We start from the raw sequence: 51,742 nt of genomic DNA, 5'->3' as shown, positions 1-51,742 counted from the left end.
AAAACGGCGGTAGAGCTTTGAGCGGTCCATCGCATCACATCCTGAACAGGCCGAATTTCGTCGGCTCGATCGGCGCATTCGACGCCGCCGAGAGGCCAAGGCCGAGCACGAGGCGGGTATCGGCGGGGTCGATGACGCCGTCGTCCCACAGCCGCGCCGTGGCATAATAGGGGTGCCCCTGGCTTTCATATTGCGCCCGGATGGGCTCGCGGAATTTGTCTTCCTCTTCCTTCGACCAGCTATCGCCCTTGGCCTCGATATTGTCGCGGCGGACCTGGCTCAGCACCATCGAGGCCTGCTCGCCGCCCATCACCGAGATGCGCGCGTTCGGCCACATCCAGAGGAAGCGCGGTGAGTACGCCCGGCCGCACATGCCGTAATTGCCGGCGCCGTAGGAGCCGCCGATCACCACGGTGAACTTCGGCACCGATGCGGTCGCAACCGCCGTCACCAGCTTGGCGCCGTCGCGCGCGATGCCGCCGGCCTCGTACTTCTTGCCGACCATGAAGCCGGTGATGTTCTGCAGGAACACCAGCGGAATGCCGCGTTGGCAGCACAGCTCGATGAAATGCGCGCCCTTCAGCGAACTTTCACTAAAGAGAATGCCGTTGTTGGCGATGATGCCGACCGGATAGCCCCAGATATGGGCGAAGCCGCAGACCAGCGTCGTGCCGTAGAGCTTCTTGAATTCGTCAAACTCGGAGCCATCCACGACGCGCGCGATGATGTCGCGCACGTCGAACGGCTTTCTGCCGTCGACCGGCACCACGCCGTAAATCTCCTCCGCAGCAAACAGCGGTTCACGCGCCGGATGCATATTGAGGTTCGGCCGCACCGACGGCTTCAGCGTGCCGACGATGCGCCGGGCGATGCCGATCGCGTGCGCATCGTTCTGTGCGTAATGGTCCGTCACGCCCGACTGGCGCGAATGCACGTCGGCGCCGCCGAGCTCCTCGGCGCTGACGACCTCGCCGGTCGCGGCCTTCACTAGCGGCGGGCCGCCGAGGAAGATGGTGCCTTGATTGCGCACGATGATGCTCTCGTCCGACATCGCGGGGACATAGGCGCCGCCGGCGGTGCACGAGCCCATCACGATCGCGATCTGCGGGATGCCCTGGGAGGACATCTGCGCCTGGTTGTAGAAGATGCGGCCGAAATGCCGCTCGTCCGGGAATATCTCATCCTGCAGCGGCAGGAAGGCGCCACCGGAATCGACCATGTAGACGCAGGGCAGATTGTTCTGCCGCGCCACGTCCTGCGCGCGCAGATGCTTCTTCACGGTCATGGGATAGTAAGTGCCGCCCTTGATGGTGGCGTCGTTGGCGACGATCATGCATTCGCGCCCCGAAATGCGCCCCACGCCCGTCACGACGCTCGCCGAATGCACATCGCCGCCATAGAGGCCGTAGGCCGCGAGCGGTGACAGCTCCAGGAACGAGGTGCCGGGATCGACCAGCAGGTCGACGCGCTCGCGTGCCAGCATCTTGCCGCGCGAGGTGTGGCGGTTGCGCGAGACCTCGCCGCCACCGCCGGCGACCTGGCTGAGCTTTTCACGCAAGTCCGCGACCAGGGTGCGCATCGCCTCGGAATTGCGCGCAAAGTCGGATGAAGACGGATCGATGCTGGAATGGAGCGGCATGTTGATTCCAATGAGTGAAGGTTTTTAAGCCGTCTCGGACATCAGTTCGCGGCCGATCAGCATGCGGCGAACTTCGGACGTCCCCGCGCCGATCTCGTACAGCTTGGCGTCGCGCCACAGACGCCCCACAGGGAATTCGCTGGTATAGCCGACGCCGCCGAGCGCCTGGATCGCCTCGCCGGCCATCCACGTTGCCTTCTCCGCGGAATAGAGGATCGCCGCGGCCGCATCCTTGCGCAAGCTGCGGGCGTGGTCGGCGCGGTCGCAAGCGCGTCCCACCGCATAGACATAGGCGCGCGTGGCCTGCCACGTCGCGTACATGTCGGCGAGCTTGCCCTGCATCAGCTGGAAATCGCCGATCGGCTGGCCGAACTGCTTGCGCTCGTGCATATAGGGCACGACCGCGTCCATGCACGCCGCCATGATCCCGAGCGGGCCGCCCGACAGCACCGCGCGCTCATAGTCGAGGCCGGACATCAGCACCTTGACGCCCTCACCCACCTTGCCCATCACATTCTCCTCCGGCACCTCGCAATCGTCGAAGAACAAGGGATAGGTGTTGGAGCCGCGCATGCCGAGCTTGTCGAGATGCTGGCCGTGGGTGAAACCCTTGAAGCCCTTCTCGACGAGGAAAGCCGTCATGCCGCGCGGGCCGGCCTCCGGATCGGTCTTGGCGTAGACCACCAGCACGTCGGCGTCGCCGCCATTGGTGATCCACATCTTCGAGCCGTTGAGGACGTAGCGGTCGCCGCGCTTGTCGGCGCGCAGCTTCATCGAGACCACGTCGGAGCCGGCGCCCGGCTCGGACATCGCGAGCGCGCCGACATAGTCGCCGGAGATCAGCTTCGGCAAATAGCGCTGGCGCTGCGCGTCATTGCCGTTGCGGCGGATCTGGTTGACGCAGAGGTTGGAATGGGCGCCGTAGGACAGCCCCACGGCAGCGGAGCCGCGCGAAATCTCCTCCATGGCGACGATGTGGGCGAGATAGCCCATGTTCGAGCCGCCATATTGCTCCGGCGCGGTCATGCCGAGCAGGCCAAGGTCGCCGAAGCGCTTCCAGAGGTCTGCGGGGAACAGATTGGCCTTCTCGATGTCGGCCGCGCGCGGGGTGATCTCGGCCTCCACGAAGGCGCGAAGCGTGTCGCGCAACATGCCGACGTCTTCGCCCAGATCGAAGTCGATGCTCGGGATGTTCAAGGCGATTCCTCCGTATTATGGGGACCGAACCTAGCGGGGTCAGGGCCCTCTTGCGGTCGAAAAGGTTGCATTTTCCGCCAAACTTGGCGAGGATTTTCCCGAGGGAATTCCCAAAGGTTCGCAATGCCCTTTCAAGCCGCAACCGCGATTCCGCGCCGCGCCGTCACCCCCGCCGCCTTCGTGCGGGGCGTGGTTGCCGCCTATGCGCGATACGGACGGGATCCGGCCGAGGCGTTGCAGCGGGGTCAGGTAGCGCCAGACCTTGTCAATTCTCCGGACGGGCGGGTCACGGCCGCCCAGTTCGAGGCCCTGGCGGGCCATGCCATGCGCGAGCTCGACGACGAGGCGCTCGGCTGGTTCTCGCGCCGCTTGCCCTTTGGCACCTACGGCATGCTGTGCCGCGCCTCGATCACAGCGCCTTCGCTGGAGGTGGCGCTCAAGCGGTGGTGCCGGCATCACCGCCTGCTCACCGAGGACGTGCTGCTCGATCTCGAGCTCAGTGAGGAGACCGCCGTGGTCTCCATCCGGGAGCTGCGCGATCTCGGGCCGCTGCGTGAATTCTGCCTGGTCACCCTGCTCCGCTACGTGCTCGGCTTCTCCTGCTGGGCCGTCGATTCCCAGATCGCGCTCCGCGCGGCGGAGTTCCCGTACGCGGAGCCCGGCCATGTCTCGGTCTATCCGACCATCTTTTGCCGGACCGTCCGCTTCGATGCGGACCGCGCCGCTATCATCTTCGACAAGCATTATCTCTCGCTGCCGCTGACGCGCAGCGCCGCCGATCTCGACAACATGCTCAAGGGCGCGCTCAGGCTGACCGTGCTGCCCTATCGGCGCGACCGGCTGCTGGTCGAGCGTGTCCGCCGCGTGCTCCGCAATGCGCGCGGACGCAGTCTCGGTGCCGAGGACGTCGCGAGCGAGCTTGCGCTCTCCACCCGCACCATGCACCGGCGCCTGCGGGAGGAGGCCACCTCGTTGCGCGACCTCAAGGAAGAGGCAAAATTCGAACTGGCAAAACAGGAGCTGATGCGAGGCCGCACGCCGATCAAACGCATCGCCGAGATCGCGGGCTTCCGCAACGAGAAGAGCTTTTCCCGCGCGTTCCGCACCTGGACCGGTGCCTCGCCGCGCGAGTTTCGCGGCCGGTATCGCTGAGACACGCCCGCTGTCGCATCACTGTCAAGAATCTGCGGCCTCCGAGATAAATTCTCGGAGGCCGCAGTCTCGAAACCCGTATTCAGGCGTTAATTCGAGTTGGTCTGCGCGCCCGGGCGAAGCTTGGTGCGCGACTGCTTCGGCTGATAGGCCAGCGCGTCGTTCGAGGTCTTCGCGCCGCCGCTCTGCGAGCAGGTGCCCCCGGTCCCGCCCGCCGCAGCCCGGCAGGCTTCCATCGTCGGATAGCCGCAGCCATGAGCGGCCTGGGCGCCGTTGGTGATGCAGTACTCTTCCGCCTGCGCGGCGGGCGCGGTCATCATGAGAAACGCCGATGCAAACAGCGTCGCAGCGGATGCGACAATCGTCTTCGAGGTCGAGGTCATGGTGTCTTGTCCAGCTTCAGGGGTCCCACAAAAGAGTCCTCAGGATGCGACGCAGGCTGAGGTTCACCCCTTGCATCTAGGCGGCGCACCGAGACCGGCAATCACGTCTCAGCGCATCGCAGGACTTCCGAAATCACATGTCACAGTTATGTGAGTTAATCAGCATTATAGTGCTGACGTCGACGACGCGTAGCGCCGTCCGATTTTTCGCGATCGTGGAGTAACGGCGCCTGGAACGTTCCACTATCCCGCCGATACCGCCGCGACGTCCTGCAGAGGCAGCGGCACATCCTTCGCGACGCCCAACACCGGAAAGCTGCGGACGTTCTTCACGTCAGGCATTGCCGCGAAATGCAGCAGCTGCTGGCGCATGCTCTCGACGCTCGGCGCCACGCATCTCAGGAGATAGTCGGTGTCGCCCGAAATCCGCCAGCACTGCTGGATGCGCGGGATCGCAGCGATCGAGCTCTCGAATGCCTCCAGCACCGGCTGGGCCTGGCTGCCGAGCTGGATCGAGACGAACGAGACCACCTCATAGCCGAGCCGCCGCTCGTCGATGACGGCCCGCACCGCCCGGATCACGCCGCGGCTGAACAGCGATTTCAGCCGCCGCAGGCAGTTGGGCGCGGACACGCCGACGCGCAGCGCCAGCTCGTTGTTGCGGATACGCCCGTCCTGCTGCAGCTCGGATAATATCTTCAGATCGACGCCGTCGAGCTGGTCACGCCCCGCCATAGCCCACCCCGTCGTGGTCCCGATGTCAGGACCAGCGAAGCACGTGGCGGAATTGGTGCCAAGGGTCCGAACCCCGGGGCGCGACGCTATCGCGTTCGGGAGGAATGCCTCCCACGACCGTCATGGCCGGGTTGACCCGGCGATCCACGTTCGTTCACGCCCACCCAAAACGTGGATGCCCGGGCCTCTGCCTCGCCGAAGCGGCTTCGGCCGCGCAGGCGGGACGAGCCCGGGCATGACGAGAACATCACGTCGTTTGAAGTCGAAGCAGCCGCCTTCTCAATGCGTCCAGGGCTCGCCGCGCCGGAACGAGAAGTTGTCGGCATAGGCGACCGGGCGGCGGATTGAATCCTGCGGTTCGATCACCTGGTAGGCGATGCCCTTGCGCTCGCAATAGGCGACCGCCTCTTCCTTGCTGTGGAAGCGCAGCGTGATCTGCTGCTTCATGTCGCCCGACGAGGTCCAGCCCATCAGCGGCTCGACCGCGCGGGGCTGCTCCGGCTCGTAGTCGAGCTGCCATTCCTTCGTCTTGGACCGGCCGGATTGCATCGCGTTCTTGGCGGGCTTGAAAATGCGTGCGGTCATTGGCGGTCCGGCCTCTTCGTCTCTTCGTTCGATTTCGATGCGTCACGGTAGCAGTTGGTGGAAACCTCAGGGATAGTATACAGACACCGATTGGGAACTGATCGGTGATTCCGGCCCCGGGCACCCCTCACCACCGGTATAGTCATTATGCTGCACCGTGACAATTGCGTACCCACCTTTCGCGCTGGGGGCCCGCCCGGCGGCACTGCTTCGACGACATCAGCGTAACCGCCCCTCCCGAAAGCTCCCGTCGCATGGCCTTCCTGAACATCAACGCCACGCTCCCTGAAAAAGGCCGCGACCTCAGGCTCGACCTGTTTCGCGGGGTCGCGAACTGGGCGATCTTCCTCGACCACATCCCCGACAATGTCGTGAACTGGGTCACGACGCGCAATTACGGCTTTTCCGACGCCGCCGACTTGTTCGTGTTCATCTCCGGCTATACCGCCTCGTTCGTCTATGCGCGGATGATGCTGGAGCGCGGCTTCCTGGTCGGCGCCACCCGGCTGACCAAGCGGGTCTGGCAGCTCTACGTCGCCCACATCATCCTGTTCGTGATCTATATCGCCTCGATCAGCTATCTGGCGCTGCGCTTCGGCGATAGCGAGATGATCAACGAGTTCAACGTCGCCGGCCTGGTCGACAACGCCACCGAGACGCTACGCCAGGGCCTGTTCCTGCGCTTCAAGCCGCTCAATCTCGACGTGCTGCCGCTCTACATCGTGCTGATGGGCCTGTTCCCGCCGGTGCTGTGGTTCATGCTGCGCAAGCCCGATTTGACGATGGTGCTGGCGATCGTGCTGTGGCTGGCGGCGCGTCACTTCGGCTGGAATCTGAACGCCTATCCGGCCGGCCAGTGGTACTTCAACCCGTATTGCTGGCAGGTGCTGTTCGTGTTCGGCGCCTGGTGCGCGATGGGCGGCGCGCGGCGCTCGATGACGCTGATCAACGCGCCGATCACGCTCTATCTCTGTCTCGGCTATCTCTTGTTCGCGCTGGTCATGACCATGGCCGGCCGCTTCCCCACATTCGGCGGCATGTTCCCGGAGTGGCTGTTCTCGGCCTTCAACCCGAACGACAAGACCAACCTTGCGCCCTACCGCTTCATCCACTTCGTCGTGATCGTGATCCTGGTGATCCGCTTCGTGCCGAAGGAATGGCCGGGGCTGGAATGGAAGGTGTTCGATCCCCTGATCGTCTGCGGCCAGCAGTCGCTCGCCGTGTTCTGCGTCGGCGTGTTCCTGTCCTTCGTCGGCCATTTCGAGCTGTCGATGAGCTCGGGCTCGCTGCTCGCACAGATCTTCGTCAGCGTTGCCGGCATCGCGATCATGACGACGGTGGCCTATTACATCTCGTGGTCGAAGAAGCAGGACAAGCCGCTGAAGCCACCGCCGCCCAAGCCGGCGGCAGCCCCGGCGAAAGCGGCCTGATCCGGGAACGCCTGGCGGTTGAAGCGCGACCTTCAACCGCCATGGCCGAGATCGACGGCCTCAGCAATGGCCCAAGGCGCGATGATGGTTCATTCCGAGCTCGTCGCGCGTCAGGCGGCTTCTTCGCCGTCGAATTCGGTGAATTTCTTGTAGATCCAGTCGCGGCCGTCATGGCGGCGCCAGACCTTGCCGACCACGAGCTGCCCATTGATCGAGCGACGGGGCACGATCACGGTCCAGAGGTGCCAGATCTCGCTCCAGCTCGATTGCGGACCGGCGGTTTTGAAGTTGCGATCGAAAGACATGACGCAGAACTCACAGGATATGCGCGCTGCGACGAACCGTGACCTTGTGTGAGCACGACTTGCAGGCAGCCCGTCGCGAGCCGGAATCGATCTGATAACGATCGCCGAAGCGGCCGCAACAACCGCTCATCCTTAACCTAACCAGTCAACCTTACTTCGCGCGGCCTAGGGCCGGGATCGGTTGAAAGCCGGCGCCGATTTATCTACAATACGCGCGCGATTTGAGAATGACCGCGCCATCTTGGGCGCGTGGCGATTTGATTGAGCTGACGTCCAATTTTGTGAATTGAAATTTCGAGAATCTCGTCAGGGCGACCACAATGAATTTGCAGTGTGAACGTCTGCGCCTGGCGCTGCGATCGACGCCTCCTATGCCAATCGCAAGGATGCCGGGGCATGAGCTGCCGAAAGCCGCCAACGACAACCACGGGATTTGGCCCCTGCTGCCGTTTCCGCTCGGCTGGTACGCCTCGAGCTGATGGGTCGGATCCGAAAAGGCGACACCTGAAAAGCGCAACGCCGCGCAAGCGGAATATCATCGCTTGGCGGCGTCCGTTTAGACATTGGGCGCTGAAATCCCCAACACACTTATGTCTATGGCGACAGCCAAAGGTTCGATCCGGCGTCGGCAATTCTGTCCCGATCCGCGAGGGCGCAGTGGCCTGAAACATCGCGCGGAAATCGCGGGGACGCCATAAGCCCTGCCTGTCAGATCACGTCGAAGGTCGCAGGGAAAAAGCCTAGGAGATTCACCCCCAGAACTGGTCGGGGCAGCTGGATTCGAACCAACGACCTGCAGTACCCAAAACTGCCGCGCTACCAGGCTGCGCTATACCCCGAATGTCCGGCGAGCCCCGTCGATACACGCTTCCCAAGGCGCCAGCAAGGCTTCCAAGGCGCCGTCAAGCCCCGAGGCGCCCGCCTGCCCGCCTATTTGCTGCCGAACAGCGGATGGCCGACGCGGTCGCCGGGACGGATGCCGTATTTCTGCGCCGTTCCCGCCACCACCTCCAGCACGGCCCTGGCGGGCCCCCGGGACGAGATGATCTTGGTCGACATCGGTTCGGTATTCTCGGCGATGCGCAGGATGCGGCCGTCGGCGCGGATGAAGATCATGTCGAGCGAGACATAGGTGTTCTTCATCCACATCGACACCTCCTGCTCGGGATTGAAGTCGAACAGCATGCCTTTGCCGTCCGCCAGCTCCTTGCGGTACATCAGGCCGGTCTGCTTCTCCTCCTCGGTCGTGGCTACTTCCACCGAGAACACCTGCACGCCGTTCTTGGTGACGATCTCGAGCGGCTGGAAGCTGGCGGCGCCGGCGGGCGCGCCGGCAACGACACAGCCGGCGATAACAAGGACGGCGGCGAGCCAGCCCTTCAGAGCGGACCAGACAGCCTTACGATCAGGATTCATGGGGGCACTCGAGGCGTGGGACTGGACCAGTCCTTACGCGGCGGCCGCCGGAAAAGCCAGAGGCGCACCGGTCTGCCGACGCGGCCCTGCTCACGATTGCGGGAAGTGGAAGCTTGGGCGATTTGAAGCTTGCAGGGACTTGGAGGCTAGAGCGCGAGTCTCCCCGCGCTTAGTGCGACTGCAATCCCGGCGATCCGGTCTCGGGATGGATCTCGGCCGCCATCATACCCTTCGAGCCGGGCCCGAAGCGGACCAGGACATACTGGCCGGGCCTGAGCTCGGTCATGCCGAAGCGTCGCAAGGTCTCCATGTGCACGAAGATGTCTGGCGTGCCCTCGCCGCAGGTCAGGAAGCCGAAGCCGCGCAGCCGATTGAACCATTTGACCTGGGCCCGTTCCAGCCCGCTGGTCGCGGTGACGGTGACATGGGTACGCGGCGGCAGCATCTGCGCCGGATGGATCGCGGTCGACTCGTCCATCGAGACCACGCGGAACGCCTGGTAACCCTTGGCGCGCTGGATGCACTCGACGACGATGCGGGCGCCCTCATAGGCGGTCTGGAAGCCGTCGCGCCTGAGCACGGTGACGTGCAGCAGCACGTCCGGCCAACCATTGTCGGGAACGATGAAGCCATAGCCCTTGGAGGCGTCGAACCATTTGATGACACCGTGGACTTCGACGAGATTGGCGCTGGTCTCGCCGAGCCCGCTGAACGGACTGAGCCCGCTCTCGCGACCGGCGCTGCCGTGCTCGCCCGGCGTAATCCGCCCGGGCGATGCCCCCTGCCCGGGAACCCCGAGCTTCTTGGACTCAAATCCGTCCGACGACCCCATAACCCCGGACCCCACACTGTCATGCGACCCGCCTCAGCAGCGGCATCGAATCACGCGTCTTTCGAGAACCTTCTCAACTGGACGCGACGCGAATCTTTCGACTCAAAAGATAACACTCCCGGTTGCGAGGCATAGACAAAAAAGAGATTCGCCGGAACCTATGAACAGCTTGCACAGCCGCGAATCAAATTGATGCCTCAATTGGCGACAAAGGGCCCGAGCGCTTCGCCGATGTCATGATGGATGACGAGATCGGCAATGTCGTCCTGTTCGGTCGCCTCGCGATTGATGATCACCAGGCGTGCACCGGCGTTCTTTGCCATCATCGGAAAGCCCGCCGCGGGCCAGACCACGAGTGAGGAACCGATCGCGATGAAGAGGTCGCAGGCCTGCGACAATGCGGTCGCGCGCTGCATTTCATCATCGGGCATCATCTGGCCGAATGAGATCGTGGCGGTTTTCACCGGCTCGTCGCACGCGGTGCAATTAGGCGCGAGGCCGTCGTCGTCGAAGCGACGCCTCACCCAATCGAGCGGATAGGCCTGCCCGCATCCAATGCAGCGCGCATAAGTTGTATTTCCGTGAAGTTCAACTACGTCCTCGCCGGCGAAGCCGGAGGCCTGGTGCAGATTGTCGATGTTCTGGGTGATGACGGCGGGAACCTTGCCGGCACGGTAGAGCGAGGCGAGCGCCCGATGGCCGCGGCCGGGTTTCGCCGCCGCGAAGACCTCCTCCATCGCAAAACGGCGGCGCCAGGATTCGTCCCGCGCTGACTGGCTCGCGACGAATTCGTCGAACGGGATTGGACGGTTGCGTGTCCAAATTCCGCCCGGCGAGCGGAAGTCGGGAATGCCGCATTCGGTCGAGATGCCGGCGCCGGTGAACGGCACGATGATCCTCGCCTCGGCAATCATGTCGCCGAGCCGTTCAACGCCGCTTTGAAGATCCGATGCAATCAATCGCGGCCTCCCGATTCGTCTTGCCTGACAGCGTCATGCGCAAGCGGCAAGACTGTTGACGCTCTTATCAAGCGCCAACGCGAAGCGCTCGGCAATTTTTTCCGACCTTCGCATATCACAATCCTGCAATGCCTCCTCCCCATTGACGCCCCATTCAGGAGCCCCAATGGATGTGTCAATGCGACTCAAGATGATGCGGCGGCAGTGCTTGAGTTAAGTAAACCCGAGGGGATGGTCATGACCGAAGACGAAGAACGCAAAGCTCGTGAGCGCGATGAAATCGCAGCCCGTGTCGCCGCCTTCCGTGCCACGCAGGAAAAATTCAAGCGCGAGCGCGAAGAGTATTTCGTGTCGACCCTGGAGAACGCCCGCAAGGTCGAACGGCCCTCGCTCTGGCCGTAATACACGTCCCCGATCAATGCGCATGAAAAAAGCCCGGAGCATCGCTCCGGGCTTTTCGCTTGAGAGTGGCTACCAATGGCGCCAATGGTGATGGTGCCGGTAGTACGGTCCACCGCCATAATAGGCGTAGGAGCCCGGCCCGTAATAATAGTCGGGGCCGCCATAATAGCCGTAGCGCGGGCCGTAATAGCCGTACGGATGGGACGCCGCGACCGCACCCGCGGTGATCGCGCCGGCGGCGAGGCCGAATGCGAGGCCCGGGCCAATGCCGCGCCCGCGCGCCTCGGCAGGCGCAGGGGCCGCAACCGCGGTCACGCCAACGGCTGCGACGGTGGCCAGAACTGCCAGTGTTTTCTTCATGCTGTCCTCCTTCGCGTCTCGCCGAGATAACCATGAGCGCCTGCGATGGTTGCGCGCAGCGCGCGGAACCGGGCGGGGCAAAAAAAGCCGATGCGGGCGGAACGAAATCGCCGGCCAGGGATTGCCTCCTTAAGTGCAGGAGCCTCCGCCATCCGGGTTGAGGCAACAGCACGAAGCCCCGTCAGCATCTCCGCGATGCTGGCGGGGTTTTCAGTTTCACGGGAGCAGATGGCAGCAGACGAGGATTGCTGCCAGCGGGGCGAACGACCGAGGAGGAGAGTTTGCCGCTATCTGCTTTGCTGGCCCGTATTCGGAAGCTGGTTCCCAGATCCGAAGATCAGCACTACGACGAGATCGTTCGCAGCTTCGGTGTCGGCACCCTGCATTCGCCGCCGACGCCGATGAGCGACGGCGAGCTGGCGCGGGCGATCGCCGAGTTCCTGAAAGAGCAGCCGTCGAGCGAATCCGTCGCGACCCTCGGCCGACGGCTCGACCCCTCCTCTCCGCTTTGAAGTTCTTTCGAGTTCCTTCCGGGAGCACGGAACCAGAATTGCGCGCGGACGTTGAATCCCTCTTCGGAGAGCGGAAGAGGCCCGACATGCCCGCGTGGCTCGAAGTTTTGCTCAATCTGTCCGGCTATGCCGGTTTCGTGGCGCTCGCGTCGCGCGGCACCGCGGGCCCGCGGGTGCCGGCCGACGATCGCATCCACAGCGACGATCGCTAGCGCCGCCTTTAATTGGCGTGCGCCGCTTGGCCCGCCGTGCGCACCAGCCGGTCGGCCTTGACCGCGACGCGCGTGTCCTCGAGCTGCGGCCGCAGCGAGAAGCTGATCACCACGAAAGCGAGACAGAACAGCGCGCCGACGATGGCGACGCGCCGGTAGGTCTGTCGGTCGCCTTGGTAAAAGGACGGCTCTGAAAAAGGTGTCATGATAAAAATGCTTCTTGGCAAAGGTCGTTTCTTGCTTGTCCTTGCCAGACACCTACCGCAACGAGCGCCAATCGCAACGCGATTAGGCTTTTAACCTAACCGAATAGGGTTATCGGCTTCCGCGCAAATGATCGTTAGGGTTGCGGAGCGCCTGGGATTTCCAGCTAGCCGCTTGCCATATCGCAGGAAGCCGAAGCGACCGCAGCCTGGCGACCGGCTTTGTTCCAGCTTCGACACCATTTCGTTCTCGAAGAACGAATCGGAATCGAAGAAATCGGCGCGGAGCAACTCTTAACAAAGCGTGCGCGCGGGCACGACGAACGGCTCACGTCGCATCGGGAGACGAGGCCTCGGGAGGCTTCGGTCCCGGCGGCGGCACTTGCGGCACTGACGGTTTGCCTTTGCGCAAGCGCGGGTGCCGATCGTACCAGAACACTTTCGCGATCTCGACGAGAAACCAGCACGCATTCATCTCGCTCTCCCTCGCCTCACTCCTTACGGAGAAGGCGTGGACGCGACTGTGCGAAGCATCACGCTGTCTCGTTTTGATGCGTGTGGCCGCATCGCGTGCGGCAGGCGCGACATGTTCTGCATCCGACTCCATTTCGTTCTCAAAGAACGAATCGGAGTCGGAAAAATCAGTGCGAAGCGATTCCTAACGATCGATGAAAGCGCGCGACGCAACCTCTTCAGCGACGTAGCTCGGCACAATCTTCGGCGGCAGGAATTTCGACACGACCGCAAACACGATGACGATCTCGCGGCAAGGTTCGCATCGAAAGCTGTTGGCGGAAGTCGCCATCATCGGCTTGGCGCATCGCGGGCAAGTCATGCAGGCCGAACGCTGACGGCACATGTTCGTTCCTGAATCATCAGCGGCGAATGCCCGCAGCAGCGACCACACCCCGCCAAGACGGACTTCAAGTTGGTCGCCTCGTCGCCCCTACGAAGCCGCCCGACCAAGCGCGAGCCGTCAGACCAGACGGCGCCTGCCGGATCCCTGGCGTTGTCGGCGTCCGCCGGAGCAGATCAAGCCGCCCGCTTCACTTTTTCCTTTCCGAGAAGCATTCCAGGATCTGGATCCGGAGCTCTTCCGCGGCCGGGCCCTCGAGCTTCCTGAGCTCGTTCCAGAGCCTGATCACTTCGCGCTGTTTTTCGACGGTCATGAGTCACCTCCCAAGCGGACCTTAAGGCGGCTCACTAGAACAAAATGAGAACAAAAAGTCCAGTCCCTCGCGTGCGATTTCCCGCCATATCGCGTTGAACCTTTTCAACGCCGCCTGGACCCATTGAAGCTGGGGATTTCAGCGCCCAGTCATATGGCAGCGCTGCGGTGAACGAACATATTCCGTCATCGCGGCGCTGTTGCTTTTTGGACTTTCAACTTTAAGTTAGAAATACGGCTGGCGGCCAGGCGCTGAAATCCCAACGCCGTCAGCCAGAAGAGCCCCGTGCGAAAGCGCGGGGTTTTTCTTTGAAGGCAACGGCTGCCTGCCAGGTGCAGCGGGGTCGTAGCCACGGGAACGAATCTTCCAGCGTTCGCATTGACCGGCCGAATGAGGCGGCATCCCGCGTTACCGCGTCCGACTCCGGAGCCGGTGCTCTTCATCATCGAGGCGCCGATGATCTGCGAGTTCTGTGAGACCGAGATCCCGATCGGCCTTTCGGTCTGCCCGGCTTGCGGGAAACCGCAGAGCGCGCCGGGACAAACCGACCGGCGCGCTCTGTGGTTCGTCCTGATTGTCGTGGTGATGTTCGGCATCGCCGTCGCCGAGCACCACCTTGTCTTCAGCCATTGATCGTTGCGGCATCGCTCCGCCGCAACGACATCGCCGGCACCTTAGACGGCGTCCTTGGCAACCTTCAGCGGCGAGGCCTTGACCGACTTGCTCGCCGGCTTGGCCGCGAACTGCATCGGCTCCTTGGTGAAGGGATTGACGCCCATGCGGGCTTCGGTGGCCGGCTTGTTCACGACCGACATCTTCACGAAACCGGGAATGACGAACTCACCGGACTCGTTGAGCTCCTTGTAACCGACCGTCGCCATGTACTCGATCACCGACTTCACGTCGTTCTTCGAAAGCTGCGTGCCCTCGGCAATTGCATCAATCAATTGAGTCTTCGTCATCTTCGCCATGTCTGAATTCCTTTTGTGCGCGCGAGCAACTCTGCTGGGGACGCGGCCTGAAGCGCGGGGGCGCGCTGATTTCATGCCAGAGGTCATGAAGTGACGGGGCTTAGAACCCATCGAGGCCGAAAACGCAAGCAGGGCTTCTGCGGGGTTCCCTACTTCCTGTGAAGATGCCGCAGGACCTTCCGATTTCCGTTTGAACCATTTTGCGGCCGGCGCGTCATATCATTGAAGTCCCTAAGCTTCACCCCACCAGAGAGCCCCGCTTCCCCCAGGCGGGGTTTTCGCTTTTGGGGGCATGGTAGAACGGCCCGGCTGCCTATAATGGTCTGTAGGTTGCTCGTGGGGTGCTCATGAAGGTCGCTATCGTCATCGCAAGTTTGATCGTTGTCGCCGTCGCAGCCCTCGTCGCGATCCAGCCGAGCTTCCTGAAGCCTGCGTCCCTCGCTCTCGTGAAGAAGTCCGACATCTTCGGCTTCTCGCCCGGGATGACATTCGACGAGACCAGCAAGCTCGTCAGTCAACGCCGCTATCTCTGCCGCCGGAGCCGCGACTCCTACACCTTCGAATGCGACATCAACGGCGCCAAGGTCACGGTCGACAGCGAGGAGGTCGACGCCAGGCACCCGATCTGGCGCGTCAAGGCGGAGTTGAACAATCCGGGGGCGCAGGACGCTGCCGTCAAATCGATCTCCGATCAGTTCAACGCGCAACCCATCAAGGAGCGAGAGGGTTGGACATGGATCGTCGGCCGCGGGCTCAAGCTGAGTTATGACGGCCTCGCCTTGAACCTCGTGGACGAGGCCGCGGAGGCCCGGCTTCGCAAGGAGGAAGCAAAGCGCTAGAGCGTGAAGTCACCTCGTCGTGAAACTTGTGGCTCGGCACGCCTTGTTGACACTTCAGTAACCCAACGCCGCCAAGCTCCATTCAGTCTCGTTGCGTTTGGAGTATCCCCACAGTGCTGGATTTTGACGAGCTGCGTGAACTCGCGGCTGATGTTCGTGTTTTTGTCGACGTCGCCGAGGATAAGGCCGAGGCACTCAGGGCCGTCATCGCGGCCTATGACGTGGTGCTGGCGATCTTCCCCACTGACGAGGGCATGGGCCTCCACGTCATCAAGGGGAGCCAGATCTTGGACAAGATTGCAAAATCGCGCAGCCATGCGATCTACAGCCACACGGCGATCGCGGTCCCCGACCTGCAACACGCACAAGCGCTCAAGCTGCTGACGGCCCCGGTCGAACAACGGATTGCAGCCTAGTTGCAGCCGGAGACGACGTCGGCGTCGCCCCAGGCAGCTCGCCCCCGCGCAAGAACGCACGCCTGCTGACATATATCGCGGGCGGCGACTTCCGGCGTTGGAGAATTCTTTCCTCCTGAACGTCAAGCCGAGGAACATGGCTTCCGCGTTCCCGTTGGCCCATGCAACCAACGAGGAGCTTGCGATGAAGAAGTTCATGATCGCGACCGCCGCACTCGGTCTCATGTGCGGCTCCGCCTTTGCCCAGACCGGCCCCGCCCCGCAGTCCGACAACATGCAGAAGCCCGGCATGAAAAACCCGAACAAGGGCTCGATGACCAAGGGCACGACCGGGATGAGCAAGGACGGCATGAGCAAGGGCGGAATGGTGAAGCCCGACGCCTCCGGCCAGGGCGGCTCGGGCCCGGGTAGCGACCAGGGCGGCACGAAGACCCGCAGCAACATGAAGTAAGCCGGCGTTCTGCACGGCCGACTGCGTCGCTCCCCACGGAACGGCGCGGCCATCTCGTACCGATTGCTTCAGCGGCCGTTGCGGTCGAGTCCGGTCGAGGCAGGGCAATCGCATCCGAAGATCAACGTGGCGAGAAGCTCGCCTGCGGTGATCTCTCACGATTGCCCTCGTCAGTGCCCGAGCAACAAGACCGCAGTGCCGATCACGATACAGCCAAAGCCGAAGATCGCCGTCACGATCTCGACGACGTTTTTCAGACCGAAGAATCTGACGACGGCGCTCCATGCGGCAGACAGGAGGATATCCACAATCGCGCTGAGCACGGCTTGGAGCACATGGATGGGTCGCGCCGGCGGAGTTGGGGTTCAACCGCAACCGTCGCAGAGCAGTCCAGAAGTACCTTGGCCGCGATAGGGCTGCTCAGGTCATTTGCCATCGCTAGCCCGCCTACTCCGCGGCTCCAGTCCATGCTCGGCTGGCTCGGTTCACCAACCTTTTCCATTTCGCACACATTTGCCCCGCCCCCTGCCCCTCCTCCCACTTTCCTGCTATCTCCTACTCCCGCCGCCCCGGCCCAAAGCAAAATCCTCCGAACGTTAGGGAGCAACAACCATGCGATACCTCCACACCATGCTGCGCGTGCGCAATCTCGATGTCGCGCTGAAATTCTATGTTGATGCTTTCGGGTTGAAGGAGGTGCGGCGGATCGAGAACGACAAGGGGCGGTTCACGCTGGTATTCCTGTGCTCGGCGGACGATCTCGAGGCGCTGAAGAAGCAGCCGCAGACGCGTGGCGCGCCCCTGGTTGAGCTCACCTGGAATTGGGACGAGGAGAAGTATGGCGAGGATCGCTTCTTCGGCCATCTCGCCTATGAGGTCGACGACATCTACGCCACCTGCGCGCAGCTGATGAAGGCCGGCGTCACCATCAACCGTCCGCCGCGCGACGGCAACATGGCCTTCGTCCGCTCGCCCGATCTGCACTCGATCGAGCTGCTGCAGAAGGGCGAGCCGAAGCCGCCGCAGGAGCCCTGGGCATCGATGCCCAATACCGGCCATTGGTAAGGCCCCGGCAGGAACAAGCTTTCGCGCCCGACGTTCTCTCTTCAACGAAGCCGATTGGAGGAGGATGTGATGGCGAGAGGGCTGTTGCTGTGGATGCTTGGCGTGCCGATCCCGGTGATCATTCTGTTGTGGCTGTTCTTCGGCCGCTGACGACGGGTTCAAGTTTGCGAGTTGTTTTGCAACGAAAGCTTCGCCTCGGGCGGAGCTTTTTGCATGAGAGGCGCGCCGCAATCGCGCATCGCTCCGAACGGCGAATTCCGCTATCACCCGCGGCAAGCGACAACGCCGCGGGAGACGCCTCATGCCTGACACCAAGCTGACGATCTGGGGCCGCGCCAATTCGGTCAACGTGCAGAAGGTGCTGTGGTGCCTCACTGAGCTCGCTTTGCCCTATGAGCGTATCGACGCCGGCATGAGTTACGGCCGGACCCGCGAGGCCGACTATCTCGCGATGAACCCCAATGCGCGGATCCCCACACTGGTCGAGGGCGACTTCGTGCTGTGGGAGTCCAACTCGATCATGCGCTATCTCTGCCTCGCGCATGGAAGCGGCACGCCGATCTACCCGGAGGCGCCGAAGAGCCGCGCATCGGTCGACCGCTGGCTCGACTGGACGCTGTCGACGGTGCAGCCGGTCGACCGTCCGGTGTTCTGGGGCATCGTGCGCACGGCACCCGCCGAGCGCGACATGATCCAGGTGCAACGCGATGCCGATGCCGCCGCCGAGGTCTGGGCGATCGCCGACCGCCTGCTCTCCTCGCGCCGCTTCATCGAGGGCGATGCGTTCACGCTCGCGGACATCGCGCTCGGCTCCTATGCGCGGCGCTGGCTCGGCGTCGAGGGCATCACCCGGCCGGCGCAGCCGCATCTGACGCGCTGGCTCGCCGAGCTCGGCAAACGGCCCGGTTTTGCACAGCATGTCGCACCGCCGATGTCGTGAGCCGGCAGCGCGGCGCAAGCTGCGGCGAGAGCGCGATGAATCCGCGTTTCGGCGCAATCCAGCGGCGTCAACTGAGCACTTGACGCTACTGTGCATGGGGTTGTTTTCGCGTTTTTTAGTTTTGGCTCTAAAACGCGATGCGATCAGGATGGAGCGTCATCGCGCTTTAGGTTGTTGTTTAAGCATGATCTTTTCGGAAAACCGCTGCGCACTTTTCCGGATCATGCTTTACCGCCAGCCGCGCTAGACCATCAGCACGCAAACGATCAGCACCAGGGTCACCGCCGCGGTCGCCAGCCGTGCCGTCCAGCTCAGGCCGCGGCCGACCCACCAGAGCAGCGCGCAGTACATCAGCACGGGAACGATGAGGTCGAGGCGCAGCAGGTCCACCGGCATGGGCTCTAGCGCCTCACGGTGGTGTCGATGCTGATCGAGCCGCCGATCTTCACGCAGGTCCCGGTGCCCTCGACCATGACGAAGCGCGGGCCGTAAGTGGCGCAGGAGCCCGCCCGTGCCTTCCCGGCCGCGCCTTTCAGCGGCAGGGCCTTGCCGGCTTGCGGCCGCTCCGCAGGCGGCAGACGCAAGGCCTCCGCCGCGGCGGCGGATGTGGCCAGCAACGAGATCAGGATGAGAAGCGGCGTGCGCATGACGGCGTTCTAGCGCGGAGCGGTGCCGGGCGCCATCGGGGCGGCCGCGGCCGCGATCAGATGAACTTGATGCCGGCTGATTTGCCGCGGCGCCAGACCACCTGGCAGCTCCGCCCGGTGCGGGCGTCGCGTGCGAAGGCGAGCCGGATCACGCCCGGGAGCTGGCTCGCGTCCTCGTCCAGCGTGATCTTGGCGCCGGAATCCGAGATGTCCTGGACCAGGCAATGCCGCGCGGCGAAGCCACCGTCGAGCGTGATCCAGGCATGCTGCGACAGCAGCTTGCGGGCTGCGCGCTTTTTCGGCGGTGGCATTGGCGAAAGATCTCCTATTCCAGCGCTACTCAGGGAACCCTAAGAAACCGTTGAAATCGCCTCCGGATCACCCCGGGGGCCGGCGCTGTCCACCGGGGCCAAAAGACCGGTCCCGGACGGCTTGCCGGAAGCCGGAAAGGCCACTATACGTTCGCCCGCTGCAAGCCGCCGGGCCCGACTCGGCCGGCCAGCGGCCGTGCCGGGAACAACGGCAGGGCCCTGCGTTTGCTCCCTTCGTCTATCGGTTAGGACGCCACCCTTTCACGGTGGAGAGAGCGGTTCGATTCCGCTAGGGAGCGCCAGTGCGCGCGACGGCGATAGATGGCGCCGCAATGGGCCGCCAATGACAGCCCGGCTGCAATTTCCCCCGCTCCCGCATGAACCTCCCCGCTGCTCGCCACCGACCAACGTCAGTTGGAACCGGTCCAGGCCCATGGCGCAGTGTAACCCCGAGATAGAACGTTCGTCCGCCGCGTCCGCAGTGACGCCGCGCCTTCCGCCGTGGCTAAGCCATCCTCGCCAGCATCCATCGGACCGGCGCGCCAAAATGCTGGAGCACATGGCGCGCGACGGATCGCTGCCGCAGCGTCACGCAGATTCTGCGCCGGCGGCGCTCGTGCCGTCAGGCAGCAGCGCCAAGAACGCAATCAGCGATATTCTCGGCGACGTCATCGGCCACGTAATCCTGTTCGGTATCCTCGCCCTGCTCTTCCAGTCGCGCATTCCGCTCTATCTCGGTGCGTTCGTCGTCCTGACAGACGGCGAGCGCATCGAAGGCGCGCTGGCAACGATCGGTATCCGCCTCGAAGCCGAAACGATCGGCCCCGACATCGTCAAGCGCTCCGCATTCTGGTTCGGCTGGTTCGCGTTGCTCGCCGCCTTAAAGGGCTCCGTCCCGGCCTGGCTCGCGCCATGGATGCCTCCGACCGAGTCATGGTCTTTCATCGCCGGCATCGCCCTCCTGCTCGCCATTGTCGAAGCCTTCACGGCGCTGGCGATGCGGCGCGCGTTGCCGCCGTTGGGATTGGAGATCAGACCGAACGGACTGGTCTGGACGACGATCCAGTTCGCGATGGCCATGGGCTCGCTGGCTTTGCTGGTGATGTTCGGATCTCTCTAGCCGCCGCGGCGCGTCGTTGCTTGACTGCGCCATCAATGACGATGTTGTGAGACGGCCTGCAGCATAACGGGTCCTTATGCCGCGCTTTCAGCCGGGCGAGCGAGGCGCACATTTACCGGAAATTTACCCCTGCTCCTGTGCGCCAGTATCATTTGCTTAGAATTTGACCGCTACCGTGGAATTACGGAAGCAATCCCGAACATCATTGGCACCTCATGTCCGTCGCAGAGTTCCTCAGGCAGCGTGCAGTGGACGTCACGGTCAGCGGCAGCTACTCGCTGCCCCGCTGGTATGATTGCGAGGGCAAGCTGCGCAGCTTCGCCTGCCGCACCAAGCGCGTCTCGCCCTTCCGCATGATCGTGGACGTGCCCGTTGTCGGCAAGGTCGGCGAGCGCCTCACCTCCTACTTCCAGGATTTCGGCGAATTCCAGTGCACGATCAGCGCGACGCTGAAATCGGGCTTCCTGATGGAGCTCGATATGACGCGGGCGCGGCGCGCCTGGATGTCGGAAAAGCTGACCTGGCTCGAGAAGAAGCAGAAGGATGCCAGCGTCCAGGAGTTGCGGAACGACGCGCGTTTCGTACCGCAAGTCTCGCACACGTTCCTGACGCTCGCCAACGGCAGCAGCCATCCCTGCTTCATCATCGACGTCTCCACGGCTGGCGTCGCGATCTCCTGCGAATACGATCCGCCGGTCGGAACCCCGCTAGCGGTCGGCGCCTGCGTCGGGCGCGTGATCCGCAAGTTCGAGCACGGTTTTGCGGTCAAATTCGCCGAAAAACAGTCACGCGATGACCTCGTCCGCCTGATCGTCCGCACGCCCTTGCTGCAGTCGGCCTGAAGCCGGCCCGATCAATCTTAACTCTTTTTTAACTAAATACTGGAGATGGCGACCCCTGCGCGGTAGGGTGTGACCCGGTACGTCCGCAATCACTGCGGGCCTTGAGTATTGGAAGCCCCGGAATGTCCATCGCCGACGCCGAGTTCGCCCTGGCAGAGATCGCGCTGAAGCCGCAGCTTCCACCCGGCGTCGTCACCGAAGGGCCGCTGGTCCAGGCCAAGCTGCGCGAGAGTTATCTCCTGCTCGGCATCCTCTATGTCGGCGCGGTCGCCGGCATCATCTGGGCCGTGACGCAAGGCGTCGGCAAGGTCGAGCTGTTCACGTTCGCCTGGATGTTCGCGCTGACAACGTTCGGCATCGGTGCCGGCATGCACCGCCTGTTCGTCCATCGCAGCTTCCGTACCGGCCCGATCATGCGTGTCTTCTTCTGCGCCATCGCCCAGATGGCTGTGCAGGGCTCGATCGCCAAATGGGTCGCCAACCACCGCCGCCACCATCTCTACGCCGATGACGTCGGCGATCCCCACAGCCCGCAATTCGACGGCTTCGGCAATCGCTATGTCAGCGCGTTCAAGGGCTTCCTGCACGCCCAGGGCAGCTGGGTGTTCGACCAGGCCACCACCGACAACGAATACTATGCCAAGGACATCCTCGCCGATCCGATCGCGATGTTCTTCGTGCGCACGCGCTGGGTCTGGTACGGGATGTCGGCAGTCTTCATCCCCGGCGTGATCGGCTACACATTCGGCGGCGTGCACGCCATGATCGGCTGCGTGCTGTTCTCCGGCCTGCTCCGCGCCTATCTGCTGATCCTCACCAGCCAGCTCACCGGCTCGGTCTGCCACGCCTACGGCTATCGCCGCTTCGACGTCGAAGACGCCTCGACCAACGAGTTCGTGACCACGATCCTCACCTTCGGCGAGGGTCTGCACAACAACCATCACCGCTTCCCGCGGGACGCCTACATCTCGCACGCCTGGTGGGAGATCGATCTCAACGGCCTGATCATCCTGGGCCTGGAAAAGATCGGCCTCGTCCACGACGTCTTCCACGCCTCGCACCGTCAATTGGAGCGGGCGGCCGAAGCAGAGGCGGCCTCGACGGCGCGCTGAATCGGCAGGTAGCGGCCTCCGACAGGCCGTCTTGCCTCCGCATCGCCGCCCTATCGCGGCCCCATTGCGGGATCAGCTTTTGAACGTCCGTGCCTCCAGGCCGGGCGTCATTTGCAGACTTGCGATCGGGGGACCGAATGGCAGTCGACAAAGTTACAGTGGACAAGATCACCTGGGACAGGGTCGGCCGGGTCACCGAGCCCGGACGCTACATGTACACGTTCGGCTGGCTCACCATCACCGCCGGCGATCTGGAGATCTGGAAGATCTACCCGCAGGCCGCGTTCACGCTGCTGGCGCAACCGGGCGAGGCTGACACATCCGTCGGCGAGGAATTCCATCTCGGCGCCTTCGACGTGGCTCCCGGGGCGCCGCTGCCGTTCACCACGCACTGAGGGCGGAAAGCGCCGGCCGTTGCGGGAACGCATGGCATGGGCGTTGCTTTATCATCGCCATGCTACATATTCCCGCGGTCGACCAGGCTTTCCTGTTGTTGCTCATCGTCGTCTGTCTCGGCGCGTGCCTCGTCCGCGCCTTCTGGGAGCTCGAGCAGTCGCGGGCGCGCCGGATCGCCTCGCCGCCCCGCGAGGGCCCAACGAAGTGCAGCTAGCTGGCCTGCCCCGGCGCACGGCTACGCCGTGAATCGAAGAAACTCACGCATTTCCTTGATACGGCTTGCCAATCGCGCCTCAGCTCGGCGGCGCGGGCGTTATCATGGATGACGAGCACGTTCTGTCATGCAATTAATTACGCTTGCATTCTACGGCGCGGCGGGCGACGGCAGATGAACGAAGGCTGTCGCGCTCGTTAAGCGAGCCGACAGCAAGCGCATGACACATGGTCGCATCGGTGAATGTAGATAAGCGGATCAAGGGAACCTATTTTCGGCGCCGATGTACCTGATTGAAGCATTGCCCACCGTCATCGGAACGGCCGCCATCGCCCCGGCGCTGCTGATGCTGTGGCTTGTCATCGCCGCCGAGGAACGTCCGGGACCGCCGGCCCAGGTCTGGACCGCGTTCCTGTTAGGAGCGGCCAGCATCTCGCTGCTGGGCCTCGCCCGCGCCCCCTTCGCCAAGATGGTCGCCGCGCCCGACGACCCCTGGGCGGCGCTGGCCTTGCATTCGATCTTCGGCGTCGCGCTGCCCGAGGAAGCCGTCAAGGTGATCGCCATCGTGGCGATCTCCTCGACCAAGCGGCGGACCTTTGCCAATCCGATGGACACCGTGGTCTATGGCGCCGCGGTCGGCCTCGGTTTCGCCGCTTACGAGAACCTCGCCTATCTGGTCCAGCACGCCGAGATGTGGCGCTCGCTGGCCGCCTTGCGCAGCGTGCTGACCGTGCCGTTCCACGGCGCGCTCGGCATCATCGCGGGCGCCTACCTGACGATCGCACGCGCCGGCACGGCGCTGGGCGCGAACCGCCACCATCGCGACTGGGCCCGCCTCTCCAGCCGCCTCCTGATGCTGGCCGGCCCGCTCGCGCTGCATTCGGCCTTCGACTTTCCGCTGCTGACCCTGCAAAGAATGCCTGACCTCGATCCGACGCTGCGGATGTGGCTGGGCGCCTCCAGCCTCTTGATCGGCTTCAGCTCGATCGCCTTCGCGATCCGCCTGGTCCGGCGCGTCGCCCGCCACCACGCACCTCGGACCGATGTCGCGCGGGAGCGGCTCAGCCAGCTTCGGCGGATGTGGGCGCTGCTGCTCGCCGGCGGCGGCGTCGGCTTTCTCGGGCTCGCCTTCGTGCTGACCTCGATCCATCACTGGCTCATCAACCCCGAGCGCAATCTGACGCTGGCCCTGATCCCGATCGGCTTCGTCTCGATCCTGCTCGGCCTGGCGCTTCTGATTGTCACAACGGCGATCTATGTTCTCGGCCGCAACCGCATCCGCACCAGCGCGGAAGGTTTTTCCTCGGCGCCCGGCGGCGGGTGAGCCGCGGGATGGCGAGCGCGCCGCGTGCATACTAGATTGAGCGCTGACCTTTCGATCTGGAGCCTGCCGATGACGTCGCCCGAGGATTTTTCACGGCTGCAATCCATGATGAGCCAGACGGTCAAGGCGCACTGGAAGGCCTTTCTGTTCGAGGGCATCCTGCTCGCAATTCTCGGCGTCGCGGCGCTGATCCTGCCGCCGCTGGCAAGTCTTGCGATCACGATCTTCCTCGGCTGGATGTTCTTGATCAGCGGCATTGGCGGGCTGATCGTGACCTATTGGGCGCGCAGCACGCCGGGCTTCTGGTGGTCGCTGATCTCGGCTGCGCTCGCCGTGCTCGCCGGCATGCTGCTGCTGGCGCGGCCGATGCAGGCCGTGCTGACCCTGACCATCGTGGTCGGCGCCTACTTCCTGGCCGAGGGCGTCGCCACCATCATGTACGCACTGGAGCACCGCCGCGAGCTCAGCGGCCGCTGGTCGTGGCTGCTGATCTCGGGCCTCGTCGACATCGCGATCTCCTTCATGGTGATCACGGGACTGCCGAGCTCGGCTGAATGGGCCATCGGCGTCCTCGTCGGTATCAACCTCCTGTTCGGCGGCGCCAGCCTGATCGGCCTGGCGCTGGCGGCGCGCAACAGCAACACCTGACCTGCCTCGTCGCCTGCCGCGCCGATTGGGGGGTGACAATCCGCTGATGGCGCGCTATATGCCCTTCCATGATCACCGTCGCCACCAGCTATTTTTGGTACTTTAGCTACGACAGCTCGCTGGCGGCAGGAGGATCGCGCTCAATCTGAATATTGAAGCAAACGTCCGAACAAGCCGCCAGACCTGGCGGCTTTTTTATTGGCCGGCAGGTTCGAAACAAACAGGAGCCCGCCGTGCTGAGCACGACCGACGATCTTCGTATCCGCGAATTGAAAGAGCTGAGCACGCCGGAAGAGGTGATGCGGGAAGTCCCGCGCACGCTCACCGCGACGCGCGTCGTGATGGCGGCGCGCAACGCCATCCACGCCATCCGCAATGGCCAGGACGACCGCCTGCTGGTCGTGGTCGGCCCCTGCTCGGTGCATGACCCCAAGGCCGCGCTCGAATATGCCGAGCGCCTCGCGAGCTTGCGCGAAGAGCTCGCCGACCAGCTCGAAATCGTGATGCGGGTCTATTTCGAGAAGCCGCGCACCACGGTCGGCTGGAAGGGCCTGATCAACGATCCCGATCTGGATGGCAGCTTCGACATCAACAAGGGCCTGCGGCTGGCGCGCAACGTGCTGTCGGCGGTGAACAATCTCGGCCTGCCCGCCGGCACGGAATTCCTCGACATGACGACGCCGCAATACATCGCCGACCTCGTGTCCTGGGCCGCGATCGGTGCGCGCACGACCGAGAGCCAGATCCATCGCGAGCTGGCCTCGGGCCTGTCCTGCCCGGTCGGCTTCAAGAACGGCACCGATGGCAATGTGCGGATCGCGGCGGACGCCGTGAAGTCGGCCTCGCATCCGCATCACTTCATGGCGGTGACGAAGCTCGGCCGCTCGGCGATCGCCTCGACCGCGGGCAACGAGGACTGCCACATCATCCTGCGCGGCGGCAGCAAGCCGAACTATGATGCGGCAAGCGTCGCGGCCGCCTGCAACGAGCTGACCAAATCCGGGGTCGCGCCGCTGGTGATGGTGGATGCCAGCCACGCCAATTCGAGCAAGAAGCCCGAGAACCAGCCGCTGGTGGCGGCCGACATCGCCGGCCAGATCTCAGGCGGCGAAGGCCGCATCATGGGCGTGATGATCGAGAGCAACCTCGTAGCCGGCCGCCAGGACGTCGTGCCGGGCAAGCCGCTCACCTACGGCCAGAGCATCACCGACGGCTGCATCGATTGGCCGACTACGGCGACCGCGCTCGAGCAGCTCGCCGACGCGGTGGAAATCCGCCGCAACGCCCGGCGCGCCGGACTGCAGGAGCGCTCGGCCTAGCTCAGAGCGAACGCGCGTTCGCTCTCCTCACCTTTCCCCAACGGGGAGAGGTGAAAGGATCAGCAGCCGCGGCAGATGCTCTTGATCTTGCGGTCGAGCTCCGCGTCTTCCTTGTTCGCGGGGGTGTTCGGATTGCTCAAATTCTTCTCGCTCGGCACGTCAGCCGCGCGCGGCTGGCGGTGACCCACCGGTGCAGGCAACACCGATCCGGAAGTTCCGCCGCTGCCGCCCGACGTCGATCCCTTTGAACCGCCGGTCTGTGCTTCCGCCGCGCCGGCAAGCAAGACCACGAGCGATGCTGCCACCATGATCTTCTTCATTCTTGCTTCTCCATTCTCGAACCGGCGCGCTCTCCATCACCGCTCACGTCTCGGGCGGATAGAGATGAACGTCGCCGCAATAGTCCACGATACGATAGCGCGTTTCGGCTTCCGCATCACCCGCATGGGGTGCGGTATTATGCGGCGCCAGGACGTAGCTCGGCCCCACCGGGGATTTGCCGGCGCCCCCGGGAATGTCGATGACATAGTCCGGCTGACATAGCCCTGACACCCGCCCGCGCAACTGCCGCATCAACTCCTGCCCCTCCGCCAGCGTCGTGCGCAGATGCGCCGTGCCCGGCGCGAGGTCGCCGTGATGCAGATAATAGGGCTTGATCCGGCATTCGACGAAAGCTCGCATCAAATCCGACAGAGCGGCAATGTTGTCATTGACCCCGCGCAACAGCACGGACTGGCTCACCAGGGGAATTCCGGAATCGACGAGCCGTGCGCAGGCGGCGCGCACCGGTCCCGTCAGTTCGCGCGCATAATTGGCATGCAGCGCCACCCAGGTGACCGCGCCCTCGACCTTGAGCGCCGCAACCAACTCGTCGCTGATGCGCGCGGGATCGGCCACGGGCACGCGGGTGTGAAGGCGGATGATCTTGACGTGATCGATTGCCGCGAGTTCGGCCATGATCTCGCCCATCCGGCGCGGCGACAGCATCAGGGGATCGCCGCCGGTCAGGATCACTTCCCAGATCTCGTGATGCGAACGGATGTAATCGATCGCCGCGCGATAGGCGCCGTCCGACAGCGCGCTGTCCTTGCCGGGGCCCACCATCTCGCGGCGGAAGCAGAAGCGGCAATAGACCGCGCAGACGTGAACGAGCTTGAACAGCACGCGATCGGGATAGCGATGCACAATCCCTGCGACCGGCGAGTGCGGATGATCGCCGATCGGATCGGCGTCCTCGCCCGGCTGCATCTCAAGCTCCGCGGCGCTCGGAACGAATTGCCGTGCGATGGGATCGTCGGGGTCGGATGTATCGATCAGTTCGACCAGCGCCGGCGTGATCGCCACAGCATAGCGTGCGGCAACGCGTTCGAGCGCCGGCAGCGCTGTTGCAGGCGCCAGACCTTCGGCGACGAGCTCAGCCGGCTCGCGCAAAGTGCGTGCAAGGTTCGTTTTCGTCATGTCTCACTAGACGCTTCATTTGCAGGTGGCGTCCAAACCACTTGATCGATCCGCGATGCGCCGCTTGCCAGCATCACCAGCCGGTCGAGGCCGAGGGCGACGCCGCTGGCCTCCGGCATTGCCGCAACTGCGGCCAGAAAGTCCTCGTCGAGCGGATAGGCTTCGCCGTAGCGGCGCTGCTTCTCCGTCATCGATTCCGTGAAGCGTTTTCGCTGCTCCTCGGCATCGGTCAGTTCCCCAAAGCCGTTGGCGAGCTCGACGCCGCAGGCGTAGACCTCGAACCGCTCGGCAACCCTGGGATCGTCAGCCTTCACCCGTGCCAGTGCCGCCTCTGGAGATGGGTATTCGAACAAAATGGTCAAACGCCCCTGCCCCAGATGCGGCTCGATGTGCTCGACGAGCACCTTGCTGAAGATGTCGGACCAGGTGTCGTCCTCGGCCACACGGACCTTGCTACTCGCCGCCTCGGCCAACGCGGCACGGTTACCCTCGCCGTCCCTGATTGTCGACAGCAGGTCGATGCCGGCGAACCGTTCGAAGGCGCCCGCCACGGTCAGCAGCTCGGGCTCGGCGAAGGGATCGGCGGTCCGCCCCCGGAACGAGAAGGTCCCGATGCCGGTCGCCTGCGCCGCACGGGCGATGACGACGACGCAATCGGCCATGATGGCGTCATAGGAAGCGCCTGCCCGATACCATTCCAGCATGGTGAATTCGGGTAGATGAAGGTCGCCGCGCTCACGGTCGCGGAACACCCGGGCGAGCTCGAAAATCCGCGTCTCGCCCGCCGCCAGCAGCTTCTTGCAGGCGAATTCGGGCGAAGTCCGCAGATACCGGAGGGCTCGGCTGCCGTCCGGCCGCATGATCTCGGTCCGGGGGGCGTGCAGATGGGTCTCATTGCCCGGGGAGACCTGGAGAACGGAGGTTTCGACCTCCACGAACCCCTGCTCGGCGAAAAAGCCCCGTAGAGACCCGGTAATGGCCCCCCTGGCCTGGAGGAACGGCCGACGGTCGAGATGCCGCCCGGGCGACCAGAACGGTGAGATGGGCTTGTCCCCAGCCATTACCTGACCGCCCCACAGCCGAGCAAAATGCTGGCATCTAACGGCAAAATCAGTATGTTGCGGCCCGAAACGGGCGCCGAGGTCCGATTTGAGACCCCAAGTCCCCCATCGAATTGATCACGTCCTGGCCGGTGCCGGGCCAAGCAAGCAGGAAATACAGCTTTGAGAGTCATCGCCAGTTCTATTCGCAAAGGCAACGTGATCGAGCAAGACGGCAAGCTCTATGTCGTCGTCAGCGCCGAAAACATCCACCCCGGCAAGGGCACCCCGGTCAGCCAGATCGAGATGCGCCGAATCTCGGACGGGGTAAAGATCTCCGAGCGCTACAAGACCACCGACCAGGTCGAAAAGGCCACCATCGAGGAGCGCAACTACACCTTCCTGTATGAAGATGGCGACGGCTTCCACTTCATGAACCCGGAGACCTACGACCAGGTCCAGGTCTCCAAGGACGTCGTCGGCGACGCGGCCTCGTATCTTCAACCGGACATGACCGTCAAGCTGTCGACCCACGACGTCAACGTGGTCTCGCTCGCGCTGCCCCAGCGCGTGACGTTGGAAGTGGTCGAGACCGAGCCGGTGACCAAGGGCCAGACGGCCTCGTCCTCCTACAAGCCGGCGGTGCTTTCCAACGGCGTGCGCACCACCGTGCCGCCGCACATCGCAGTCGGCACCCGCATCGTCGTCATGACGGAGGACGGCTCCTACTCAGAACGCGCCAAGGACTGACGGGGAACAGAGCGATCGCAGCAGGTGCCGCCGGGGGGCGAGACAGTGGTTGGGAAGGGTTTCCGCTTCGTCTCGCTTCTTTTGGCGTCGCTTTCGCTCCTCATTGCCACTCCGCTCGCTGCGGATGAATTCCGCAGCCCCTCGCTCACGGCCCTGCGCGTCGACTGGCGCGCAGCGCTCGACCAGCTCCGCACCGAGATCAACAGCCGCCCCCGGGTCGCGGACGATTTCATCTTCGCCCCTCGCCGTTCGGTACCGCGCTACGATCCCCGCGCGATGCCCGCATTGGTGCAGCTCAACGCGGTATCCTCGCGACTCTTCACCGGCATCACCCGCAGTCCCGTACCGGTGCTGCTGCCGTTCGACGCCGCCGCTTACCTCGAGGCGCAGCGCAGCGGCGCGACGGCGACGCTCGCGCTGTCGCGCTATCAGGCGGACTTCAATCCCGTCGACATGTTCGATGCCGGCCCCGCCGGTTACAGCGCGACCTTCTCGCTCGAGCCCGGCGCCGGCGACGGCATGCCAAGCCGGGTGTTCACAAGGCCGGTCGAAGTGCAGATCACGGGATCGGCGCTGGTCTACGACATCGCCGATCCCACCGGCGGCAAGGGCGAGCAGATCAAACCGCTCATAGCGCTCTATCCGGACCTGCGCAGGTTTATCCGGGAAGGCTATGTACGCTACGCTTTTACCCGTTTCGGCGTCGCCTATGTGGTGTCGATTCAGTGCCTCGACAGCGTCGCCAAGCCGCGGCGGCTGGCCTGCAAGGAAGCCTATCCGGTCGCCGAGCGCTTCCTGAAGGCCCTGCGCGTCGCCGGCGGCCAGCGCATGCGACCATTGACGGACATCGCCTCCAACATCCTCGATCGCCCGACGGGCCGTTCACCGGATTTCAGCTACCGGCCGAGCGGCGACATCATCCCGAACACCGGCTACCGCAAGCAGGGCGGCCATCCCGACGCAATGGCCTATGCACAGATCCGCTTTCCGCTCGAAAAGGCTCCCGCCTTCGTCCGCTCGCAATCCTATGCCAAGCGGGACAGGACGGAGAGCACGACCGCCTATCCCTGGCGCGACAATTTCTGCGAGTCCCGCAGTTTCGAGGTTTGGCAATGCGCGGGCGGTTACGGCCACCAGGGCGAGGACATCCGCGCCGCCGACTGCCCACCGCCCGGCGAAGGCCGCGAGCCCTGCGATCCCAAGCAGCGCGGTGTCGTCGCGGTGCGCGATGCCATCGTGATCCGCGCGTCCAGGGACCAGGCCGCGACGCTTCAAGTCAACAGCCGCACCGAGCACATCCGCTTCCGCTACATGCACATGAATCCGCACGCAATGAACGCCGATGGCGTGCTCAATGGCCGCATCGTCACCGAAGGCGAGAAGATCGGCGTGATCTCGAATTATCTCGACCATCCCGCCGGTACCTCGATGCATCTGCATTTCGACGTGCAGGTGTTCACACGCGACGGCTGGATCTGGGTCAGCCCCTACGTCACCCTGGTCTCCGCCTACGAACGCCTGATCCACGCCCGCGGCCGCGAGGTCGGCCCGGAGATCGCCGTCACGTCGCAGCCGGTCGCCCATGCACTGCCGGACGACGTGATCAAGCCGGATCTGCGCGAGGGATCGAGCGGCGAGGAGAATTGACGGCTTGCTCGCTCCAACGAAGGGCGGTGCAAGAGCTTGTTGTCGCGCGCACCGCCGGCTCAAACAAAAACAGGGATCGGGGTGATGAGTGTCGGACTGATCGGTCTTCTCGACGATATCGCGGCGATTGCAAAGGTGGCAGCCGCCTCGCTCGACGATGTGGCGAGCCAGGCTGCCAAAGCAGGCGCAAAGGCGGCTGGCGTGGTCATCGACGACGCGGCCGTCACGCCGAACTACGTCATCGGTTTTGCCTCGAAGCGCGAACTGCCGATCGTCGGCAAGATTGCAGTCGGATCGCTGCGCAACAAATTGCTGATTTTGCTTCCCGCTGCCCTGCTGCTTGGTTATTTCCTTCCCGCCGCGGTGACGCCGCTGCTCATGCTGGGCGGAGCCTTTCTCTGCTACGAGGGTACCGAGAAGGTGCTCGAAGCCGTAATGCCGCATCATGCGCACCACCATGAAGCCCAGCTCGAGCCGATCGCGCTGAATGCCCGGTCGGTCGAGGACGAGAAGGTCGCGAGCGCCATCAAGACGGATTTCATCCTGTCGGCAGAGATCATGGCGATCACGCTGGCGGCCCTTCCGGCAGGCAGCATCTGGACGCAGGCGCTGGTGCTGGCGCTGGTCGGCTTCGGTATCACGGTCGGGGTCTACGGCGTGGTGGCCCTGATCGTGAAGGCTGACGATGCCGGCGTAGCCCTTGCGGGCTACGACGGCGCCTCAGTCATTGGCGCCGCGATCCGCTCGCTTGGACGCGCGCTGGTCCGCGGTATGCCCACGTTCCTGACGGTGCTGAGCACCATCGGCACCGCCGCCATGATCTGGGTTGGCGGCGGCATCATCCTGCACGGCATCGAAAAATACGGCCCGCCCGTGGTCGGCCGCACGGTCCATGCCGCAACCGAGGCGGCCGCACACGCCCTTCCATCCATTGCCGGCATCATCGAATGGTCGGTCGAGGCAGCCATCTCAGGCGTGCTTGGACTGCTTGTCGGCGCGGTTGCGATTCCGGCAGTCCAATACGGTCTCTCGCCGGCATGGAAACGGCTGAGGCGATCGCGGGATCGCGCCTCCTAGCCGTGCTCTACTCCAAGAACGTTGTGAGCTGCGCGCCCTCGTCCGCCACGAACACCGCGATCAATTCCGCAGGCTCCGTCAGGCTGGCATTGGCCGAGACCAGATGCGTCGAGCCCGGCGGCTCGAAGAAGGACTGGCCAACGCCAAACGTCGCGACAGGACCGCCGCCAAGCTGGGAGCGGATCTCGCCCTTTGTGATGTAGGCGGTCACGGATCCTGCGTGACGATGCGGGCGCGAGAATCCGCCCGGACCATAGGTGACGCGCACGATGGTGACGCGCTTGCCCGGCACGTTCGGCAATGCGTAGGAGCCGATCGGTTCGACCTTGTCGAGCGGCGAGCTCTCCGGCGCGCTGGCGCAGAGCGGCGCCAGCGCGCCGGAGACGGCATCCATCGTCACCGGCAGCGCCTTGCCGATCGCCAGCGCACAGGCCAGCCCTGCAACGACGGCGAGCGCGGTCGAACGTGACGGTGCCGGACGCTGTACGGCAGATAAGCTCATTGCTGTCATCAGAACCTCCCTTGTGCCGATCAGGATGCCGCAGCATTCGCGGCCACCGGCCGCGGCGCCGGCGTCCAGCGAAACGCAGCCCCAAAGCGATTCCAGACATTGATCGAGGCGACCGCCGAGGTCAGGTACATCAGTTCGGTCTCGGAGAACTCCCGGGCCGCTTCGGCATAGACGTCCTCGCTGACGCCGTCGGGCAGGACGGTCAGAGCCTCAGCCCAGGCCAGCGCGGCACGCTCACGCGGCGAAAAGATCGGCGCCTCGCGCCAGACCGCGACCAAATGGAGCTTGTCGACGGGAACGCCGATCCGTTCCGACAGCAGGACATGATGCTGCACGCAGAAGGCGCAGCCGTTGATCTGCGAGGCGCGCAACTTGACGAGCTCGAGAAGCTGCTTGTCGAGGCCGGCCTTGGCCGCAAGCTGACCCAGCGCCAGCACCAGATCATAAGCGTCGGGCGCGATCTTCTTGAAATCCTCGTATTCGCTACGGGCATGTGACATTGCGGTTCACCTCGTCTTATTATAAGTGTGCTTACATCTTATAAGAGCTCTGACATGTCACGCAAGACCGATGCCGTCACCAGATCGAAAACCCGCCCGGTGCCCGAACCTGCCGGCGACGCGGCGGTGCGTGTTCCCGCTGCCGGCGAAGGCAAGCGCGGCGAGCAGGGCTATCTCGGCTATCTCTTGCGCCAGGCTCACGCCGCAGTCCGTCTGACGACCGAGCGGACGCTCGCCGATCTCGGCGTGACCTCGCCGCAATTCGCGGTGCTGACGATGCTGAATGCCTATCCGGGACTATCAGGCGCCGATGTCGCCCGCCTCACCTTCCTCACGCCGCAAACGGTCGGGGTCATCATCCGCAATCTCGAACGCGACGGCGCGATTCTGATGACGCCTCATCCCGTCCATGGCCGCATCCAGCAATGGACACTGACCAAGCACGGAACGACGTTGTTGAAGGCGTGCCGGGAACGGGTGATGGTGCTGGAGAAGCGTCTTGCCGATGGCCTCGATGCCAAGGCCGAAGCGAGCATTCGGCGATGGCTCGCCAACGTCGCGACCGAGCTGCAGGGGGACTAGGCGAGGCCTAGTCGCCGCCTCCCCCGTCGCCGCCGTCACAGCCGGCGGCATCCCAGAAATCGCCACCCGCACCGCCATCGCCGCCCTGAATACCGCGGCCAAAGTTCTCGGCGATGATCATCAGAACGACGACGAAGAGCCCGGCACCGAAGGGCCAGGGATTGGCACGGATAATGTAGAACAGCTCCCGCATGCCGCATCTTACGCAGGCGGAAGCGAACCGACCGTAAAACGACAGGCCTAAAGTCAGGGATATCGGGAAGCGCGGGAGCCGACTACCCGCCCTTCAACAGTTTCTTAACCTCACCGTCGACCCAGGTCTCGTCCGCCGCGATCACCCGTACGCGGCTGTTGTCGGTAGCATTCACCAGCACATGCGAGCTCACCCGGTCGGCGCTTTGCTCGAGGTGCAAATCGGTCTCGGGCTTCCAACTCAGCGTGGTTGCGAGATCGCCGGGAAAGATCTGCCATTGCGATCCGTCGTCGAGTTCGACGACATGGCTTTCCGCATGCTTATATATCTTCATTCCACCCCGAATGTTCGATGAACGGACTGCATGCGAAAAGGCGGGCCCCGACGCTCCGCCGGGGCCCTGCTCCGTCAGTCGTTGTCGTGATGAATCACGGTCTTGCTGCGATTGCCGAATTCATCCTGCTTCTTGATCACCGTGGTGCGATCAGAGGGCTCGCGCTCCCTGATGACGGTGGTGCGGTCGCGATCGCGATCCCGCTCACGATACTCGTGGGACTGACCGACCGTCACGCCGGCGCCGACCGGGCCGACGTGAACGCCGACTTCATCAGCGAACGCGGGCGTCGCAACGGCGGTGATCATGGCGGCGGCAAACAGATATGTCCTCATCATCTCTTCCTCCTTCCGGATACGGAGGGAATGCAGGACTGCGACAGTTTGTTCCGACCGAAGCATGATGCCGGGCCGCGCAGAATCAGCCGCGCGGCTGTTCCAGGAACCGACGCACACCGGCCATGTTTCGGGCTACAATGTGCCCATGACACACGCTGATTCCTCCCTCCATCCGACTCGCCGCACCCTGCTGCAATCGACGTTCGGTGCAGCCGCTTTGCTCGCATACCCGACACGCGTCCTCGCCGCGCCTCCAGGCTTCGACGAATGGCGCGAGAGCTTTCGCGCACGCGCGATGGCCAAGGGCATCTCGGCCGCGACCTGGCAGCGCGCGATGGGACGGGTCGAGCCCGACATGAGCGTGTTCAAGCAGATGCGGAGCCAGCCCGAATTCCACGAGCAGGTCTGGCAATATATCAACCGCCGCGTCTCCGACTGGCGCATCATCAACGGCAAGATCGCGCTGAAGAACAACGAGGCGCTGCTGGCGCGCATTGAGCGGGATTTCGGTGTCGAGCGGGGCACGCTGCTGGCGCTGTGGGGCGTCGAGTCCGCTTATGGCGATCCCCTGGTGCAGCAGAACCACATGACGCCGGTGTTTCCCTCGCTCGCCGCGCTCGCCTGGAACGAGCCGCGCCGCAAGGCCTATTGGGAGACCGAGCTGATCAATGCGCTGCGCATCGTCGACAAGGGCTGGAGCACGCCCGAGCAGATGCAGGGATCCTGGGCCGGCGCGATGGGCCATTCGCAATGGATGCCGGAAGTCTGGCTCAATGTCGGCATCGATTATGACGGCGACGGCAAGGTCTCACCCTTCGGCAAGCCCGACGACGCGCTGGGCTCGACCGCAAAATATCTCGTCAACCGCGGCAAATGGCATCGCGGCGAGCATTGGGGCTATGAGGTGCGCGCCGCCGGCAATATGAGCGGCAGCCGCACCTATGCGGCCTGGGCGTCAGCCGGCGTCACCCGCGCCGACGGCCAGCCGTTCCCGCAGCCGAACGCATCCGCACAAATGTGGACGCCGGTTGCGGGCGGACCGACCTTCCTGCTCGGACCGAATTTCTACTCGGTGAAGAGCTACAACCCTTCCATGAACTATGCGCTTGCGATCTGCCATCTCGGCGACCGCTGCCTCGGGGCACCGCCCTTCATCCAGCCCTTCCCCGGCTCCGAGCGCGCGCTGACGCTGGCCGAGGTACAGGAGATGCAGACGCGATTGACGAAGGCCGGTTTCGACACCGGCGGCACCGACGGCCGCGTCGGCAACGACACCATGAAGGCGATCAAGGATTTCCAGCAGCGCGCGGGGATTGCGCCAGCGGACGGCTATGGCGGGCTGAAGGTGCTGGCCAAGCTGCGGCAGGGGTCGTAGGCCTCGCGTTGGCCCGTAGCCCGGATGGAGCGCAGCGTAATCCGGGACAATACCTCCGCTGTTGAAGTCCCCGGATTTCGCTGCGCTCCATCCGGGCTACGCACTCATCGCTAATGCCGGTACTGCGGCTCCTCCGCGTCGAGCTGCCTACGGATTGCGGCGAGATGGAGCCGGGCGGATTCGGAATCGCCTTCGCGCATCTGCCTGTAGGTCTCGGCCGCGATCGCGGGATCGACGGGCAGCACCTTCCGTCCCGTCGACATCGCCAGCACCTGCACCTCGGCGGCGCGCTCGAGGTAATAGAGATCGTCCCAGGCTTCCGCGATGGTCGGGGCCAGCACCATCACGCCGTGGTGCTTCATGAAGACGATGTCGGCATCGCCGACGGCGGATGCGATGCGCGCACCTTCCTGGTTGTCGAGCGCGAAGCCGTTGTAGTCGCGGTCGACCGCGGTGCGGCCGTAGAATTTCAGCGCGGTCTGGCCGGCCCAGATCAAGGGATCGCCTTCGGTCATCGACAGCGCCGTCGCATAGGGCATGTGGGTGTGGAATGCGACCTTGGCGCGCGGCAGGCGCTTGTGCATCTCGGCATGGATGTAGAACGCGGTCGCCTCCGGCGCGCCCTCGCCGTCGAGCACATTGCCGTGGAAATCGCAGATCAGCAGCTTTGAGGCAGTGATCTCGCGAAAGGCATAGCCATAGGGATTGACGAGAAACAGATCGTCATGCCCAGGCACGACGGCCGAGAAGTGGTTGCAGATGCCTTCCTCAAAACCGTTGCGCGCCGCCATGCGGAAGCAGGCGGCGAGGTCCTCGCGCGCGGTGCGGATTGCATCGGTGGCGAGGTCCGGCCGGTTCGAGCGGAATGGCGCTGACGCGGGTGAGGAAGCGTGAAGGCTGTGCGCCATGGCGAAGGACACCTCTGTCGGTCGAAAGCTGCCGTCTTGTACAGGGGCTGCGCCTGCGCGTCAGCCCCTGCGACCGCCACCCTGCCCTGCGCGGCTCAGGCCCGCCGCGACACACCGCCGGCATTCATGCCACCGTCGATGACGAGCTCGCTGCCGGTGACGTAGCGCGAGGCATCGGAGGCCAGATACAGCACGCCTGAGGCGATCTCCGCCGCCTGCCCCGCGCGGGCGAGCGGCGTGACGACCTTGGCACGCTCCTCGGGATCGATTGGCGCGTTCTGGCCGGCGCCGGTCGCACCCGTCGGGATCTTGCCCCAGATCGGGGTATCGATGATGCCGGGATGCACGGAATTGACCCGGATGCCGTCGCCGGCCGCCGCGCATTCCATTGCGATCGATTTGGCGAACAGCCGCACGCCGCCCTTGGTCGCCGAATAGGCCGACAGGCCCGGCGCGCCGCGCAGGCCCGCGAGCGAGGACATCATGACGATCGAACCGCCGCCATGCTTTCGCATCAGCGGCAGGCAATGCTTGACCGAGAGAAACACGCCGTCGAGGTTGATCGCATTCTGCTTGCGCCAGTCGGCGAGGGTCATGTCGACGATCGATGGCACGGAGATGCCGATGCCGGCATTGGAGACGAGAATATCGAGCCGACCATAGCGCTTGGCGATTTCGGCGACGATATCGATCCAGCGCTCCTCGCTGGTGACGTCCTGCTCCAGGAATATCGCCTTGCCGCCGGCTTTCGTCACGCGCTTGGCGAGCTCAGGCCCGCGCAGCTCATCGATGTCGGTGATGACAACAGTCGCGCCCTCACGCGCGAACAGATCGACGATGGCCTCGCCGATACCGGAGGCGCCGCCGGTCACCAGCGCGACCTTGCCCTCAACCTGCCCTGCCATGTTCACTCCCTTTTTTGTTGTTTGAGCGACGTATTTTGTGTCGTCTAAGCTGGTCAGATCTTGCGTTATCTAATCACGGATGGCCCCTGGTCCGGTAGCGCGACGTCGATGACGCGGAATTGCACCCGCTCGACGCCCTGGTAGCGATCGACCGAGAGCGAGCCGGCGACATGCAGCTGCTGGCCGCGGTTGGCCAGCAGCGCGTTGCCGAGCTTCTGGCCGACCGAGCGGAACGCGATGCCGTTGACGATGGCGCCATCGCCCGACTTGAAGCGCAGACGCAGATGCGCCTGCCCGACCTCGTCGGCAAAGACGAGCTGGTGCGCCGGCAGCGCCAGCACGGCTTCCGGATTGCCGCTGCCGAACGGACCGGCACGGTTCAGCGTTGCCGCAAGCTCCGTCGTCACGGCGCGCGCGGAGACCGCGCCGTCGATATAGAGCTCGTTGACGTGGCGCGCCTCGGCGACGTCCTGCGCCAGCGCATTTTCGAGATAGGCGCGAAACTCGGCGAGCTTCTCTTTCCGCAACGTCACGCCCGCGGCCATCGCGTGGCCGCCGCCCTTCAGCAGAATGCCGTCAGTGACCGCCTGCCGCACCGCCTTGCCGATATCGACGCCCGCGATCGAGCGGCCCGATCCGGTACCGATGCCGCCGGGCTCGAGCGCTATGGCGAAAGCGGGCCGCGAAAACTTTTCCTTCAGCCGGGAGGCAACGAGGCCGACGACGCCGGGGTGCCAGCCTTCGGACGCCGTGACGATGACGCCGAGCTTGTCCTCGAGCCCGATCGAGGCCAGCGCCTCGGCTTCGGCTTGCGCTTCGGCCGCCTGCTCGATGACGCGGCGCTCGCCGTTGAGGCGGTCGAGCTCGGCGGCGATCCGCGCGGCCTCGACGCCGTCGCCTTCCAGCAATAGCCGCACGCCGAGATCGGCGCGGCCGATGCGGCCGCCGGCATTGATGCGAGGCCCCAGCATGAAGCCGAGATGCCAGGCCTCCGGCGGCCCGTTGAGCCGCGCCACGTCCATCAGCGCGGTATGACCGACATGGTCGCGCCGCCGCATCGCGATCAGCCCCTTGGCGACGAAAGCGCGGTTGAGACCGATCAGCGGCGCGACGTCGGCAACCGTGCCGAGCGCGACGTGATGCAGCATGCCGAGCAGATCGGGCTCGGGCATCTCCGCGCTCCAGAAACCGCGCTGACGCAGTTCGCGGTTGACCGCAACCAGCGTCACAAGCACGAGACCTACCGCGGCGAGATGGCCGAGGCCGGAGAGATCATCGAGCCGGTTCGGATTGACCAGCGCGTCAACCTCCGGCAGCTCGGTGCCGGCCTGGTGATGGTCGATTACGACGACGGACATGCCGAGGCGCTTGGCTTCCGCCAGCGGCTCGATGCTGGTGGTACCGCAATCGACGGTGACGAGCAGCGTGGCGCCCTTGGCCGCCAGCCCGCGAACGGCTTCGACATTGGGCCCGTAGCCTTCGAAAATGCGGTCGGGAATGTGGATCAGCGGATCGAGTCCGCAATGACGCAGGTGCCAGGCCAGCAGCGCCGCCGAGGTCGCGCCGTCGACGTCGTAATCGCCGAAAATCGCGACCTTCTCGCCCTTCGCCGCCGCATCCGCGATCCGCTTCGCCGCCGCCTCCATCTCCGTCACCGTGAACGGGTCCGGCATGAGCTTGCGGATGGTCGGATCGAGAAAGTCGGGCACCGCGTCGATATCGACGCCGCGGCCGGCCAGCACCCGCGCCAGCAATTCGGGAAGCTGGTGCCGCTGCACGATGGCGAGCGCCTGGGCCGCCCCGCGGGGATCCAGCCGGTCGCGCCAGAGCTTGTCGGTCAGCGAGCGGGCGACGCCGAGAAAGGCCTGGGGCGCTTCGACAGGCAAGGCAGTTGCGGGCGGCGTCATGATGAGGGGCTGGCTAGAGGGACCCGGAAGTCGGAGCTGTCGCATCGGTTCGGCTGGCGACGACGATTGACCCGGAATCGCCTGGGATTTGCAATCTCCGCGTCGCACAAAGCGGTGGATTGCCGATTTGCTGCGCCGACTGACTATCATTTGGGCATTCGGCGGAACAGCAAATTAAGCAGGCGTTAGGCGGAATCCTCGAAAAAGAATCGTATTCGATCTGTAAGCGATTGTTCCGGGTTCATTGCAGATCAGACCTCATTGCCAAGGGAAATCCCCGATGTCTGCTGCGCTGGGTCTGAAGGCCAAGCCGATCGCCACCGAACCCGCTGACGACGATTCCGACATCTCCGCGCTGATCAACCGCCTCACCGCGGAGGTCAACCAGATCGCGGTCGACAAGACCAAGTCGATCCAGCAGATCACCAACCAGATGAAGATGCTGGCGCTGAACGCGCTGATCGAGAGCTCGCGCGCCGGCGCGCAAGGCGCAGGCTTTGCGGTGGTGGCACAGGAGGTACGCGGCGTCGGCCAGCAGGTCGAGACCATCGCGCGCGAGCTCGAAAGCCAATTGACCAAACGCACCGGCGATCTCGTCGCCTCGATCGACCGCATGAGCCAGCGCTCGCGCGGCGAGCGGATGGTCGACCTGTCGCTCAACGCTATCGAGCTGATCGACCGCAACCTCTATGAGCGCACCTGCGACGTGCGCTGGTGGGCGACCGATTCCGCCGTGGTCGATTGCGCGGCCTCGCCGACCGCCGCAGCGGTGTCGCACGCCTCGCAGCGCGTGGGCGTAATCCTCGGCGCCTACACCGTTTATCTCGATCTCTGGCTCTGCGACCTCGACGGCAACGTCATCGCCAACGGCCGCGCCGACCGCTTCCGCGTGGTCGGCCAGAACGTCGCCCACACCAAGTGGTTTCGCGAGGCGCGAACCTTGCGCTCCGGTGACGACTACGTCGCCGGCGACGTCGAGAACCAGCCGCTGCTCGGCAACGCGCAGGTGGCGACCTATTGCGCCAGCGTCCGCGCCGGCGGCCAGGCCCACGGCGCCCCGATCGGCGTGCTCGCCATCCACTTCGACTGGGAGGCGCAGGCCCGCGCCATCGTGCAGGGCGTGCGCGTCGGCGACAGCGACAAGGCCCGCGTGCTGCTGGTCGATTCGAATTTCCGCATCATCGCGGCGTCCGACGGCCAGGGCATCCTCAGCGAGCGCATCTCGATCTCGCTGAACGGCCAGCGCTCCGGCTTCTACCATGGCCGCTCGGGTGCCCTGGTCGCGTTCCATGCGACGCCGGGCTATGAGACCTATCGCGGGCTCGGCTGGTACGGCGTGATCGTCTGCGGGGCGTGAGACAGCCAGCCGATCTAGAAAACGCGAAAACAACCCCATGCACAGTAGCCAGAGGCTGCTTTCATTGGTGTTTCCAGCCGGGCTTGCGTCCTCGTTCTCTCAAACACTTTGACAAGTCGGGCAAAACACTGGCACTCTGCGATCATCGCAGAGTGTGTTTGCGGCACGAGGGAATGACCCTAGCGGTTTTGTGAAATCGCACCCCGGCTTCTGAAGCATTTTCCGGCAAGCCGCGCCCGTAACAGGCAAGAGCCCCGCGCCCTTGATCGATAGAGTCGCTTCGCATCACGTTGATCGACGTGAGCGCGCGAGTCCGCCCTGGCTAATCATCTCGCGCTCGTCACATGCCAAGGAGACCTGCCATGAAGATCGTCGTGATCGGCGGAACCGGATTGATCGGATCCAAGCTCGTGGCGAAGCTCAAACAGCAGGACCACGACGCGGTAGCGGCCTCGCCGAAATCAGGCGTGAACGCCGTGACCGGGGAAGGCCTCGCGGCGGCGCTGGCCGGCGCGGATGTCGTGGTCGACGTGGCCAACGCGCCGTCCTGGGAGCCCGCCGCCGTGCTCGAATTCTTCGAGCGCTCGAGCCGAAATCTCGCCGCGACCGAGGCCGCCGCAGCCGTCAAGCATCACGTCGCGCTCTCGATCGTGGGGACCGATCGTTCGCCCGACATCGCGTATTTCCGTGCCAAGCTCGCCCAGGAGACCATCGTCAAGGCCTCCGCGGTCCCCTACTCCATCGTCCGCGCCACGCAGTTCTTCGAATTCCTCGGCGCCATTGGCGAGGCCGGAGCGGCCGGCGACAAGATCGTCGTTCCGTCGGCGCTGTTTCAGCCGATCGCCGCCGACGACGTGGTCGATTGCCTCGCAGAGATCGCGACGGGGCGGCCGCTGAATGGCACCATCGACATCGCAGGCCCCGAGAAGGCTCCCTTCAATGAGTTCGTCGCGCGCCGCCAGAAAGCCTCCGGCGACAGCCGTACGGTGGTCGGCGACCCAAAAGCGCAATATTACGGCGCTTCCATTCAGGACACATCGCTGAACCCGCTCGGCGAGGCTCGGCTCGGGAAGACGCCGCTCGCAACATGGCTCGCGCGCCTCTGAGGGGCCGCCAGTCCCGCAGTCAACACAGAAACGGCAATGAAGGAAATCCCATGCGCAGATTGCTGATCGCAACGGCGGTTTACGCCGCGTCTGTCCTGACGGTCCATGCGGCCGAGACGGCAGCACCATCGGCCAAGGTCACGGTCGTATTTGACCAGGCGCTGCCCAATGTCCCCGGCAAGAGCATGAAGGGCGTGCTGGTCGAGTATGGTCCTGGGGGCTCGTCGCCGGCCCACATCCACGCGCCCTCCGCCTTCATCTATGCCACCGTCCTGGAAGGCGCGATCCGCAGTCAGGTCAATGACGGCCCGGCCCAGGTCTTTCGCAAGGGGGAGAACTTTTCCGAAAGACCCGGCGACCGCCACGGCATCAGCGCGAACGCCAGCGATACCGAGCCTGCCAAGCTGCTTGCCGTGTTCGTGGTGGATACGGCCGACAAGGAGCTGACAATGCCTATGCCGAAATAGCCTGCAGACGCACTCCCGCCAGGGTCGGGTTCTATTCGAGAGGGTCTTCTTCGATGGCTGGGCGGAATTGACGGCATCCGCGGTGATCTCGGCCGCGAATGCTGGCGAGATCGCCAGGGCGAAGACAAAGATGCGAACCCGCCCCGCCTTTGTCGGCGACATCGCCGTCTTCTTTCATGTTTCCGTCCGTTGTGCGGTGAATTCTCGATCTGTAGCGGCAATCAGCGAGCGATACCGATCTTCGTACTGCCGCGCCATTCGGCGTGCGGTGAAGCGTTCCTCGAAGCGGGCGCGCACCCTCCTTCGATCCAGCTTGCCCAATTCGCCGACCGCCTTGACCGCCTGATCCTCGTTCTCGACGATGAAGCCGGTCACACCGTGCTCGATCACCTCAGGGACGGAGCCAGAGCGGTAAGCGATCACAGGCGTTCCGCAGGCCATCGCCTCGATCATGACCAGCCCGAAAGGCTCCGGCCAATCGATCGGAAATAGCAGCGCGGCGGCCCTGTCGAGGAAGGCCTGCTTTTTCACGTCATCGACTTCGCCGACAAGCTGGATCTTCTCGCCGTCGATTTGAGGCTCGAGGTGCTTCTTGAAATAGGCGGTCTCGGCGCGCGGAATCTTCGCGGCGATGCGCAGAGGCATCCGGGCGGCGTACGCGATGCGGATGGCGTCCTCCGGCCCCTTCTCGGCCGTCAGGCGACCGAGAAACGCCAGATAGGCTCCCTCCTCATAAGAGGGGCGCAACAGCTCCGACGGCAATCCGTGCTGGATCGTTCCCATCCACTTCGCATCCGGAAGCGGCAGGCGCTGGTGATCGGAGATCGACACGAAACCAGCCTCGGGGAATTGCCGAACCAATTCGGGCAACCCAGGCAAGTCGAGGCGACCGTGCATGGTCGTCATGAACGGCACGCCAAGCCGACTGAGCAACGGCAGTTGCAGCCAGTCGATATGCGCGTGGATCACATCGAAATCTCTCGCCCGCTTCGCGATCGCTTCCAGCAGCATTGCGTTGGCCGCACCCGGATCCGCGCCCTTTCGGCCGAGTCGCAGCGCGCGTGGCCATACCGGGTGAAGCTTGCCGGTCGTGCGGGAGTCGCCGCTCGCAAACAGCGTGACGTCGTGTCCAAGCTTGACGAGCTCATCGACCAGCCAGGCCACCACCCGCTCGGTGCCGCCGTAGAGCTTTGGAGGGACGCTTTCGGCCAGGGGAGCAAGCTGAGCGATGCGCATGACAGCCCGCCGCTATACCGCTGACCGGACGATCAGCACGATGGCCGCGGACAGAAGGTTCGAGATCGCGAGCAGCGTCCACTGCGGCCTCGCGCTTGCGCTCGCCAGGCGGCACACGAGGCTCTCAATCAGGCTCAGCATGAGTCGTCCGAAAGCCGCTCGAGATAGGCAAGCCCGAAACCCGTGAGCTCCTGGGCATCGCCGTTACTCTCGCGCGCTTCCCATCTCCCTCGCAAATAACGCTCAAGCAGGCATCGACGGCCGTCTGCAGCGTCGACACCGCCATGGCGGGCGCGGTACACGCACCAAGCGGTATCGACCGCCGTTCGTAGCGGGTCGTCGTCGACCATCTTCCCAGCTCCCACTGGAGATATCCATGGGACGCCAACTCGTCGCGACGGCGGAAGTTTCCAGTTTTTCCCGAAAGTCTAATCCTGCCCGCAAGGCGAGCGCAGCAAGCGCTCACTGCCAGTGCGTGCAAATCAGGCGGCGCGTCGGGCGGCCATCTCCGCGGCGAGGAGCAACGCGGCGCGACTGGCGCCGATCGATGCGATTCCCTGCCCGGCAATGTCGTAGGCGGTGCCGTGCGCGGGCGTGCAGATCGGGAAGGGGAAGCCGCCGAGCATGGTCACGCCGCGATCGAAGCCCATCAGCTTCATCGCGATCTGGCCCTGGTCGTGATACATCGTCAGCACCGCATCGAAGGCGCCGCCCTTGGCGCGCAGGAAGACGGTGTCGGCCGGGAACGGCCCCTCTGCGGCGATGCCCTCGCGCTGGCCGGCCGCGACCACGGGCGCGATGATCTCGATCTCCTCGCGACCGAAATTGCCGCCGTCGCCAGCATGTGGATTGAGACCGGCCACCGCGATCCGCGGCCGCGCGAAGCCGGCGTTGCGCATGCAGGAATCGGTCAGCTTGAGCGCGCGATGGATGCGTTCGCTGGACAGGTTTGCAGCAACGTCCCTCAGCGGGATGTGCGAGGTCACCCGCGCGTTCCACAGCCGGTCCAGCACGTTGAACTCGCTCGCCGCCGACTTGAGCCCGACCACCTCCGCAGAGAATGCGATCTCGTCGTCGTACTCGGCGCGGGCGAGCCGCATCGCCTGCTTGTTGAAGGGAGTGAAGCAGACCGCGTCAACATGGCCGTCGCGGCCGAGCTCGAGCGCGTGTTTGTAGTTGGCAAGCGCGAACCTGCCGCCAGCAAGGCTCGCGGTCTTCGGCTCGACCTCTTTGGGATCAAGGTGACGAAGATCGAGAAACAGCGCCTCGCCCTCCGCCGCGCGAAGATCGGCCCCCTGCTCCACCATCTTCAGCACTGGCTTGACGCCGGCAATGCGCGCGCCCTCCTCGAAGATGCGGCGGTCGCCGATCACGACGAGCCGGCAGCTCGCGCGGACGTCGTCCTGCGCCACCAGCTTGGCCGTCAGCTCCGGGCTGATGCCGGCGGGATCTCCCATGGCCAATGCAATCAGCGGCTTTGCGGTCATATGATCACCTTCTCCTGGGCCGTCGGTTCGGTCGCGGGGGATGCGGGTTTGCGCCAGAGGCGCGCGAGCTGCAGCACGAGCGGAAGCAGCAACAGCGCGATGCCGGCCATGATCAGGCATGTCACCAGCTTGTTCGCGAAGAATATCCCGAGCGATCCCTTCGACATCAGCATCGACTGCCGGAACGCATCCTCGGCCTTGTCGCCGATGACGATCGCGAGCACGAGCGGCGCCAAGGGATAGAACAGCTTCTTGAAGAGATAGCCGACGATTCCGAAGCCGAGCATCATGACGACGTCGAGATAGGAGTTCGACACCGAATACGCGCCGACGACGCAGATGATCACGATCAGCGGGGCGATGACGACGAAGGGAATCCGCATCAAGGCGGCAAACACCGGAACAGTCAGCAGCACCAAGGCGACGGCGACGATGTTGCCGACATACATCGAGGCGATCAGGCCCCAGACGAAGTCCTTCTGGTCGACGAACAGCATCGGCCCAGGATTGAGACCCCAGATCATCAGCCCGCCCATCATGACGGCCGCGGTCGCCGAGCCGGGAATGCCGAGAGAGAGCATCGGCAGCAGCGCGCTGGTGCCGGCGGCATGGTCAGCCGTCTCCGGCGAGATGATGCCTTCGACCTCGCCGGTGCCGAAATAGCGGCCCCGGCGCGAGAAGCGGCGGGCAATGCCATAGCTCATGAAGGAGGCCGCGGTCGGCCCACCCGGGGTGATGCCCATCCAGCAGCCGATTGCGGCGCTGCGCAGCAACGCAATGCCATGTCGCGGCAGGCGGCCGACCGCGCGGAACACCTCGCGCCAGTCGATCTTCGAGGACACTGCGCGGGCATGGAACTCCTCCTCGACCGCGACCAGGAGCTCGCCGATGCCGAACAGGCCCATCACGGCGACGACGAAGCTCACGCCCTTGACCAGCTCGTCAACGCCCATGGTGAGGCGGACGCTGCCGGAGACGGTGTCGATGCCGATCGCGGCGATCGCAAAGCCGATTGCGAGCGCCACGACGGTCTTGATCGGCGCGGCGCCGCCCATGCCGACGAAGCTGGCAAAGGCCAGGAAATAAACCGCAAAATATTCCGCAGGGCCAAAGGCGAGCGCGACCTGCGCCACCCAGGATGCGAGGAAAGTGATCAGGATGACGCCGATTAGCGCGCCGAAGGCGGCCGAGCCGAAGGCGGTGGCAAGCGCCGTGGTCGGCCTTCCGTCACGCGCCATCGGATAGCCGTCGAAAGTGGTCGCGACCGACGACGGCTCGCCGGGGATGTTGAACAGAATCGAGGTGACCGAGCCGCCGAACAACGCCCCCCAATACATGCTGGAGAGCAGGATGATCGCCGACACCGGCTGCATGCCGAAGGTCAGCGGCAGGAGCAGCGACACGCCATTTGGCGCACCCAGCCCCGGCAGCACGCCGACGAGAATGCCGAGCAGCACGCCGACGACCATCAGCACCAGGTGCGGCACGGTGACCGCGATGGTGAAGCCGTGGAGGAGTTCCCCGAGATTGTCCATCGGTCCTCCGTCAGAACCCGAGGGCGGCTGCGAGCGCACCGTGCGGCAAGCTCACCTGGAACATGCGCTCGAACACGACGTAGAGCGCGAGTGCCGTCGCCGCCGCCATCCCCAGCGCGCGCGGCACGGATTGATGTTTTGGGATCGCCAGCACCGCGAAGACATAGAGCGACGAGGCGACGTACATCCCGGCGAGCGGGATCGCGGCTACGAAGATCGCGGCCGGCACGAACAGGCCGGCGAGCCGCCGCAGCTCGAAGGGCGTGATCGCGATGGGAACGTTTGCCAGGGACGCAACCGGCAACACGCCCCGCACCAGGTTGTAGAGGCTTCCGAGCACGATGACGATGCCGGTCAGGAACGGAAACGTGCCGGCGTCCACGCCCGCGCTCGACCAGCCGATGCCGTTGTCGAGGCTGGAGATGACGACGGACACCCCGAAGCCGCCGGTGAGCACGGCAGTCGCAAGTTCAAGAGCGCGGCGTGAGATCATGGGGGGCTCCGCTCAGGCGTCGGACAAGGGTCGGTAGTGGCGCATGCGTCTTTGCCCAGCCCTCGCTGTCGTCCCTGCGAACGCAGGGACCCATAACCCCAGGGAGACGTTTGACGAAGACTTGACGTCACATCCACGCCGGTACCACCACCAGCACTCCTCGAGAGATCACGCGGTATGGGTCCCTGCGTTCGCAGGGACGACAGCGGAGTTTGAGGCGCGCCCCACCTCACTTGACGAGCCAGCCCTGCTCGCCCGCGACCTGTTTGACGTGTTCGAGATCCTGCTTGATGAACTTGTCGAACTCGGCACCCGTCAGGAACGTGTCGACCTGGGAGGTCTTCTCGATGTAGTCCTTCCATTCCGGCGTCGCCTGCACCTTCTTCATGAGGTCGACATAGAACGCGGCCTGGTCCGGCGTGACCTTGCCGGGCAACCACACCGTGCGCGGCTGCTCATATCGCTTGATGTCGAGCCCCTGCTCGACGCAGGTCGGAACGTCGCCCCAGCCCTCGGTCGCGGTGACCTTGGCGCCCTGCGGCAGCCGCTTCGGGCTGAAAACGCAGAGCGGCCGCTGCGTGCCGCCGCGCCATTGCCCGAGGCTTTCGCTGGGATTGTTGACGTGGGAATCGAGATGTCCGCCGGCGAGCTGCACGGCGGTCTCGGCGCCGCTCTTGAAGGGGATGTAGGTCAGCTTGACCTTGCCGGCCTTCTCGATCATGCGTGTCAGCACCTCGTCGGTGTCCTTTGACTGGGCGCCGCCCATCTTGAACTCGCCCGATGCGGCCGCCTTCAGATAGTCGCCCGCCGTCTTGTAGGGCGCGTCCTGCTTGACCCAGAGCAAAAACTCGTCCTGCGCCATCGCCGCGATCGGAGTGAGATCGGTGTAGTTGAAGGCGACCTTGGAGACGAGCGGTTGCTGCCACGCGTTCGAGGTGCCGAAGATCACCTTGTAGGGATCGCCAGCGGAGGCCTTGCCATAGACATAGCCTTCGGCGCCGCTGCCGCCGCCCTTGTTGACGACGACGATCGGCTGCTCCGTCAGCTTGTGCTTGGTGATGATGTTCTGCACCGCGCGCGCGAGGTTGTCGGTCCCGCCGCCGGGCCCGGCGGTGGCGATGAACTCGATCGGCTTTTGCGGTTGCCAGGCACTGAGCGCCGGCATCGTGCCGGCAAGCATCGTCGCGGCTGCGGAGAGCATAAATATCGACGTCCGACCCATGATTTCCTCCAGCTGATTTTTGTCTCTTATTGTTGTCTGTCCTATCGACGTCCGATCAGGCGACGCGTTCCTCGCGCCTTCCCGATGCCAGGACGATTGCGCCTTCTTTTTCGAACGCTTCGATCTGCTTCTGGTCGAACCCGTATTCGGCCAGCACCTCGCTTGTGTGCTCACCATAGACCGGCGCGCCCGATAGCACTTTGCCTGGGGTCTCCGAAAACTTGACCGGAAGACCGATCGTCTTGACCGGGCCGAGCGTGGAATGCTCGACCTCGACGACCATCTCGCGCGCCAGAGTCTGGGGATCGCTGAGCGCCTCCAGCATGTCGTGCACGGGTCCGCACGGCACGCCCTTCCCGTCCAGCGCCGCGAGCCAATGCGCCCGCGACTTCGTGCGGAAGCGCTCGCTCAGCACCGCTTCGAGCACTTTGAGATTGGCCATGCGGTCGGCGCCGGTGACGAAGCGCGGATCGGCGGCGAGCTCACTTGCTCCGAGCGCTTCCAGCATCAACAACCAATGCTTCTTGTTGGCGCCGCCGACCACGAGCCAACCGTCGGAAGCTTCAAATGCTTGATACGGCGCATTAAGCGGATGGGCCGAGCCCATCGCGCGCGGTGCTGTGCCCGCGGCTAGCGCAATGGTCGATTGCCAATAGGTCTGCACCAGGGCGGCTTCATAGAGCGAGGTTTCGACCCACTGCCCCTCGCCGGTCTTGAGGCGGTGCGTATAGGCCGCGAGGATGCCCATGCTGGCGAGCAGGCCGGCGGTGATGTCGGACAGCGGCGGGCCGCATTTGACGGGCGGCCCATCCGGGCGTTCGCCAGTGAAGCTCATGATGCCGCTCATGGCCTGGGCGACGAGATCGAATCCCCTGCGGTGCTTGTAGGGACCGGTGCGGCCGAAGCCCGACAGCGAGCAATAGATCAGCGCCGGGAATTGCGCGTGCAGCGCCTCGTAGCCGAAGCCGAGGCGCTCCATCGCGCCCGGCGCAAAGTTCTCGACCAGCACGTCGGCGTCCGCAATCAACCGCCGCAGCACCTGCTTGCCGCCCTCGGTCTTCAGATCCAGCACGATGCCGCGCTTGTTGCGGTTCATCATCAGGAAGGAAGCCGCCTCCTCGCCGATCTTCGGCGGCACCGAATGACGGGTGTCGTCGCCGTTCGGCGATTTCTCGATCTTGATGACGTCGGCACCCATGTCGGCGAGCATCAGAGTGCAGGTCGGCCCGGCCATGACATGGGTGAGGTCGACGACCCTAAGGCCGGCCAGCGGTCCCGAACGGCGAGAGTTGGATTGCGATCGATCGCTTTGCATCGGGCCTGTCCTATTGGCCGCGCCATTGCGGGGCGCGCTTGTTGAGGAAAGCATCGAGCCCTTCGCGAAAATCCTGGCTCGTGTAGCACATCAGGATGAGGTCCTCGCCTTCGTCCCGGGTCAGCCGCCGTTGCAGGCGTGCCACCGCCTGTTTGGTCGCATTCAGCGTCAGCGGCGCGTGACTGGCGACGAGCCGGGCCACCTCGTCGGCGCGCTTGTCCAGCGCGGCAATGTCCTCGACCACCTCGCCGAGCAGCCCAACGCTCGCAGCCTCCGCGGCGTCGACGAGGCGCGCGGTGAAGATCAGGTCCTTGACGCGCGCAGCGCCAATCAGCGCGGTAAGACGGCTGACATTGGACATCGACAGGCAATTGCCGAGCGTCCGGGCAATGGGGAATCCGATCTTCGCGCTTGCCGTGCCGATGCGGAGATCGCAGGCCGCGGCGATGCCGGCGCCGCCCCCGGTGCAAAAGCCGTTGATCGCCGCGATGGTCGGCACGCGGCACTGCTCGAGCGTGGTCAGCACGCGATCAATCCGGTTCTCGTAGTCGATCGCATCCTGCGGCGTCTTGAACTCGCGGAACTGATTGATGTCGGTGCCGGACGCAAAGGCCTTGTCGCCGGCTCCGCGCAGCACCAGCACCTTGATCGCATGATCGCTGTTGGCCTGCTCGCAGATCGCGGCGAGCCGCTCGTACATGGCGAAGGTGAAGGCGTTGCGGGCCTGCGGGCGGTTGAAGGTGATCCGCCCGATGCCGTCTTTGCATTCAAAAACGAGGTCGTCTGCCTCTACCGCCAGGTCCATTTCCTCATATCCTCTTGTTTTTTACATTTTTGAATGCAAAATCTGGGATTAGCAAGCTGGAACTTCGAAGTTTCGATCGAATATCCAAGTTTTGCATTCAAATTGGAGCGCTGGTCCCCATGCTTCACGAGGAAGTCGTCGGCCGTATCCGGGCCATTCTGCTCGACGGCGAAATCCCGCCGGGCGCTCGGATTCCCGAGCGCGAGCTGTGTGAGCGGCTTGAGATCTCGCGCACGCCGCTGCGCGAGGCGCTCAAGGTGCTGGCCGCCGAGGGCCTCGTGCAGCTGCTGCCGCATCGCGGCTCGCGCGCGGCAAAACTGACCGACAAGGACATGCGCGACCTGTTCGAGGTCTGCCAGGGCCTGGAGGCCCTCGCCGGCGAGCTCGCCTGCGAACGCATCACGGACGCCGAGATCGACGAGATCGCCGCCGCGCATGCGGCCATGGTGCTGCATTATCGCGATGGCGATCTGATCCAGTACTATCGCGGCAATCGCGCCATCCACGAGGCCATCGTCACCGCAGCCGGAAATCCCGTGCTCGCGGGGCTCTACACATCAGTAACGGCGCGCATCCGGCGCGCGCGCTACGTCACGCCGATGACGCCGCAGCGCTGGGCGCTCGCCGTGAAGGAGCACGACGCCATCCTGAACGCGCTCCAGCGCCGCGACGGCGCCGGCCTCTCCCACATTTTGCGCGCGCATCTCCGCCACAAGCGCGAAGAGGTGTTGCGGGCGGGCTTTGCCGAGACGGAAGGGACCGATCTCACGCTTAGAATTGCGTAAGGCGCAATTCGCGTTGTCCTGGCCGGCGGAGCGCGCGTCCACACGCGGCCGGCCCGCTGCCGCGGCTCGTTCGCGCTCCGCGTGAATCTGCGCACTAATTCCACTTGCTAGCTTGTCGCGGCCGGAGCAGCATACTTCTCTGCCGACCAGCGGCCGCACGGCCGATGAGGCCGGTGCCAACGCGCGAACAATCGCGCAAAATAAAAGACAAAAGCGAGGAACGCATGACAATCGATGTCTCACGTCGGTCCCTTCTCACGCTCGGAGCGGGCCTTGGTGCCAGCGCCATGCTCGGCACCAGCG

The 51,742-nt window shown here is 64.4% G+C and carries 68 protein-coding genes and 2 tRNA genes (2 of these 70 cut by a window edge); 29 read left to right on the top strand and 41 right to left on the bottom strand.

Annotated features, from left to right (window positions below):
- The 3 genes in view from A3AS_RS0140515 to A3AS_RS0140505 are tightly spaced (at most 24 nt apart) and all read right to left on the bottom strand, a layout consistent with a single transcriptional unit that may run on beyond the window.
- On the bottom strand, window positions 1-30 hold the beginning of the coding sequence (locus A3AS_RS0140515) for an acetyl/propionyl/methylcrotonyl-CoA carboxylase subunit alpha (protein WP_026202880.1). Its footprint begins 1,974 nt before the window's first position; the window shows 30 of its 2,004 coding nt (coding positions 1-30); its start codon is at window positions 28-30; its stop codon lies beyond the left edge, outside the window.
- A 4-nt stretch (window positions 31-34) separates the two neighbouring features.
- Complete coding sequence (locus tag A3AS_RS0140510; protein ID WP_018323127.1) at window positions 35-1,639, bottom strand: carboxyl transferase domain-containing protein; 1,605 nt, start codon at window positions 1,637-1,639, stop codon at window positions 35-37.
- A 24-nt stretch (window positions 1,640-1,663) separates the two neighbouring features.
- Complete coding sequence (locus A3AS_RS0140505; RefSeq protein WP_085964294.1) at window positions 1,664-2,791, bottom strand: isovaleryl-CoA dehydrogenase; 1,128 nt, start codon at window positions 2,789-2,791, stop codon at window positions 1,664-1,666.
- Window positions 2,792-2,959: 168 nt separating this feature from the next.
- Here A3AS_RS0140505 and A3AS_RS0140500 point away from each other — a divergent pair, with 168 nt between their 5' ends.
- Window positions 2,960-3,988, top strand: coding sequence for an AraC family transcriptional regulator (locus A3AS_RS0140500; protein WP_018323125.1), 1,029 nt, complete (start codon window positions 2,960-2,962; stop codon window positions 3,986-3,988).
- An 89-nt stretch (window positions 3,989-4,077) separates the two neighbouring features.
- Here A3AS_RS0140500 and A3AS_RS0140495 read toward each other — a convergent pair whose 3' ends face one another.
- From A3AS_RS0140495 to A3AS_RS0140485, 3 genes are all read right to left on the bottom strand, one after another.
- Window positions 4,078-4,371, bottom strand: a complete 294-nt coding sequence (locus A3AS_RS0140495; protein ID WP_026202879.1) for a DUF3551 domain-containing protein — start codon at window positions 4,369-4,371, stop codon at window positions 4,078-4,080.
- Window positions 4,372-4,614: 243 nt separating this feature from the next.
- A complete protein-coding gene (locus tag A3AS_RS0140490; protein WP_018323124.1) occupies window positions 4,615-5,106 on the bottom strand; it encodes an Lrp/AsnC family transcriptional regulator in 492 nt (163 codons plus the stop codon).
- A gap of 279 nt (window positions 5,107-5,385) precedes the next feature.
- On the bottom strand, window positions 5,386-5,691 hold the full coding sequence (locus A3AS_RS0140485; protein WP_018323123.1) for an ETC complex I subunit: 306 nt from the start codon (window positions 5,689-5,691) through the stop codon (window positions 5,386-5,388).
- 254 nt (window positions 5,692-5,945) lie between these two features.
- Here A3AS_RS0140485 and A3AS_RS0140480 point away from each other — a divergent pair, with 254 nt between their 5' ends.
- Window positions 5,946-7,121: an OpgC domain-containing protein gene (locus A3AS_RS0140480; RefSeq protein WP_018323122.1), complete on the top strand. Its 1,176-nt coding sequence runs from the start codon at window positions 5,946-5,948 to the stop codon at window positions 7,119-7,121.
- Window positions 7,122-7,231: 110 nt separating this feature from the next.
- Here the strand turns inward: A3AS_RS0140480 and A3AS_RS0140475 are convergent, their stop codons facing one another.
- The 5 genes from A3AS_RS0140475 to A3AS_RS0140450 all read right to left on the bottom strand — a co-directional run bounded on the left by A3AS_RS0140475 (window position 7,232) and on the right by A3AS_RS0140450 (window position 10,633).
- Entirely contained in the window at window positions 7,232-7,426 is a 195-nt protein-coding gene (locus A3AS_RS0140475) for a hypothetical protein (RefSeq protein WP_018323121.1), read from the bottom strand.
- A gap of 762 nt (window positions 7,427-8,188) precedes the next feature.
- Window positions 8,189-8,265: transfer RNA gene (locus A3AS_RS0140465), tRNA-Pro, on the bottom strand.
- A 91-nt stretch (window positions 8,266-8,356) separates the two neighbouring features.
- On the bottom strand, window positions 8,357-8,842 hold the full coding sequence (locus A3AS_RS0140460; RefSeq protein WP_018323119.1) for a DUF192 domain-containing protein: 486 nt from the start codon (window positions 8,840-8,842) through the stop codon (window positions 8,357-8,359).
- Window positions 8,843-9,011: 169 nt separating this feature from the next.
- Window positions 9,012-9,674 (bottom strand): cold-shock protein, encoded by a 663-nt coding sequence (locus tag A3AS_RS0140455; protein ID WP_026202878.1) that lies wholly within the window; start codon window positions 9,672-9,674, stop codon window positions 9,012-9,014.
- A 197-nt stretch (window positions 9,675-9,871) separates the two neighbouring features.
- Window positions 9,872-10,633: an NAD-dependent protein deacetylase gene (locus tag A3AS_RS0140450; protein WP_018323117.1), complete on the bottom strand. Its 762-nt coding sequence runs from the start codon at window positions 10,631-10,633 to the stop codon at window positions 9,872-9,874.
- 237 nt (window positions 10,634-10,870) lie between these two features.
- On the opposite strand from A3AS_RS0140450, the gene A3AS_RS48740 reads away from it, so the two are divergent.
- Complete coding sequence (locus tag A3AS_RS48740; RefSeq protein WP_162832225.1) at window positions 10,871-11,035, top strand: hypothetical protein; 165 nt, start codon at window positions 10,871-10,873, stop codon at window positions 11,033-11,035.
- 69 nt (window positions 11,036-11,104) lie between these two features.
- Here the strand turns inward: A3AS_RS48740 and A3AS_RS0140440 are convergent, their stop codons facing one another.
- Window positions 11,105-11,395, bottom strand: a complete 291-nt coding sequence (locus A3AS_RS0140440) for a hypothetical protein (protein ID WP_018323115.1) — start codon at window positions 11,393-11,395, stop codon at window positions 11,105-11,107.
- Window positions 11,396-11,676: 281 nt separating this feature from the next.
- Between A3AS_RS0140440 and A3AS_RS0140435 the strand changes: the two genes are divergently transcribed.
- A complete protein-coding gene (locus A3AS_RS0140435) occupies window positions 11,677-11,907 on the top strand; it encodes a hypothetical protein (RefSeq protein ID WP_026202877.1) in 231 nt (76 codons plus the stop codon).
- An 86-nt stretch (window positions 11,908-11,993) separates the two neighbouring features.
- Window positions 11,994-12,119, top strand: a complete 126-nt coding sequence (locus tag A3AS_RS49910; RefSeq protein ID WP_018323113.1) for a hypothetical protein — start codon at window positions 11,994-11,996, stop codon at window positions 12,117-12,119.
- An 8-nt stretch (window positions 12,120-12,127) separates the two neighbouring features.
- Here the strand turns inward: A3AS_RS49910 and A3AS_RS0140425 are convergent, their stop codons facing one another.
- The 4 genes from A3AS_RS0140425 to A3AS_RS49905 all read right to left on the bottom strand — a co-directional run bounded on the left by A3AS_RS0140425 (window position 12,128) and on the right by A3AS_RS49905 (window position 13,491).
- Window positions 12,128-12,325, bottom strand: coding sequence for a hypothetical protein (locus tag A3AS_RS0140425; protein ID WP_018323112.1), 198 nt, complete (start codon window positions 12,323-12,325; stop codon window positions 12,128-12,130).
- A 325-nt stretch (window positions 12,326-12,650) separates the two neighbouring features.
- Window positions 12,651-12,797 carry a hypothetical protein gene (locus A3AS_RS48735; protein WP_198293765.1) on the bottom strand — a complete coding sequence of 49 codons (147 nt, stop codon included), beginning with the start codon at window positions 12,795-12,797 and terminating at the stop codon, window positions 12,651-12,653.
- A gap of 183 nt (window positions 12,798-12,980) precedes the next feature.
- On the bottom strand, window positions 12,981-13,229 hold the full coding sequence (locus tag A3AS_RS48045) for a hypothetical protein (RefSeq protein ID WP_157644520.1): 249 nt from the start codon (window positions 13,227-13,229) through the stop codon (window positions 12,981-12,983).
- Between the two features lie 139 nt (window positions 13,230-13,368).
- Window positions 13,369-13,491, bottom strand: coding sequence for a hypothetical protein (locus A3AS_RS49905; RefSeq protein ID WP_018323110.1), 123 nt, complete (start codon window positions 13,489-13,491; stop codon window positions 13,369-13,371).
- 390 nt (window positions 13,492-13,881) lie between these two features.
- Here A3AS_RS49905 and A3AS_RS0140410 point away from each other — a divergent pair, with 390 nt between their 5' ends.
- On the top strand, window positions 13,882-14,124 hold the full coding sequence (locus tag A3AS_RS0140410) for a hypothetical protein (RefSeq protein WP_157644519.1): 243 nt from the start codon (window positions 13,882-13,884) through the stop codon (window positions 14,122-14,124).
- 41 nt (window positions 14,125-14,165) lie between these two features.
- Here the strand turns inward: A3AS_RS0140410 and A3AS_RS0140405 are convergent, their stop codons facing one another.
- Window positions 14,166-14,462: an HU family DNA-binding protein gene (locus tag A3AS_RS0140405; protein ID WP_018323108.1), complete on the bottom strand. Its 297-nt coding sequence runs from the start codon at window positions 14,460-14,462 to the stop codon at window positions 14,166-14,168.
- A gap of 347 nt (window positions 14,463-14,809) precedes the next feature.
- On the opposite strand from A3AS_RS0140405, the gene A3AS_RS0140400 reads away from it, so the two are divergent.
- The 3 genes from A3AS_RS0140400 (at window position 14,810) to A3AS_RS0140390 (ending at window position 16,168) form a co-directional block, all read left to right on the top strand.
- On the top strand, window positions 14,810-15,301 hold the full coding sequence (locus tag A3AS_RS0140400) for a hypothetical protein (protein ID WP_018323107.1): 492 nt from the start codon (window positions 14,810-14,812) through the stop codon (window positions 15,299-15,301).
- Between the two features lie 113 nt (window positions 15,302-15,414).
- A complete protein-coding gene (locus A3AS_RS0140395) occupies window positions 15,415-15,717 on the top strand; it encodes a hypothetical protein (protein ID WP_018323106.1) in 303 nt (100 codons plus the stop codon).
- A 184-nt stretch (window positions 15,718-15,901) separates the two neighbouring features.
- A complete protein-coding gene (locus A3AS_RS0140390) occupies window positions 15,902-16,168 on the top strand; it encodes a hypothetical protein (protein WP_026202876.1) in 267 nt (88 codons plus the stop codon).
- Window positions 16,169-16,338: 170 nt separating this feature from the next.
- Here A3AS_RS0140390 and A3AS_RS48040 read toward each other — a convergent pair whose 3' ends face one another.
- Entirely contained in the window at window positions 16,339-16,503 is a 165-nt protein-coding gene (locus A3AS_RS48040; protein WP_018323104.1) for a hypothetical protein, read from the bottom strand.
- A gap of 277 nt (window positions 16,504-16,780) precedes the next feature.
- Between A3AS_RS48040 and A3AS_RS0140380 the strand changes: the two genes are divergently transcribed.
- Together A3AS_RS0140380 and A3AS_RS0140370 are read left to right on the top strand one after the other, a co-directional pair.
- Window positions 16,781-17,233, top strand: coding sequence for a VOC family protein (locus tag A3AS_RS0140380; protein WP_018323103.1), 453 nt, complete (start codon window positions 16,781-16,783; stop codon window positions 17,231-17,233).
- A gap of 301 nt (window positions 17,234-17,534) precedes the next feature.
- Window positions 17,535-18,173: a glutathione S-transferase family protein gene (locus tag A3AS_RS0140370; protein WP_018323101.1), complete on the top strand. Its 639-nt coding sequence runs from the start codon at window positions 17,535-17,537 to the stop codon at window positions 18,171-18,173.
- 243 nt (window positions 18,174-18,416) lie between these two features.
- On the opposite strand, the gene A3AS_RS46945 is transcribed toward A3AS_RS0140370, so the two are convergent.
- Genes A3AS_RS46945 through A3AS_RS0140355 form a run of 3 tightly spaced genes read right to left on the bottom strand, consistent with a single transcriptional unit; the run spans window position 18,417 to window position 19,131 of the window.
- A complete protein-coding gene (locus A3AS_RS46945; protein ID WP_085964289.1) occupies window positions 18,417-18,569 on the bottom strand; it encodes a hypothetical protein in 153 nt (50 codons plus the stop codon).
- 5 nt (window positions 18,570-18,574) lie between these two features.
- Complete coding sequence (locus tag A3AS_RS0140360; protein ID WP_018323100.1) at window positions 18,575-18,820, bottom strand: hypothetical protein; 246 nt, start codon at window positions 18,818-18,820, stop codon at window positions 18,575-18,577.
- A 56-nt stretch (window positions 18,821-18,876) separates the two neighbouring features.
- A complete protein-coding gene (locus A3AS_RS0140355; protein ID WP_018323099.1) occupies window positions 18,877-19,131 on the bottom strand; it encodes a PilZ domain-containing protein in 255 nt (84 codons plus the stop codon).
- 227 nt (window positions 19,132-19,358) lie between these two features.
- Here A3AS_RS0140355 and A3AS_RS0140350 point away from each other — a divergent pair.
- The 8 genes from A3AS_RS0140350 (at window position 19,359) to A3AS_RS0140310 (ending at window position 26,106) form a co-directional block, all read left to right on the top strand.
- Window positions 19,359-19,433, top strand: a tRNA-Glu gene (locus A3AS_RS0140350).
- Window positions 19,434-19,678: 245 nt separating this feature from the next.
- Window positions 19,679-20,251: a hypothetical protein gene (locus A3AS_RS0140345; protein ID WP_245283403.1), complete on the top strand. Its 573-nt coding sequence runs from the start codon at window positions 19,679-19,681 to the stop codon at window positions 20,249-20,251.
- A 215-nt stretch (window positions 20,252-20,466) separates the two neighbouring features.
- Complete coding sequence (locus tag A3AS_RS0140340) at window positions 20,467-21,093, top strand: pilus assembly protein PilZ (protein WP_026202874.1); 627 nt, start codon at window positions 20,467-20,469, stop codon at window positions 21,091-21,093.
- A 122-nt stretch (window positions 21,094-21,215) separates the two neighbouring features.
- The gene (locus A3AS_RS0140335; RefSeq protein ID WP_018323097.1) at window positions 21,216-22,205 is read left to right on the top strand and encodes an acyl-CoA desaturase; all 990 of its coding nucleotides are present in this window, start codon (window positions 21,216-21,218) and stop codon (window positions 22,203-22,205) included.
- 137 nt (window positions 22,206-22,342) lie between these two features.
- On the top strand, window positions 22,343-22,600 hold the full coding sequence (locus tag A3AS_RS48730) for a hypothetical protein (protein ID WP_018323096.1): 258 nt from the start codon (window positions 22,343-22,345) through the stop codon (window positions 22,598-22,600).
- Between the two features lie 498 nt (window positions 22,601-23,098).
- On the top strand, window positions 23,099-24,139 hold the full coding sequence (locus A3AS_RS0140320) for a PrsW family glutamic-type intramembrane protease (RefSeq protein ID WP_018323094.1): 1,041 nt from the start codon (window positions 23,099-23,101) through the stop codon (window positions 24,137-24,139).
- A 69-nt stretch (window positions 24,140-24,208) separates the two neighbouring features.
- The gene (locus A3AS_RS0140315; RefSeq protein WP_018323093.1) at window positions 24,209-24,787 is read left to right on the top strand and encodes an HdeD family acid-resistance protein; all 579 of its coding nucleotides are present in this window, start codon (window positions 24,209-24,211) and stop codon (window positions 24,785-24,787) included.
- Window positions 24,788-25,020: 233 nt separating this feature from the next.
- Window positions 25,021-26,106 carry a 3-deoxy-7-phosphoheptulonate synthase gene (locus A3AS_RS0140310; RefSeq protein WP_018323092.1) on the top strand — a complete coding sequence of 362 codons (1,086 nt, stop codon included), beginning with the start codon at window positions 25,021-25,023 and terminating at the stop codon, window positions 26,104-26,106.
- 59 nt (window positions 26,107-26,165) lie between these two features.
- Here the strand turns inward: A3AS_RS0140310 and A3AS_RS0140305 are convergent, their stop codons facing one another.
- From A3AS_RS0140305 to epmA, 3 genes are read right to left on the bottom strand one after another with little or no spacing between them, the layout of a single operon-like run.
- Complete coding sequence (locus tag A3AS_RS0140305; protein ID WP_018323091.1) at window positions 26,166-26,426, bottom strand: hypothetical protein; 261 nt, start codon at window positions 26,424-26,426, stop codon at window positions 26,166-26,168.
- Window positions 26,427-26,469: 43 nt separating this feature from the next.
- Window positions 26,470-27,564 carry a lysine-2,3-aminomutase-like protein gene (locus A3AS_RS0140300; protein ID WP_018323090.1) on the bottom strand — a complete coding sequence of 365 codons (1,095 nt, stop codon included), beginning with the start codon at window positions 27,562-27,564 and terminating at the stop codon, window positions 26,470-26,472.
- Window positions 27,561-28,625 (bottom strand): EF-P lysine aminoacylase EpmA, encoded by a 1,065-nt coding sequence (gene epmA, locus A3AS_RS0140295; RefSeq protein WP_018323089.1) that lies wholly within the window; start codon window positions 28,623-28,625, stop codon window positions 27,561-27,563. Before epmA ends, A3AS_RS0140300 begins: the two co-directional genes overlap by 4 nt.
- Window positions 28,626-28,787: 162 nt before the next feature.
- On the opposite strand from epmA, the gene efp reads away from it, so the two are divergent.
- The 3 genes from efp to A3AS_RS0140280 all read left to right on the top strand — a co-directional run bounded on the left by efp (window position 28,788) and on the right by A3AS_RS0140280 (window position 32,078).
- Window positions 28,788-29,354, top strand: a complete 567-nt coding sequence (gene efp / locus A3AS_RS0140290) for an elongation factor P (RefSeq protein WP_018323088.1) — start codon at window positions 28,788-28,790, stop codon at window positions 29,352-29,354.
- 24 nt (window positions 29,355-29,378) lie between these two features.
- The gene (locus A3AS_RS0140285) at window positions 29,379-31,001 is read left to right on the top strand and encodes a peptidoglycan DD-metalloendopeptidase family protein (protein ID WP_018323087.1); all 1,623 of its coding nucleotides are present in this window, start codon (window positions 29,379-29,381) and stop codon (window positions 30,999-31,001) included.
- 84 nt (window positions 31,002-31,085) lie between these two features.
- Window positions 31,086-32,078: a DUF808 domain-containing protein gene (locus A3AS_RS0140280; RefSeq protein WP_018323086.1), complete on the top strand. Its 993-nt coding sequence runs from the start codon at window positions 31,086-31,088 to the stop codon at window positions 32,076-32,078.
- 7 nt (window positions 32,079-32,085) lie between these two features.
- Here the strand turns inward: A3AS_RS0140280 and A3AS_RS0140275 are convergent, their stop codons facing one another.
- On the bottom strand, window positions 32,086-32,589 hold the full coding sequence (locus A3AS_RS0140275; protein ID WP_018323085.1) for a cupin domain-containing protein: 504 nt from the start codon (window positions 32,587-32,589) through the stop codon (window positions 32,086-32,088).
- A gap of 20 nt (window positions 32,590-32,609) precedes the next feature.
- Window positions 32,610-33,089, bottom strand: coding sequence for a carboxymuconolactone decarboxylase family protein (locus A3AS_RS0140270; RefSeq protein ID WP_018323084.1), 480 nt, complete (start codon window positions 33,087-33,089; stop codon window positions 32,610-32,612).
- 54 nt (window positions 33,090-33,143) lie between these two features.
- Between A3AS_RS0140270 and A3AS_RS0140265 the strand changes: the two genes are divergently transcribed.
- Complete coding sequence (locus A3AS_RS0140265) at window positions 33,144-33,671, top strand: MarR family winged helix-turn-helix transcriptional regulator (protein WP_018323083.1); 528 nt, start codon at window positions 33,144-33,146, stop codon at window positions 33,669-33,671.
- Between the two features lie 7 nt (window positions 33,672-33,678).
- On the opposite strand, the gene A3AS_RS0140260 is transcribed toward A3AS_RS0140265, so the two are convergent.
- The 3 genes from A3AS_RS0140260 to A3AS_RS0140250 form a co-directional block, all read right to left on the bottom strand.
- Complete coding sequence (locus A3AS_RS0140260; protein ID WP_018323082.1) at window positions 33,679-33,864, bottom strand: hypothetical protein; 186 nt, start codon at window positions 33,862-33,864, stop codon at window positions 33,679-33,681.
- Between the two features lie 82 nt (window positions 33,865-33,946).
- A complete protein-coding gene (locus A3AS_RS0140255) occupies window positions 33,947-34,198 on the bottom strand; it encodes a hypothetical protein (RefSeq protein ID WP_018323081.1) in 252 nt (83 codons plus the stop codon).
- Window positions 34,199-34,272: 74 nt separating this feature from the next.
- Entirely contained in the window at window positions 34,273-34,533 is a 261-nt protein-coding gene (locus A3AS_RS0140250; protein WP_026202873.1) for a hypothetical protein, read from the bottom strand.
- 148 nt (window positions 34,534-34,681) lie between these two features.
- On the opposite strand from A3AS_RS0140250, the gene A3AS_RS0140245 reads away from it, so the two are divergent.
- A complete protein-coding gene (locus tag A3AS_RS0140245; RefSeq protein WP_026202872.1) occupies window positions 34,682-35,911 on the top strand; it encodes a lytic murein transglycosylase in 1,230 nt (409 codons plus the stop codon).
- A 110-nt stretch (window positions 35,912-36,021) separates the two neighbouring features.
- Here the strand turns inward: A3AS_RS0140245 and A3AS_RS0140240 are convergent, their stop codons facing one another.
- The 3 genes from A3AS_RS0140240 to recJ all read right to left on the bottom strand — a co-directional run bounded on the left by A3AS_RS0140240 (window position 36,022) and on the right by recJ (window position 39,631).
- Window positions 36,022-36,819: an aldolase gene (locus A3AS_RS0140240; RefSeq protein WP_018323078.1), complete on the bottom strand. Its 798-nt coding sequence runs from the start codon at window positions 36,817-36,819 to the stop codon at window positions 36,022-36,024.
- A gap of 95 nt (window positions 36,820-36,914) precedes the next feature.
- Window positions 36,915-37,724, bottom strand: a complete 810-nt coding sequence (locus A3AS_RS0140235; protein ID WP_018323077.1) for an SDR family NAD(P)-dependent oxidoreductase — start codon at window positions 37,722-37,724, stop codon at window positions 36,915-36,917.
- A 65-nt stretch (window positions 37,725-37,789) separates the two neighbouring features.
- A complete protein-coding gene (recJ, locus tag A3AS_RS0140230; protein ID WP_018323076.1) occupies window positions 37,790-39,631 on the bottom strand; it encodes a single-stranded-DNA-specific exonuclease RecJ in 1,842 nt (613 codons plus the stop codon).
- 280 nt (window positions 39,632-39,911) lie between these two features.
- On the opposite strand from recJ, the gene A3AS_RS0140225 reads away from it, so the two are divergent.
- The 3 genes from A3AS_RS0140225 to A3AS_RS0140215 all read left to right on the top strand — a co-directional run bounded on the left by A3AS_RS0140225 (window position 39,912) and on the right by A3AS_RS0140215 (window position 42,561).
- A complete protein-coding gene (locus tag A3AS_RS0140225) occupies window positions 39,912-40,988 on the top strand; it encodes a methyl-accepting chemotaxis protein (RefSeq protein ID WP_018323075.1) in 1,077 nt (358 codons plus the stop codon).
- A gap of 362 nt (window positions 40,989-41,350) precedes the next feature.
- Entirely contained in the window at window positions 41,351-42,094 is a 744-nt protein-coding gene (locus A3AS_RS0140220) for an SDR family oxidoreductase (protein ID WP_018323074.1), read from the top strand.
- Window positions 42,095-42,144: 50 nt separating this feature from the next.
- Window positions 42,145-42,561 (top strand): cupin domain-containing protein, encoded by a 417-nt coding sequence (locus tag A3AS_RS0140215; RefSeq protein WP_018323073.1) that lies wholly within the window; start codon window positions 42,145-42,147, stop codon window positions 42,559-42,561.
- Between the two features lie 174 nt (window positions 42,562-42,735).
- Here A3AS_RS0140215 and A3AS_RS0140210 read toward each other — a convergent pair whose 3' ends face one another.
- From A3AS_RS0140210 to A3AS_RS0140175, 9 genes are all read right to left on the bottom strand, one after another.
- Entirely contained in the window at window positions 42,736-43,797 is a 1,062-nt protein-coding gene (locus A3AS_RS0140210; protein ID WP_018323072.1) for a glycosyltransferase family 4 protein, read from the bottom strand.
- 12 nt (window positions 43,798-43,809) lie between these two features.
- A complete protein-coding gene (locus A3AS_RS49900) occupies window positions 43,810-43,938 on the bottom strand; it encodes a hypothetical protein (RefSeq protein WP_018323071.1) in 129 nt (42 codons plus the stop codon).
- Window positions 43,932-44,147 (bottom strand): hypothetical protein, encoded by a 216-nt coding sequence (locus A3AS_RS46320; protein ID WP_084675008.1) that lies wholly within the window; start codon window positions 44,145-44,147, stop codon window positions 43,932-43,934. Before A3AS_RS46320 ends, A3AS_RS49900 begins: the two co-directional genes overlap by 7 nt.
- Before the next feature lie 132 nt (window positions 44,148-44,279).
- On the bottom strand, window positions 44,280-45,284 hold the full coding sequence (locus A3AS_RS0140200) for a 4-hydroxythreonine-4-phosphate dehydrogenase PdxA (protein ID WP_018323070.1): 1,005 nt from the start codon (window positions 45,282-45,284) through the stop codon (window positions 44,280-44,282).
- Window positions 45,281-46,819, bottom strand: a complete 1,539-nt coding sequence (locus tag A3AS_RS0140195; RefSeq protein WP_018323069.1) for a tripartite tricarboxylate transporter permease — start codon at window positions 46,817-46,819, stop codon at window positions 45,281-45,283. Before A3AS_RS0140195 ends, A3AS_RS0140200 begins: the two co-directional genes overlap by 4 nt.
- Window positions 46,820-46,829: 10 nt before the next feature.
- Window positions 46,830-47,312 (bottom strand): tripartite tricarboxylate transporter TctB family protein, encoded by a 483-nt coding sequence (locus A3AS_RS0140190; protein WP_026202871.1) that lies wholly within the window; start codon window positions 47,310-47,312, stop codon window positions 46,830-46,832.
- Between the two features lie 229 nt (window positions 47,313-47,541).
- The gene (locus A3AS_RS0140185; RefSeq protein ID WP_018323068.1) at window positions 47,542-48,534 is read right to left on the bottom strand and encodes a tripartite tricarboxylate transporter substrate binding protein; all 993 of its coding nucleotides are present in this window, start codon (window positions 48,532-48,534) and stop codon (window positions 47,542-47,544) included.
- A gap of 55 nt (window positions 48,535-48,589) precedes the next feature.
- Window positions 48,590-49,849, bottom strand: coding sequence for a CaiB/BaiF CoA-transferase family protein (locus A3AS_RS0140180; protein ID WP_018323067.1), 1,260 nt, complete (start codon window positions 49,847-49,849; stop codon window positions 48,590-48,592).
- 10 nt (window positions 49,850-49,859) lie between these two features.
- Entirely contained in the window at window positions 49,860-50,654 is a 795-nt protein-coding gene (locus A3AS_RS0140175; protein WP_018323066.1) for an enoyl-CoA hydratase/isomerase family protein, read from the bottom strand.
- 119 nt (window positions 50,655-50,773) lie between these two features.
- Here A3AS_RS0140175 and A3AS_RS0140170 point away from each other — a divergent pair, with 119 nt between their 5' ends.
- Both A3AS_RS0140170 and A3AS_RS0140165 read left to right on the top strand, forming a co-directional pair.
- A complete protein-coding gene (locus tag A3AS_RS0140170; RefSeq protein WP_026202870.1) occupies window positions 50,774-51,439 on the top strand; it encodes a GntR family transcriptional regulator in 666 nt (221 codons plus the stop codon).
- Window positions 51,440-51,663: 224 nt separating this feature from the next.
- Window positions 51,664-51,742, top strand: partial view of an MBL fold metallo-hydrolase gene (locus A3AS_RS0140165; protein ID WP_018323065.1) — the 5' portion only. It continues 893 nt past the right edge of the window; only the first 79 of its 972 coding nucleotides appear in the window; the start codon lies at window positions 51,664-51,666; its stop codon lies off the right edge, out of view.

Origin of the sequence: Bradyrhizobium sp. WSM2793, from assembly GCF_000379585.1 — a bacterium.
GTDB lineage: Bacteria > Pseudomonadota > Alphaproteobacteria > Rhizobiales > Xanthobacteraceae > Bradyrhizobium.
The sequence above is the reverse complement of the archived record's forward strand: the minus strand, read 5'-3'. Positions and strand labels throughout refer to the sequence as shown.

Excerpts from the sequence above, each read along its gene's own strand:
- A3AS_RS0140510 (WP_018323127.1), bottom strand. The coding sequence starts at position 1,639 with ATGCCGCTCCATTCCAGCATCGATCCGTCTTCATCCGACTTTGCGCGC.
- A3AS_RS0140505 (WP_085964294.1), bottom strand. The coding sequence starts at position 2,791 with ATGTTGCGCGACACGCTTCGCGCCTTCGTGGAGGCCGAGATCACCCCG.
- A3AS_RS0140500 (WP_018323125.1), top strand. The coding sequence starts at position 2,960 with ATGCCCTTTCAAGCCGCAACCGCGATTCCGCGCCGCGCCGTCACCCCC.
- A3AS_RS0140495 (WP_026202879.1), bottom strand. The coding sequence starts at position 4,371 with ATGACCTCGACCTCGAAGACGATTGTCGCATCCGCTGCGACGCTGTTT.
- A3AS_RS0140490 (WP_018323124.1), bottom strand. The coding sequence starts at position 5,106 with ATGGCGGGGCGTGACCAGCTCGACGGCGTCGATCTGAAGATATTATCC.
- A3AS_RS0140485 (WP_018323123.1), bottom strand. The coding sequence starts at position 5,691 with ATGACCGCACGCATTTTCAAGCCCGCCAAGAACGCGATGCAATCCGGC.
- A3AS_RS0140480 (WP_018323122.1), top strand. The coding sequence starts at position 5,946 with ATGGCCTTCCTGAACATCAACGCCACGCTCCCTGAAAAAGGCCGCGAC.
- A3AS_RS0140475 (WP_018323121.1), bottom strand. The coding sequence starts at position 7,426 with ATGTCTTTCGATCGCAACTTCAAAACCGCCGGTCCGCAATCGAGCTGG.
- A3AS_RS0140460 (WP_018323119.1), bottom strand. The coding sequence starts at position 8,842 with ATGAATCCTGATCGTAAGGCTGTCTGGTCCGCTCTGAAGGGCTGGCTC.
- A3AS_RS0140455 (WP_026202878.1), bottom strand. The coding sequence starts at position 9,674 with ATGGGGTCGTCGGACGGATTTGAGTCCAAGAAGCTCGGGGTTCCCGGG.
- A3AS_RS48740 (WP_162832225.1), top strand. The coding sequence starts at position 10,871 with ATGACCGAAGACGAAGAACGCAAAGCTCGTGAGCGCGATGAAATCGCA.
- A3AS_RS0140440 (WP_018323115.1), bottom strand. The coding sequence starts at position 11,395 with ATGAAGAAAACACTGGCAGTTCTGGCCACCGTCGCAGCCGTTGGCGTG.
- A3AS_RS49910 (WP_018323113.1), top strand. The coding sequence starts at position 11,994 with ATGCCCGCGTGGCTCGAAGTTTTGCTCAATCTGTCCGGCTATGCCGGT.
- A3AS_RS0140425 (WP_018323112.1), bottom strand. The coding sequence starts at position 12,325 with ATGACACCTTTTTCAGAGCCGTCCTTTTACCAAGGCGACCGACAGACC.
- A3AS_RS48735 (WP_198293765.1), bottom strand. The coding sequence starts at position 12,797 with ATGAATGCGTGCTGGTTTCTCGTCGAGATCGCGAAAGTGTTCTGGTAC.
- A3AS_RS49905 (WP_018323110.1), bottom strand. The coding sequence starts at position 13,491 with ATGACCGTCGAAAAACAGCGCGAAGTGATCAGGCTCTGGAACGAGCTC.
- A3AS_RS0140410 (WP_157644519.1), top strand. The coding sequence starts at position 13,882 with ATGAGGCGGCATCCCGCGTTACCGCGTCCGACTCCGGAGCCGGTGCTC.
- A3AS_RS0140405 (WP_018323108.1), bottom strand. The coding sequence starts at position 14,462 with ATGGCGAAGATGACGAAGACTCAATTGATTGATGCAATTGCCGAGGGC.
- A3AS_RS0140400 (WP_018323107.1), top strand. The coding sequence starts at position 14,810 with ATGAAGGTCGCTATCGTCATCGCAAGTTTGATCGTTGTCGCCGTCGCA.
- A3AS_RS0140390 (WP_026202876.1), top strand. The coding sequence starts at position 15,902 with ATGAAGAAGTTCATGATCGCGACCGCCGCACTCGGTCTCATGTGCGGC.
- A3AS_RS0140380 (WP_018323103.1), top strand. The coding sequence starts at position 16,781 with ATGCGATACCTCCACACCATGCTGCGCGTGCGCAATCTCGATGTCGCG.
- A3AS_RS0140370 (WP_018323101.1), top strand. The coding sequence starts at position 17,535 with ATGCCTGACACCAAGCTGACGATCTGGGGCCGCGCCAATTCGGTCAAC.
- A3AS_RS46945 (WP_085964289.1), bottom strand. The coding sequence starts at position 18,569 with ATGCCGGTGGACCTGCTGCGCCTCGACCTCATCGTTCCCGTGCTGATG.
- A3AS_RS0140360 (WP_018323100.1), bottom strand. The coding sequence starts at position 18,820 with ATGCGCACGCCGCTTCTCATCCTGATCTCGTTGCTGGCCACATCCGCC.
- A3AS_RS0140355 (WP_018323099.1), bottom strand. The coding sequence starts at position 19,131 with ATGCCACCGCCGAAAAAGCGCGCAGCCCGCAAGCTGCTGTCGCAGCAT.
- A3AS_RS0140345 (WP_245283403.1), top strand. The coding sequence starts at position 19,679 with ATGCTGGAGCACATGGCGCGCGACGGATCGCTGCCGCAGCGTCACGCA.
- A3AS_RS0140340 (WP_026202874.1), top strand. The coding sequence starts at position 20,467 with ATGTCCGTCGCAGAGTTCCTCAGGCAGCGTGCAGTGGACGTCACGGTC.
- A3AS_RS0140335 (WP_018323097.1), top strand. The coding sequence starts at position 21,216 with ATGTCCATCGCCGACGCCGAGTTCGCCCTGGCAGAGATCGCGCTGAAG.
- A3AS_RS48730 (WP_018323096.1), top strand. The coding sequence starts at position 22,343 with ATGGCAGTCGACAAAGTTACAGTGGACAAGATCACCTGGGACAGGGTC.
- A3AS_RS0140320 (WP_018323094.1), top strand. The coding sequence starts at position 23,099 with ATGTACCTGATTGAAGCATTGCCCACCGTCATCGGAACGGCCGCCATC.
- A3AS_RS0140315 (WP_018323093.1), top strand. The coding sequence starts at position 24,209 with ATGACGTCGCCCGAGGATTTTTCACGGCTGCAATCCATGATGAGCCAG.
- A3AS_RS0140305 (WP_018323091.1), bottom strand. The coding sequence starts at position 26,426 with ATGAAGAAGATCATGGTGGCAGCATCGCTCGTGGTCTTGCTTGCCGGC.
- A3AS_RS0140300 (WP_018323090.1), bottom strand. The coding sequence starts at position 27,564 with ATGACGAAAACGAACCTTGCACGCACTTTGCGCGAGCCGGCTGAGCTC.
- epmA (WP_018323089.1), bottom strand. The coding sequence starts at position 28,625 with ATGGCTGGGGACAAGCCCATCTCACCGTTCTGGTCGCCCGGGCGGCAT.
- A3AS_RS0140280 (WP_018323086.1), top strand. The coding sequence starts at position 31,086 with ATGAGTGTCGGACTGATCGGTCTTCTCGACGATATCGCGGCGATTGCA.
- A3AS_RS0140275 (WP_018323085.1), bottom strand. The coding sequence starts at position 32,589 with ATGACAGCAATGAGCTTATCTGCCGTACAGCGTCCGGCACCGTCACGT.
- A3AS_RS0140270 (WP_018323084.1), bottom strand. The coding sequence starts at position 33,089 with ATGTCACATGCCCGTAGCGAATACGAGGATTTCAAGAAGATCGCGCCC.
- A3AS_RS0140265 (WP_018323083.1), top strand. The coding sequence starts at position 33,144 with ATGTCACGCAAGACCGATGCCGTCACCAGATCGAAAACCCGCCCGGTG.
- A3AS_RS0140260 (WP_018323082.1), bottom strand. The coding sequence starts at position 33,864 with ATGCGGGAGCTGTTCTACATTATCCGTGCCAATCCCTGGCCCTTCGGT.
- A3AS_RS0140255 (WP_018323081.1), bottom strand. The coding sequence starts at position 34,198 with ATGAAGATATATAAGCATGCGGAAAGCCATGTCGTCGAACTCGACGAC.
- A3AS_RS0140250 (WP_026202873.1), bottom strand. The coding sequence starts at position 34,533 with ATGAGGACATATCTGTTTGCCGCCGCCATGATCACCGCCGTTGCGACG.
- A3AS_RS0140245 (WP_026202872.1), top strand. The coding sequence starts at position 34,682 with ATGACACACGCTGATTCCTCCCTCCATCCGACTCGCCGCACCCTGCTG.
- A3AS_RS0140240 (WP_018323078.1), bottom strand. The coding sequence starts at position 36,819 with ATGGCGCACAGCCTTCACGCTTCCTCACCCGCGTCAGCGCCATTCCGC.
- A3AS_RS0140235 (WP_018323077.1), bottom strand. The coding sequence starts at position 37,724 with ATGGCAGGGCAGGTTGAGGGCAAGGTCGCGCTGGTGACCGGCGGCGCC.
- recJ (WP_018323076.1), bottom strand. The coding sequence starts at position 39,631 with ATGACGCCGCCCGCAACTGCCTTGCCTGTCGAAGCGCCCCAGGCCTTT.
- A3AS_RS0140225 (WP_018323075.1), top strand. The coding sequence starts at position 39,912 with ATGTCTGCTGCGCTGGGTCTGAAGGCCAAGCCGATCGCCACCGAACCC.
- A3AS_RS0140220 (WP_018323074.1), top strand. The coding sequence starts at position 41,351 with ATGAAGATCGTCGTGATCGGCGGAACCGGATTGATCGGATCCAAGCTC.
- A3AS_RS0140215 (WP_018323073.1), top strand. The coding sequence starts at position 42,145 with ATGCGCAGATTGCTGATCGCAACGGCGGTTTACGCCGCGTCTGTCCTG.
- A3AS_RS0140210 (WP_018323072.1), bottom strand. The coding sequence starts at position 43,797 with ATGCGCATCGCTCAGCTTGCTCCCCTGGCCGAAAGCGTCCCTCCAAAG.
- A3AS_RS49900 (WP_018323071.1), bottom strand. The coding sequence starts at position 43,938 with ATGCTGAGCCTGATTGAGAGCCTCGTGTGCCGCCTGGCGAGCGCAAGC.
- A3AS_RS46320 (WP_084675008.1), bottom strand. The coding sequence starts at position 44,147 with ATGGTCGACGACGACCCGCTACGAACGGCGGTCGATACCGCTTGGTGC.
- A3AS_RS0140200 (WP_018323070.1), bottom strand. The coding sequence starts at position 45,284 with ATGACCGCAAAGCCGCTGATTGCATTGGCCATGGGAGATCCCGCCGGC.
- A3AS_RS0140195 (WP_018323069.1), bottom strand. The coding sequence starts at position 46,819 with ATGGACAATCTCGGGGAACTCCTCCACGGCTTCACCATCGCGGTCACC.
- A3AS_RS0140190 (WP_026202871.1), bottom strand. The coding sequence starts at position 47,312 with ATGATCTCACGCCGCGCTCTTGAACTTGCGACTGCCGTGCTCACCGGC.
- A3AS_RS0140185 (WP_018323068.1), bottom strand. The coding sequence starts at position 48,534 with ATGGGTCGGACGTCGATATTTATGCTCTCCGCAGCCGCGACGATGCTT.
- A3AS_RS0140180 (WP_018323067.1), bottom strand. The coding sequence starts at position 49,849 with ATGCAAAGCGATCGATCGCAATCCAACTCTCGCCGTTCGGGACCGCTG.
- A3AS_RS0140175 (WP_018323066.1), bottom strand. The coding sequence starts at position 50,654 with ATGGACCTGGCGGTAGAGGCAGACGACCTCGTTTTTGAATGCAAAGAC.
- A3AS_RS0140170 (WP_026202870.1), top strand. The coding sequence starts at position 50,774 with ATGCTTCACGAGGAAGTCGTCGGCCGTATCCGGGCCATTCTGCTCGAC.